Source organism: Pseudomonas sp. WT-JTC (genome assembly GCF_056711565.1).
The window spans coordinates 5425917-5481696 of record NZ_CM160042.1 but is presented as its reverse complement, the minus strand read 5'-3'; the positions used below and the strand labels follow the sequence as shown (position 1 = coordinate 5481696).

Sequence of the window (55780 nt, the reverse complement as noted above, 5' to 3'; positions counted from 1 at the left end):
CGGTTCGCTCTATTGCGGGATCAGCGATGATCCCGTGCGTCGCTTCGCCAAGCATCAAAGCGGCAAGGGTGCGCGATTCTTTCTTTCCAGCCCGGCCATGGCCCTGGTCTACACCGAACGCTGTCGCGACAAAAGCGATGCGTTGCGTCAGGAACGGCTGATCAAAAAGCTCAAAAAGAGCGCCAAGGAATGCCTGGTGGCGAGCGCAGTGAGCGCCGCCTCTGACTTATCACTCTGACTGATCAGTTCCCATCAGGCGGACCTGTAGGCTGCCAGGTGATTGCGCGCTAAGCTGCGGATTCCTGATCCTTGCGGCGGAGCCGAGCATGTCCGAGTTGATTCTGCATCATTACCCGACGTCCCCCTTTGCCGAGAAGGCCCGCCTGCTGCTGGGCTTCAAGGGCTTGTCATGGCGTTCGGTAAATATCTCGCCAGTGATGCCCAAGCCGGATCTCACGGCGTTGACCGGTGGCTACCGCAAGACCCCGGTGCTGCAGGTTGGTGCGGATATTTATTGCGATACGGCATTGATTGCCCGACGACTGGAGCAGGAAAAAACCTTGCCGGCGTTTTTCCCGGAAGGTCAGGAAATGATCACCGCGACGTTTGCAGCCTGGGCCGACTCAGTGGTGTTCCAGCATGCGGTCAGCCTGGTGTTCCAGCCGGAATCGATAGCGGTGCGCTTTGGCAAGTTGTCGCCGGAAGCGATCAAGGCGTTTATTGCCGACCGTGCCAGGTTGTTCAGTGGTGGTAGTGCGACCAGGCTGGCCGCCGAGCAGGCAAAGCACCAGTGGCCAACGATCATGTCGCGGCTGGAGTTGCAGTTGCAGCGCGAAGAGGGAGATTTCCTTTTCGGTGAGCCGTCGATTGCCGACTTTGCCCTGGCTCATAGCCTCTGGTTTCTCAAGGCCACGCCGGTCACTGCGCCGCTGGTGGATGCTTACCCGGCAGTTGCCGCGTGGCATGCGCGGGTACTGGGCTTCGGTCATGGTGCATCCAGCGAGATGAGTTCCGAGGAGGCTCTGGCAGTGGCGCGCGCGTCCACGCCAGCGGCATTGCCGGATGAGCAGTTCGTCGATCCCAACGGGTTCACGGCGGGGCAACAGGTAGTGATTGCGGCCACGGACTACGGCGTTGATCCGGTAGCTGGGGAGTTATTATTTTCCGGTCGCGAAGAGCTGATTGTACGACGCGAGGACGAGCGTGGCGGCGTGGTGCATGTGCACTTCCCGCGCTTGGGCTTCCGCATCGAAGCTGTCAGATGATCTCTTGTAGGAGCGAGCTTGCTCGCGATGGTCGTCAACGAAGACGCGGAGAGCCAGGTTCTTCGAGGTGTTTTCGGATTCATCGCGAGCAAGCTCGCTCCTACAGAGCTACTTCAAGGCGGCCAGGATCGCATCCGGGTCGTACCCGCGAATCAGGGTTCCGTTCACATCGATAATTGGAATGCCGCCGCCGCCCAGCGCCTGATAGTCTCCGCGCGCGACGGCATCCTTCTCGATATCGAACTCCTTGTACGGAATTCCTTTCTGATCGAGAAAGCGCCGGGTCAGCTTGCAGTAACCACACCATTCGGTGGCGTAGAGCACAACGTTGGCCTGGGTCTGCGTCTGTGCAGGCACGACTTGCGAAGGGTTGAGCGCCCGCTCGATCTTGCCCCAGTTCTGGCAAGCCACGACCACCAGCAGGATCAGCAGGAATTTCTTCAGTACGCCGCCGAGCATCAGTTGCGACGCTTCAGCTGATCGGTGAGCGAAGTGGGCAGGCCCTTGATGATCAACGTACCGGCTTCTTCGTCGTACTCGATCTTCGAGCCCAGCAGGTGTGCTTCGAAACTGATCGACAGGCCTTCGGCGCGGCCGGTGAATCGGCGGAACTGGTTCAGGGTGCGTTTATCGGCCGGGATTTCCGGCGAGAGGCCGTAATCCTTGTTGCGGATGTGATCGTAGAAGGCCTTCGGGCGTTCTTCGTCGATCAGCCCCGACAGTTCTTCCAGGCCCATCGGCTCACCGAGCTTGGCCTGGCTGCTGGCGTAATCCACCAGGGTCTTGGTCTTCTCGCGGGCGTCGTCTTCCGGCAGGTCTTCGCTTTCGACGAAATCACTGAAGGCCTTGAGCAGGGTGCGGGTTTCACCGGGGCCGTCGACGCCTTCCTGACAGCCAATGAAGTCGCGGAAATACTCCGAAACCTTTTTGCCGTTCTTGCCTTTGATAAACGAAATGTACTGCTTGGACTGTTTATTGTTCTGCCACTCGGAAACGTTGATCCGCGCCGCCAGGTGCAATTGGCCCAGGTCCAGGTGACGGGACGGGGTCACGTCCAGTTCATCGGTCACGGCCACACCTTCGCTGTGGTGCAGCAGGGCGATGGCCAGGTAGTCGGTCATGCCTTGCTGATAATGTGCGAACAGCACATGGCCGCCGACCGACAGGTTCGATTCTTCCATCAGTTTTTGCAGATGCTCAACCGCCACGCGGCTGAACGCAGTGAAGTCCTGGCCGCCATCGAGGTACTCCTTCAGCCAGCCGCTGAACGGGAACGCGCCGGATTCAGGATGGAACAGGCCCCAGGCTTTACCCTGTTTGGCGTTATAGCTTTCGTTGAGGTCGGCGAGCATGTTCTCGATGGCCGCGGACTCGGCCAGTTCAGAGTCACGGGCGTGGAGAACTGCAGGTGTGCCGTCGGGTTTTTTGTCGATCAGGTGGACGATGCAATGACGGATCGGCATGGGCTTCTCGGCTGAATGAAGAGAGGAGGGCGTGCTCCCCGAAAAAGCGCTCAGTGTACCGCAACCGCTGGTTTTGGCGCGGTGCGAAGGGCAATTGGCAGGCGACCGACGGCGCTTATGCGTTTTTTTCCCGTTTTAGCGCAATAAAGCTGACCAAATGGGTAGCTAGAGGCGGATATTTCCACGGCTGTGTGCTAGCTTTGCCCGGTCTTGCGCGAAGTCACTGCGTTAAGCGTGCAGTCAGCATTTGTCAGGTCGAACCAAACCCTGATTTCGGTATCTATAACCCCGATCCCGAGGTTATTTGGCCGAGGGTGCCAGATCCAGAAGATCGGGCTCGATGGCTGACATTGCACTCTGCAATCCATATGAATTTGATAGGGAAGGAACACTAAATGGCTCTTACTAAAGACCAACTGATCGCCGACATCGCTGAAGCTATCGACGCGCCGAAAACCACCGCGCGTAACGCTCTGGACCAACTGGGCCAAATCGTTGCCGATCAGCTGGAAAACGGCGGCGAAATCACTCTGCCAGGTATCGGCAAGCTGAAAGTGACTGAGCGCCCTGCCCGTACTGGCCGTAACCCTTCGACTGGCGCTGCCATCGAAATCGCTGCCAAGAAAGTGATCAAGCTGGTTGTGGCCAAAGGCCTGACCGACGCTGTCAACAAGTAAGACTTGTTAAAAAAAACCGTGCACCGGAGCGATCCGGGCACGGTTTTTTTGTGCGCGTTGTAACGGTTTACGCAAGGTGAATTTTTGGAATAATCCCTTTGTTGGGAAGTAGTTGTTACTCGTGCGCCTGACAGGGATAGCCGTTTGCGCTGAATAATACTTTTCTCTCTGTATATAACGAACGTTCCTACAGAACTGATAGTTGAGTGTGCGCCTTGGGTCGGTAGTATCAATAAGGCGTAGCGCTGGGCTTTGCGTAAAAAAGCCAAAACCAAACTTCAGTTGTTCGTCACAGGGACGTTATTATGAAAGTTAAACAGTTGTTGATGTGCGTATCGTTTCTGGTGTCCGGCCAGGCCTTGGCCAATGTTACCGAGTACTGCCCAAGCCCTTCTGACATCAAGGAGTTGGCGGCCGGTGCCTATAAAGCCCCGACAGCAAGTGGCGACGGGGAATGGTACGGTGTTTCGCAAACCGGGCGTGGACCGGCAGGTGAGTTCGAGTTGGCGATATTCGCTCCTCGCATAGCGGCCGAAGGCGGCACTGTTGCCGGTGAAATTCTGCGTTGTGGTTACAAGTTGCAACATGGAGGTGAGTTGGATATGAGATACAAGCGAGAAGGAACTATCGTAAGTATTGATACCAATGGGCCATGGGAAGAATGGCTTGGTCAGTATTACTGCGATAGCAAGGAAGCGCGTACCTGTGCGTTCAAAGAAATTGTTCGAGCAACAAAGCGATGAAACGGAGATGTCTGAACTTTTCTGTTGTCGAAGTTGCTCGCAAAGTCCAGGCAGTTTGTGATTACAGATCTGAGCTTCACGGTTAACCGCTAAGGCTTGTTAAAAAGCCGTGTACAGGAGTCACCCTGACACGGCTTTTTTGTACTTTTGACTTTTTACTCGGCTGTAGACTTCGACCATCGTGCCTGACGCCAGGCTTGTTGCTGCGCTTTGGTCTGGAAGGTCCAGGCGACGAAGCGGCTCTGTTTCTGTCCCTGACCCATTTCCACCACCTGACTGTCCAGCGCGCCGGCCTTGCTCAGAGCCGCCTGGATCGCCGGCAGGTTCGACGCCTTCGACACCAGCGTGCTGAACCACAGCACTTGTTGCGCCACCTGCACGCTTTCGCTGACCAGTTGCGTGACGAAACGCACTTCCCCGCCCTCACACCACAATTCCGCCGCCTGCCCGCCGAAGTTCAGCACTGGCAGCTTGCGTTTCGGATCGGCCTTGCCCAAGGCTCGCCATTTTCGCGTGCTACCCCGTGTGGCCTCGTCCAGCGAGGCGTGGAATGGTGGATTGCACATGGTCAGGTCGAACCGCTCTGCGCTTTCCAGCAGGCCTGTGAGGATCTGCTTGAGGTTGCTCTGCTGGCGTACCTGGATCGCTTTGTTCAGGCCATTGGATTGAATGATCGCCTTCGCCGCGGCGATGGCGGTCGCATCGATATCGGAACCAAGGAACTGCCAGCGATAGTCGCTGTAACCGATCAGCGGATACACGCAGTTGGCGCCCATGCCGATATCCAGCACCTTCACGGCCGCGCCACGGGGGATCACGCCGTCATTGCCACTGGCCAGCAGGTCGGCGAGGAAGTGCACGTAATCGGCACGGCCTGGCACCGGAGGGCACAGGTAGTCGGCCGGAATGTCCCAGTGAGCGATGCCATAGAACGACTTGAGCAACGCCCGGTTGAACACCCGCACGGCTTCCGGGCTGGCGAAGTCGATGCTTTCCTTGCCGTACGGATTGATGATCACGAATTTCTGCAGTTCCGGGGAGCTTTTGATCAGCGCCGGAAAGTCGTAGCGACCCTGATGGCGATTGCGCGGGTGCAGGTTGGCCTTTTCCTTCGGGGCGACGGCCGTGGCCAGGGTCTTCGGGGCAGGCTTTTGGCGCGCAGGCTTGGGGGGGCGGGGGGCGGTCATGGGTGTGGTCGATTCGGGCATGGCTGAAAGTGGCGGGCATTGTCCCACATCTATGGGCAACACCGCTCCCACAGGGGGGGCTTCATTGGATGTTAGAAAGTGGCAGGCATAAAAAAGGGAGGCCGCTTGGGCCTCCCTCTTTCAGTGCGATCTGCCGTTACAGGCTGGCAATCCGCGCATGCTGCTCGGCCAGCTTGCCCAGGGCCTGTTCGGCCTCGGCGAGTTTGGCGCGTTCCTTGTCGATGACTTCGGCGGGTGCCTTGTCAACGAAACCGGCGTTGGACAGCTTGCCGCCGACACGTTGCACTTCACCTTGCAGGCGCTGGATTTCCTTGTCCAGACGCGCCAGTTCCGCAGCTTTGTCGATCAAGCCGGCCATTGGCACCAGCACTTCCATCTCGCCGACCAGCGCGGTGGCGGACAGCGGCGCTTCTTCGCCAGCAGCCAGCACGGTGATCGATTCCAGACGCGCCAGCTTCTTCAGCAGGGCTTCATTTTCGGTCAGGCGACGCTGATCCTCGGCGCTGACGTTCTTCAGGAACAACGGCAGCGGTTTGCCCGGGCCGATGTTCATTTCGCCACGGATGTTACGGGTGCCGAGCATCAGGCCCTTGAGCCATTCAATGTCATCTTCGGCCGCCTGATCGATGCGTGTTTCGTTGGCCACTGGCCAAGGTTGCAGCATGATCGTCTTGCCTTCGATACCGGCCAGCGGCGCGATGCGCTGCCAGATTTCTTCGGTGATGAACGGCATGAACGGGTGCGCCAGACGCAGGGCGACTTCCAGTACGCGCACCAGGGTGCGACGGGTGCCGCGCTGGCGTTCGACCGGTGCGTTTTCGTCCCACAACACAGGCTTGGACAGCTCCAGGTACCAGTCGCAATACTGGTTCCAGATGAACTCGTACAAGGCTTGCGCAGCCAGGTCGAAACGGAACTGGTCGAGCTGGCGGGTCACTTCGGCTTCGGTGCGTTGCAGTTGCGAAATGATCCAGCGATCGGCCAGGGACAGCTCATAGGCTTCACCGTTTTGGCCACAGTCTTCGCCCTTGTCCAGCACGTAGCGCGCCGCGTTCCAGATCTTGTTGCAGAAGTTGCGATAGCCTTCGACGCGGCCCATGTCGAACTTGATGTCACGACCGGTGGATGCCAGCGAGCAGAAGGTGAAGCGCAGGGCGTCGGTGCCGTAGCTGGCGATGCCTTCGGCGAACTCGTCGCGGGTCTGCTTCTCGATCTTCTTCGCCAGTTTCGGCTGCATCATGCCGGAGGTACGCTTCTGTACCAGCTCTTCCAGCTCGATACCGTCGATGATGTCCAGCGGGTCCAGGACGTTGCCCTTGGACTTGGACATCTTCTGGCCCTGGCCGTCACGCACCAGGCCATGCACGTACACGGTCTTGAACGGAACCTGCGGCGTGCCATCTTCGTTCTTCACCAAATGCATGGTGAGCATGATCATCCGGGCAACCCAGAAGAAAATGATGTCGAAGCCGGTCACCAGTACGTCGGTGGAGTGGAATTTCTTCAGGAATTCGGTTTTTTCCGGCCAGCCGAGGGTGGAGAACGTCCACAGGCCCGAACTGAACCAGGTGTCGAGAACATCGTTGTCCTGTTGCAGCGCGACGTCCGGGCCGATGTTGTGCCTGGCCCGCACTTCGGCTTCGTCGCGACCGACGTAGACCTTGCCCGACTCGTCGTACCAGGCCGGAATCCGGTGGCCCCACCACAGTTGACGGCTGATGCACCAATCCTGGATGTCGCGCATCCACGAGAAGTACATGTTTTCGTACTGTTTTGGCACGAACTGGATACGGCCGTCTTCAACGGCTGCAATCGCAGGCTCGGCCAAAGGCTTGGTGGACACGTACCACTGGTCGGTCAGCCATGGCTCGATGACGGTGCCGGAGCGGTCGCCTTTCGGCACTTTCAGGGCGTGGTCGTCAACGCTGACCAACAGGCCGGCAGCGTCGAACGCGGCCACGATCTGCTTGCGGGCTTCGAAGCGGTCGAGACCGGCGTATTCCGCCGGGATCTTGCCGTCGATGGTTTCGTTCAGCGTGCCGTCGAGGTTGAACACCTGGCAGGCCGGCAGGACCGTTGCGTTTTTGTCGAAGATGTTCAGCAGCGGCAGGTTGTGACGCTTGCCGACTTCGTAGTCGTTGAAATCGTGGGCCGGGGTGATCTTCACGCAGCCGGTACCGAATTCAGGGTCGCAGTAATCGTCGGCAATGATCGGGATGCGGCGGCCGACCAGCGGCAGCTCGACAAATTTGCCGATCAGGGCTTTGTAGCGATCATCGTTCGGGTTCACGGCCACGGCGGAGTCGCCGAGCATGGTTTCCGGGCGAGTGGTCGCGACGATCAGGAAATCGTTGCCTTCAGCGGTCTTGGCTCCGTCGGCCAGCGGGTATTTCAGGTTCCACAGGAAACCTTTCTCGTCGTGGTTTTCCACTTCGAGGTCGGAAATCGCCGTGTGCAGCTTGGTGTCCCAGTTGACCAGACGCTTGCCGCGGTAGATCAGGCCGTCTTCGTGCAAACGGACGAAGGCTTCTTTAACGGCTTCCGAGAGGCCGTCGTCCATGGTGAAGCGCTCGCGGCTCCAGTCTACGGACGAGCCGAGGCGACGGATCTGACGGCTGATGTTGCCGCCGGACTCATCCTTCCACTCCCAGACTTTCTCGAGGAACTTCTCGCGACCCAGGTCATGGCGGCTCTGGCCCTTGGCTTCGAGCTGACGTTCCACCAGCATCTGCGTGGCGATACCGGCGTGGTCGGTACCCGGCTGCCACAGGGTGTTGCGACCCTGCATGCGGCGGAAACGGATCAGGGCGTCCATGATCGCGTTGTTGAAGCCATGCCCCATGTGCAGGCTGCCGGTGACGTTCGGCGGCGGGATCATGATGGTGTAGGACTCGCCCGCGCCTTGCGGGGCGAAGTAATTCTCTGACTCCCAGGTGTTGTACCAGGAAGTTTCAATGGCGTGCGGCTGGTAGGTCTTATCCATGCGCGGCGGGACCCTATTGGCATTTATTCAGGAAAAGCCGGGAAGTATAGCGGGGATGAGCGTTTGCGCGTAGAGCGAGGTGACAATGGGTGGGGGAAAAGTTGTGATGGGTGAGTTGTCAGTGAGGACCCCTTCGCGGGCAAGCCCGCTCCCACATGGGTATGTGTCGTACCAGCATTTTGTGAACGACACTCAACCTGTGGGAGCGGGCTTGCCAGCGATGGCGGCCTGTCAGGCAACCTGATTCAAATCGTTATGCCGCGTTTCCTTCAGGCACAGCACCGCAATCAGGCTCAGCACCGCCGCCCCGGAAACATACCCGCCGACATAGCCCAACCCGCCCATCGCCACCAGCTTCTGCGCGAAAAACGGCGCCGCTGAAGCCCCGACGATACCGCCCAGGTTGTAGGCCGCCGAGGCGCCGGTATAACGCACGTGGGTCGGGAACAGCTCCGGCAGCAACGCACCCATCGGTGCAAACGTCACGCCCATCAGAAACAGTTCGATGCACAGGAACAGCGCCACACTCCAGGTCGAGCCTTGGGTCAGCAGCGGCTCCATGAGAAAGCCGGACAGGATCGCCAGTACGCCACCGATGATCAGCACCGGCTTGCGCCCGTAACGGTCGCTGGCCCAGGCCGACAGCGGGGTGGCGGCAGCCATGAACAGCACCGCGAAGCACAGCAGGCCGAGGAAGGTTTCGCGGCTGTAGCCAAGCGTTGCCACGCCGTAACTCAGGGAAAACACGGTGGAGATATAGAACAGCGCGTAGCACACGACCATCGCGCCGGCGCCCAGCAACACAGGGGCCCAGTATTGACCGAACAGCTCGAACAGCGGGATCTTCACCCGCTCCTGGCGCGCCACGGCGTTGGCGAACACCGGGGTTTCATGCAGCTTGAGGCGCACGTACAGGCCGACCATCACCAGTGCGGCGCTGAGCAGGAACGGAATACGCCAGCCCCAGGAGCGGAACTGTTCATCGTCCAGTACTACGGCCAATGTCAGGAACAGGCCGTTGGCCGCCAGAAAGCCGATGGATGGACCCAGTTGCGGAAACATGCCGAACCACGCGCGTTTGCCTTTCGGCGCGTTCTCCGTGGCCAGCAATGCCGCGCCACCCCATTCACCGCCCAGCCCCAGACCCTGGCCGAAGCGCAGGACGCAAAGCAGGATCGGTGCCCAGGCGCCAATGCTGTCGTAACCCGGCAGCACGCCGATCAGCGTGGTGCACACGCCCATCAGCAGCAGCGAGGCGACCAGGGTCGATTTGCGCCCGATACGGTCGCCAAAGTGGCCGAAAAGCGCCGAACCCAAAGGGCGTGCAAGGAAGGCGATGCCGAACGTGAGAAACGCCGAAAGCATCTGGGCGGTGCCGGATGTCTGCGGAAAGAACACCGGGCCGATCACCAGTGCGGCGGCGGTGGCATAGACATAGAAGTCGTAGAACTCGATGGCGGTGCCGATGAAGCTTGCGGTGGCCACGCGGGTGGCGGAGTTCGTCGGTTGCGCAGGTGTGGAGTCGCTGTAAGTCGTGCTGGTCGTCATGCGGTTATCCCTGACTGTCATGTGCTCCAGTGGAGCGAATTATTATGGTCGAGAACCCAGGGATGTGGGTGGAGGCACGGTCGCTGTTCAAGGTAGGAACAGTCGTCGGTTTGCTGCGGGCTTTGCTGATGGACAGGCCGGAAGCTGCGAAGTGCGGGGTAAGCACGGGGCCGGCGAGGCTTGGGTAAGCGCTTCGATTATAGGAAGGTGGCTAACGATCGAACAAGAGGGCTGGCGAACTCAGGGATTTGTGTCAGGTTTTAGATAACGACAGGCATCGAGCTGGTCTGCCAGATCAGCACTCGCGTGACACGGTTGTCCTCGGTCTCGAGAATTTCCAGGCGATACCGACCGATCTTCAGGCACACCGCACTTTCGGGAATGGTTTCCAGCGCCTCGGTGACCAGACCGTTCAGGGTTTTCGGGCCATCGCTGGGCAGGTGCCAGCCGAGGCTCTTGTTCAGCTCGCGAATGGACGCAGCTCCGTCGATCACCAGGCGTCCGTCGGCTTGCGGATGAATGTGCGGGTTGTCCAGGCTGTGCTGGCTTTCGAACTCGCCGACGATTTCTTCAAGAATGTCTTCCAGGGTGACGATGCCCAGCACTTCGCCGTATTCATCGACCACCATGCCCAGGCGCCGCTGCTGCTTGTGGAAATTGAGCAGTTGCAACTGCAGAGGGGTACTTTCCGGCACGAAGTATGGCTCGTGACTGGCTGCCAGCAGCGCTTCCCTGGTCAGGCTCGCATCGGGCAGCAAGTGAAGGATGTGTCGGGTGTTGAGGACGGCTTCGACCTGGTTGATATCACTGTGGAACACCGGCAGGCGAGTGCGCTTGTTGTGGCGCAATTGTTCGATGATTTCTTCGATGGGGTCATCGAGGTTGATGCCGTCCACGTCACTGCGCGGCACCAGGATGTCATTGACCGTGATGTTGTCCAGTGCGTGGATGCCTGGCAGCGGGTGAGGGCGGTTCACGGTTTCGAGAGGGGCGTGCCGTTCGGTCAGCGTTTCGTCCTCACTCTGTTGCACCACTTTGGCTTTACGGGCGAATGGTCGCATCAGCAACTGACTGATGCTGTTGAGCAGCCATGCCGCGGGATAGATGATTTTCAGTGGTATGCGCAGCAGATTGTTACCCTGGGCCAGGATCGCATCCGGATAACGGATGGCGAGCGCCCGTGGCAAATAGTCGGAAAACACCAGCAAAATGGCGCCCGCCCCAAGACACGCAACCCACGGGCCGTTCTCGGCCCAGGTGAAAATGGCCAGCAAGGTGCTGATGACCACCACGAGTGCACGGCACAGGGTGTTGCAAAATATCAGGCTGGCAAGCGGGAAGCTGAGTTTCGCCACCGGTTTGTCGCTGGAGCGCGTTGCGGTGCGCTGGGCCAGCAAATGCTGGTGCGCGGCCTCAATGGCGGTAAACAGCCCCGACCATAAAATCAGCAGGGTCACTACCGCGAGCATCGGCCCTGTGGGCAAGTCGTCCATTAATGCCGCCCGTCAGATGTGCAGGATGTATTCACGAACCAGTTTGCTGCCGAAATACGCCAGCATCAGCAGGCAGAAACCGGCCAGGGTCCAGCGAATGGCTTTGTGCCCGCGCCAGCCGAGGCGATTGCGCCCCCACAGCAGCACGCTGAAAACGATCCAGGCCAGGCAGGCCAGCAGGGTTTTGTGCACCAGATGCTGGGCGAACAGGTTTTCGACGAACAGCCAGCCGGAAATCAGCGACAGCGACAATAGCGTCCAGCCGGCCCAGAGGAAGCCGAACAGCAGACTTTCCATGGTTTGCAGCGGCGGGAAGTTCTTGATCAGCCCGGACGGGTGCTTGTGCTTGAGCTGGTGGTCTTGAACCAGCAGCAGCAAGGCCTGGAACACCGCGATGGTGAACATGCCATAGGCAAGAATCGAGAGCAGGATGTGGGCGAGGATGCCTGGCTCTTCATCGATGATCTGCACCGTACCGGCCGGCGCGAAATGCGCCAGCAGCACGGTCAAGGCCCCCAGCGGGAACAGCAGTATCAGCAGGTTCTCTACCGGAATCCGCGAGCAGGCCAGCAGGGTCAATGCGATGACCGCCACGGCAATCAGGCTGGCGGCAGTGAAGAAGTCCAGGCCCAGGCCGGTTGGGGTCAGCAGGTGGGTGAGCAGGCTGGCGCCGTGGGTCAATACGGCGAGCACGCCAAGCATGACCAGCAGGCGTTTGTTGGCCTTGGTGCCGGAAGCCAGGCGAGTGCCCTGATATATGGTCGCAGCGGCGTACAAGCAGGCGGCGGCGAGGGTAGTAAGCAAGCTGGGTGACAAGGGGAGCATAAATCCTGTTAGGCAAGCCCGAAAGTCGCTGAGTTTGGCATAGAACCCCCGCCGCACGAAAGACCGCGCAACCCGACAGCGAGGTGTCCGCCAGCCACAGTCTTCGCTATAATCCGCGACCTGCCCACGCCGCAGGCTCGCCGAGCACACGTTTAGTCCGGTCCGGGCCGCCATTATCCCGGTCTACACAGGGCCTGAAAGGATCGCGCAATGTTTGAAAACTTAACCGACCGTCTCTCGCAGACGCTGCGCCATGTCACCGGCAAGGCCAAGCTGACTGAAGACAACATCAAAGACACCCTGCGCGAAGTGCGCATGGCGTTGCTCGAAGCCGACGTCGCCCTGCCGGTGGTCAAGGACTTCGTCAATTCGGTCAAGGAACGTGCCGTCGGTACCGAGGTGTCACGCAGCCTGACGCCGGGCCAGGCCTTCGTGAAGATCGTCCAGGCCGAGCTCGAAAGCCTGATGGGCGCGGCCAACGAAGACCTGAACCTGAGCGCCGTTCCACCCGCCGTCATCCTGATGGCCGGTTTGCAGGGCGCGGGTAAAACCACCACCGCCGGCAAGCTCGCGCGCTTCCTTAAAGAGCGCAAGAAGAAGTCGGTCATGGTTGTGTCCGCCGACGTTTACCGTCCGGCGGCGATCAAGCAGCTGGAAACCCTGGCCAACGACATCGGCGTGACCTTCTTCCCGTCGGACCTGAGCCAGAAGCCGGTCGACATCGCCAACGCGGCTATTAAAGAAGCAAGGCTCAAATTCATCGACGTGGTCATCGTCGATACCGCCGGTCGCCTGCACATCGATGAAGAGATGATGGGCGAGATCAAGGCACTGCATGCCGCGATCAACCCGATCGAAACCCTGTTCGTGGTCGACGCCATGACCGGCCAGGACGCCGCCAACACGGCCAAGGCCTTCGGCGATGCATTGCCGCTGACCGGTGTGATCCTGACCAAGGTCGACGGCGACGCCCGTGGCGGTGCCGCTCTGTCGGTGCGTGCCATCACCGGCAAGCCGATCAAGTTCATCGGTATGGGCGAGAAGAGCGAAGCGCTCGATCCGTTCCATCCTGAGCGTATCGCCTCGCGCATCCTCGGCATGGGTGACGTGCTCAGCCTGATCGAGCAGGCGGAAGCGACGCTCGACAAGGACAAAGCCGACAAGCTTGCTAAAAAGTTGAAGAAGGGCAAGGGCTTCGACCTCGAAGACTTCCGCGATCAGCTGCAACAAATGAAGAACATGGGCGGCCTCGGCGGGCTCATGGACAAGCTGCCGAACATGGGCGGCGTGAATCTGGCGCAGATGGGCAACGCCCAGGGCGCGGCAGAAAAGCAATTCAAGCAGATGGAAGCCATCATCAACTCCATGACCCCGGCCGAGCGCCGCGACCCCGAGATGATCAGCGGTTCGCGCAAGCGCCGGATCGCCATGGGTTCCGGCACCCAGGTGCAGGACATCGGCCGCTTGATCAAGCAGCACAAGCAGATGCAGAAAATGATGAAGAAGTTCTCTGCGAAAGGCGGAATGGCCAAGATGATGCGCGGCATGGGCGGAATGTTGCCCGGCGGCGGCATGCCAAAGATATAGGTGTCCCGTCACGCCAATTCTGCTCACTTTTGACGGCGTCTGATGCTCTCATGCTGCGTTGCCGATCCTCGCCATAGCGAGCTATGACTCGTCGCGGCGCCTTGCTTGAGTGCATCAGCCACTCGCCAAAAGTGAGCGAAATTGGCGAGGCAGGACACGAAAGAACTCGCCGGTCGTCGTACCGGCGCAGTCCCGCAAGGAAGCGGGATCTCCAGCAAACCCGCGCTTGGCGGGAGCTGATCGGCCGTTTTCAACGACGGCTCTATAGCCAATCTGGATGGCACGGTGACAGGTGCCGGAAAAAGGCATTTGCAAAAGTCCGGATATTCCTTAGAATATGCGGCCTTTCGGGCACCCATGCCCGCTGTGCATTTAGATTTGCAGCACCGACTACAGGAACGATGTTCACATGCTAACAATCCGTCTTGCCCTTGGCGGCTCCAAAAAGCGCCCGTTTTACCACTTGACCGTAACCGACAGCCGCAACCCGCGCGACGGTTCGCACAAGGAACAGGTTGGCTACTTCAACCCTGTTGCTCGTGGTCAGGAAGTTCGTCTGTCCGTGAACCAAGAGCGCGTAGCCTACTGGCTGAGCGTTGGTGCACAACCTTCTGAGCGCGTTGCTCAGTTGTTGAAGGAATCTGCTAAGGCTGCGGCCTGAGCAATATGAACGCGACGCCAGCCATTGCTGATGATTTGATCGTTATCGGCAAGATTTACTCTGTTCACGGCGTTCGCGGCGAAGTGAAGGTGTACTCCTTTACTGATCCGATTAAAAACCTGCTGGACTACAAAACCTGGACGCTCAAGCGTGAGGGCAATGTAAGGCAGGTAGAGCTGGTCAGCGGACGCGGGAACGACAAGTTCCTGGTCGCAAAGCTCAAGGGTCTCGATGATCGCGAAGAAGCTCGTCTTCTGGCCGGTTATGAGATCTGCGTGCCGCGTAACCTGTTCCCTGAACTGACCGACGGCGAGTACTACTGGTACCAGCTGGAAGGTCTCAAGGTCATCGACACTCTCGGACAGCTGTTCGGGAAAATCGATCACCTGCTGGAGACCGGCTCGAACGATGTCATGGTGGTCAAGCCTTGCGCTGGCAGCCTGGATGATCGCGAACGCCTGTTGCCCTATACGGAGCAATGCGTGTTGGCCGTCGACCTGGCCGCAGGCGAGATGAAGGTGGATTGGGACGCGGATTTCTAAGCGTGGCTAACTTGCGCGTAGAAGTGATCAGTCTGTTTCCCGAGATGTTCTCTGCCATCAGCGAGTACGGCATCACCAGTCGTGCGGTGAAACAGGGGCTCTTGCAGCTCACCTGTTGGAATCCGCGAGACTACACGACGGATCGACATCACACTGTGGACGATCGCCCGTTTGGCGGTGGTCCGGGCATGGTGATGAAGATCAAGCCCCTGGAAGATGCTCTGGTTCAGGCCAAGGCAGCAGCCGGGGAGGCGGCGAAGGTAATTTACCTGTCCCCCCAAGGCCGTCAACTGACTCAGTCGGCGGTGCGCGAGTTGGCGAATGAGGATGCATTGATCCTGATTGCCGGCCGCTATGAAGGCATTGACGAGCGTTTTATTGATGCTCATGTCGATGAAGAGTGGTCGATTGGCGACTATGTATTGTCTGGCGGCGAGCTGCCGGCGATGGTCCTGATCGATGCGGTTACACGACTGCTGCCTGGAGCTTTAGGGCATGCGGACTCCGCCGAGGAAGATTCCTTTACGGATGGTTTGCTGGATTGCCCGCACTACACCCGACCGGAGGTGTATGCGGATCAGCGTGTTCCCGACGTATTGCTAAGTGGCAATCACGCGCACATCCGGCGTTGGCGTTTACAGCAGTCCCTTGGTCGGACCTTTGAACGACGCGCCGATCTTCTGGAAAGCCGCTCGCTTTCTGGAGAAGAGAAGAAGCTGCTCGAGGAATATATCCGCGAGCGGGACGATAGTTAACAACGTATCGATGGTAGATCCGACGATTTACCTTAGGAGCACAGCATGACTAACAAAATCATCCTTGCACTCGAAGCAGAGCAGATGACCAAAGAGATCCCTCCCTTTGCCCCGGGCGACACCATTGTCGTTCAGGTGAAAGTGAAGGAAGGCGACCGTTCGCGTCTGCAAGCGTTCGAAGGTGTTGTTATCGCCAAGCGTAACCGCGGCGTAAACAGTGCATTCACCGTTCGTAAAATCTCCAACGGTGTTGGCGTAGAGCGTACTTTCCAGACCTACTCCCCGCAAATCGACAGCATGGCTGTCAAGCGTCGCGGTGACGTACGTAAAGCCAAGCTGTACTACCTGCGCGACCTGTCGGGTAAAGCAGCTCGCATCAAGGAAAAACTGGTTTAAGTCCAGCTTCCGATGCAGAAAAAAGCAGCCTACGGGCTGCTTTTTTGTTGTCTGGGATTTATCTTCGTTGACCGTGTTGTCGGTCTTGCCTGAGCCTTTATGCCCGCCATTGATCATCCTCTGATAGACCAGTTCCTCGACGCCCTCTGGCTGGAAAAAGGCCTTTCCGATAACACCCGCGATGCCTATCGCAGTGACCTGGCGCTGTTCAATGGCTGGCTACAGGACAAAGGGCTGGAGCTGGTCAATGCCGGGCGCGAGTTGATTCTCGACCACCTGGCCTGGCGCCTGGAGCAAAACTACAAGCCTCGTTCCACCGCGCGATTTCTCTCGGGTGTGCGTGGCTTCTATCGCTATCTGTTGCGGGAAAAGATGATCGCTGTCGATCCAACGTTACGGGTTGATATGCCGCAACTCGGCAGGCCGCTGCCCAAATCCTTGTCGGAGGCCGATGTAGAAGCACTGTTGAAGGCGCCTGATTTGAGCGACGCCATCGGACAGCGCGACCGCGCCATGCTTGAAGTGCTGTACGCCTGCGGTCTGCGGGTGACGGAGCTGATCAGCCTGACGCTGGAGCAGGTCAATCTGCGCCAGGGCGTGTTGCGCGTGATGGGCAAGGGCAGCAAGGAGCGACTGGTGCCGATGGGTGAGGAGGCGATTGTCTGGGTCGAACGCTACATGCGTGATGCCCGTAGCGAACTGCTGGGTGGGCGTCCCAGCGACGTGTTGTTCCCGAGTCAGCGTGGCGAGCAGATGACCCGCCAGACCTTCTGGCACCGGATCAAGCACCAGGCCAAGGTGGCCGGGATCGGCAAGTCGCTGTCGCCGCACACGTTGCGCCACGCCTTCGCCACGCACCTGCTCAACCACGGTGCAGACCTGCGGGTGGTGCAGATGCTGCTGGGGCACAGCGATTTGTCGACGACCCAGATCTACACCCACGTCGCCCGGGCGCGCTTGCAGGATCTGCATGCCAAACACCACCCCAGAGGCTGATGGTACCCCCCCCTGTAGGAGAGAGCTTGCTCGCGATGATCTGAAGAGCGCCGCGTTAAACCAGTCAGCACGCATGATCGTTAACGACCATCGCGAGCGAGCTCGCTCCTACAAAAAACATTCGCCAATGCCTTGTATCACCGGCATTCGGCCCCGCGAACCTTATGTGATAGGCTTGACCGGTTTGCACGATGGGCGGTTATGACCCGGTGTCTTGGCACGGGCGTTCTGATCGTCCCATATGTTCGCCTTCAGGAGTTCTCATGCGTCTGACCCAGATTTTCGCCGCCGCAGCCATTGCGTTGGTCAGCACCTTTGCCGTCGCCGATGACGCGGCCGACAAAGCCATTCGTAAAAGCCTGGAAAACCTCCAGCTCGAAGTGCCGGTGGAAAGCATCACCGCCAGCCCGTTGCCCGGCCTGTACGAAGTCAAGCTCAAAGGCAGCCGCGTGCTGTACGCCAGTGCCGACGGCCAGTACGTGGTTCAGGGCTACCTGTTCGATCTCAAGGATGGCAAGCCGGTCAACCTGACCGAGAAGACCGAGCGCCTGGGCATCTCCAAACTGATCAACGACATTCCGGTTGCCGAAACCGTCGTCTACCCGGCCATTGGCGAAACCAAGTCGCACATCACCGTATTCACCGACACCACCTGCCCGTACTGCCACAAGCTGCACGCCGAAGTGCCTGAGCTGAACAAACGCGGCATCGAAGTACGTTATGTTGCGTTTCCGCGTCAGGGCCTGGGCTCGCCGGGAGACGAACAGCTGCAGGCGGTGTGGTGTTCGAAGGACAAGAAAGCGGCCATGGACAAAATGGTCGACGGCAAGGAAATCAAGGCCGCCAAGTGCGATAACCCGGTTTCCAAACAGTTCGCACTCGGCCAGTCGATCGGCGTGAACGGCACACCGGCCATCGTTTTGGCTGACGGTCAGGTCATTCCGGGCTACCAGCCTGCGCCACAAGTCGCCAAACTGGCGCTGGGCGCGAAGTAAATTCGCATCGTCACGGCCAGTCCTTGACGATCAGGGTCCGGTGGCAACATTTGCCGGGCCATCAATAGAGAGCCGCGAACCTGCGGTTGTTTTCACGGCCGGCCTCGTGTCGGCCGTTTTATGGGGAGTTCACAGTGAAACCGGTCAAAGTAGGCATCTGTGGGTTAGGGACCGTCGGTGGCGGAACCTTCAACGTACTTCAGCGCAACGCCGAGGAAATTGCTCGTCGTGCCGGGCGTGGGATCGAAGTGGCACAAATTGCCATTCGCACGCCAAAGCCTCAGTTCCAAACGACCGGTATTGCGATTACCACCGATGTCTTCGAAGTGGCCACGAACCCTGAGATCGACATCGTCATAGAGCTGATGGGCGGCTATACCGTTGCCCGCGAGCTGGTACTCAAGGCCATCGAGAATGGCAAGCATGTGGTCACCGCGAACAAGGCGCTTATCGCCGTTCACGGTAATGAAATTTTCGCCAAGGCCCGCGAGAAGGGCGTGATCGTTGCGTTCGAAGCGGCGGTGGCCGGTGGTATTCCGGTGATCAAGGCGATCCGCGAAGGCCTGTCCGCCAACCGTATCAACTGGGTGGCCGGCATCATCAACGGCACCGGCAACTTCATCCTGACGGAAATGCGCGAGAAGGGTCGCACCTTCGAAGACGTATTGGCCGAAGCCCAGGCCCTGGGTTATGCCGAAGCCGATCCAACCTTCGACGTTGAAGGTATCGACGCCGCTCACAAGCTGACGATCCTGGCCTCCATCGCGTTCGGCATCCCGCTGCAATTCGACAAGGCTTACACCGAAGGCATCACCAAACTGACCACCGCTGACGTGAACTACGCCGAAGCGCTGGGCTACCGCATCAAGCACCTGGGCGTGGCGCGCAGCACCGCGGCCGGTATCGAACTGCGCGTGCACCCGACGCTGATCCCGGCCGATCGCCTGATCGCCAACGTCAACGGCGTGATGAACGCGGTGATGGTCAACGGCGATGCTGCCGGTTCGACCCTGTTCTACGGTGCCGGTGCCGGAATGGAGCCGACCGCTTCGTCGGTGATCGCAGACCTGGTGGACGTGGTCCGCGCCATGACGTCCGACCCGGAAAACCGCGTACCGCACCTGGCGTTCCAGCCGGACTCGCTGTCGGCTCACCCGATCCTGCCGATCGAAGCCTGTGAAAGCGCCTACTACCTGCGTATTCAGGCCAAGGACCATCCAGGCGTATTGGCTCAGGTCGCGAGCATCCTTTCGGAGCGCGGCATCAACATCGAGTCCATCATGCAGAAGGAAGCCGAGGAGCACGACGGCCTGGTGCCGATGATCCTGCTGACTCACCGCGTGCTGGAACAGCACATCAACGATGCCATCCAGGCACTGGAAGCTCTTCAGGGCGTGGTTGGGCCGGTAGTCCGGATTCGCGTCGAACATTTGAATTAACACAGCGGCAAGCGGCAAGCTTCAAGCGGCAAGTTGAAAGCAGTTCGGCTTTTACTTGCGGCTTGAAACTTGAAGCTTGAAGCTCAAACCGAAGGTTTGAAAACATGCGCTACATCAGTACCCGCGGCCAGGCACCGGCCCTGAATTTCGAAGACGTCCTGCTGGCAGGCCTTGCCACCGACGGCGGTCTGTACGTCCCGGAAAACCTGCCACGTTTCACCCAGGAAGAAATCGCTTCCTGGGCCGGCCTGCCGTATCACGAGCTGGCCTTCCGGGTCATGCGCCCGTTTGTCACCGGCAGCATTCCCGATGCCGATTTCAAAAAGATTCTTGAAGAAACCTACGGCGTGTTCGCCCACAACGCCGTCGCGCCGCTGCGTCAGTTGAACGGTAATGAATGGGTGCTGGAGCTGTTCCACGGCCCGACGCTGGCGTTCAAGGACTTCGCCCTGCAATTGCTCGGTCGCCTGCTTGACTACGTGCTGGAGAAGCGCGGCGAGCGCGTGGTGATTGTCGGTGCCACTTCCGGTGATACCGGTTCGGCCGCCATCGAAGGTTGCAAGCACTGCGAAAACGTCGACATCTTCATCCTGCACCCGCACAATCGTGTGTCCGAAGTGCAGCGTCGGCAGATGACCACCATTTTCGGTGAGAACATCCATAACATCGCCATCGAAGGCAACTTCGATGACTGCCAGGAAATGGTCAAGGCCAGCTTCGCCGACCAGAGCTTCCTCAAAGGCACGCGTCTGGTGGCAGTGAACTCGATCAACTGGGCGCGGATCATGGCCCAGATCGTTTACTACTTCCATGCAGCCCTGCAACTGGGTGGCCCGGCACGTTCGGTGGCGTTTTCGGTGCCGACCGGCAACTTCGGCGACATTTTCGCCGGTTACCTGGCGCGCAACATGGGCCTGCCGATCAACCAGTTGATCGTCGCTACCAACCGCAACGACATCCTGCACCGCTTCATGAGCGGCAACCAGTACGTCAAGGAAACCCTGCACGCCACGCTGTCGCCGTCCATGGACATCATGGTGTCGTCGAACTTCGAACGCCTGCTGTTCGACCTGCACGGTCGCAATGGCGCGGCAATCGCCGGGCTGATGGATTCGTTCAAGCAGGGCGGCGGTTTCAGTGTCGAGCAAGAGCGCTGGACCGAAGCCCGCAAGTTGTTCGACTCGTTGGCCGTGGATGACGCACAAACCTGCGAAACCATCGCCGAAGTCTATGAGCAGACCGGCGAAGTGCTGGACCCGCACACTGCCATCGGCGTGAAAGCCGCGCGGGAATGCCGCCGTAGCCTGGACATTCCAATGGTGATCCTGGGCACCGCCCACCCGGTCAAATTCCCGGACGCCGTGGAAAAAGCCGGTGTAGGAAAAGCTCTCGAACTGCCTGTACATCTTTCTGATTTGTTTGAACGAGACGAACGTTGCACGGTATTGCCAAATGACCTGAAGGCCGTGCAGGCCTTTGTCAGTCAGCATGGCAACCGCGGAAAGCCGCTGTAACCGGTCAACGCTGTTACATTTTGAAGCCCGTCTCCTGACGGGCTTTTTCATTTCTGCATGCACAATTGTCGAGTTATCGCCGCGAAAGGACAGGCGAGTGGATCACCAAGGACGTGGGAATGCTGTTTACAAGTGTGTTCAAGCCGGTCGCGCGCTGGCTGGTTTTATTCGGCATCCTGGGAATCGCCGAATTGGGAGGGGCGAGCCCTGCATCGAATCAGGAGCGTGGGAAGTCTGTTGCACGATCAATGGTCGCGCTGGATGACCAGGAGTTGCAATGGGTGGCCAGTCATCCACAGGTCGTGGTCACGGCGCTGGAATACCCGTTGTACCTGTTCAAGGATGAACATGGCCAATGGACGGGCTTGAACAGTGACCTGCTCAAGCGCATCAGTGACATGACGGGGTTGCAGTTCGTTTACCAAGAGTCTTTTTCCACCGATCAGATGCTGGCGCATCTGGAAAACGGCGCAGCGGATTTGAGCACGACCCTGGCGATGAATGACGAGCGCAAGGCGTTTCTCGATTTCAGCCATGCGTACGGCGGTGCTGGATGGGTTTTTGTCGGGCGGGCCGGGGCGCCGCCTGTGCAGTCGCTGGAAGAACTGGCGAAGCGGGTACTGGTGCTGCCAACCCGGCATGCACTGGAAGCGAAGATCCGTCGCGATTATCCGTCTATCGAATTGCGTTCGGTTAAAACCTACGCCGAAGCCCGCGCCTGGGTTGAAAGCGGCGAAGCCTACGCCACCATCGAAAACGAAATCGGCGCCCGGCTTTTTCCGTCGGGCCGGCTGCAGATCGGGGCTGTGATGCCAGGTAAATGGGATGCGGATTATCTGGCGGTGCGCAAAGGTCAGCCGCAGTTGCTGAGTATCCTAAACAAGGCGCTTGAGGCGTTTCCTGAACAGGAACTGCGCAGCCTTCGCCTGAAGTGGTTCGGTGGTGCTATCACGCCACAGGCACCTGGTTTCTGGCAGTGGCTTGACGAGTGGGTCTGCTGGGGCGTGTTTTTGATCAGCTTGTTCGGCCTGTTGTCCCTGCTCTGGAATCGACGGTTGGCGGAGTTGGTCAGGCAACGGGTCGAGGCCCAAAGGAACCTGCGCGATCAGCTCGCATTTCAGCATGCGCTGATGGATGCCATGCCAGACCCGATGTTTGTCCGTGATCTGCAAGGGCGTTTGATCATGTGTAACAAAAGTTATGAGGACGCCTTGTCGACGCGATTTGACCGGATGCAGGGGCGGCAGTTGATCGAAGTCGATGTCATGCCCAGACAAACCGCGGAACTGCTGCATGCCGAATTTCAAGCGCAGTTGAGAACGCGAAGGTCACGCTTCTTCGAGCGCCAACTGGTATTCAAGGACGGTGTCAGGGATATCTACCAGTGGACAGTGCCGTTTTACATGGCGGATGGCCAGCTACGAGGATTGTTGGGGGGCTGGGCCGATATCGCCCGGCGCACCCGACAGACGTGAAGATTGCGTTTTTTCTCTGTCATGTTTGCCGTGCATGCTCTCTTGACTGAGTTGCAGGTTCGCTTGCGGTCGGTATCCAGAACTTTCTTCTCGGGCCAGTGGTCATCTGTTGCAAGCATGACCCAGGCACATTGTTTTCGGACTATTGAGTGGTGATCGGGATGGAAAGTATCAGTCTGTTGCTCGGTGAAGCGCTGAGCCCGTATCAGGTCACATTGACCCCGTCAGGCATTCGAGGTGAATGCCGGGTGACCCTGAAAAATGCTATCGGCGCGACCGTGGTCGAGCGCGAGTTCAATCAGGCCCAGTTGAATGACAAACGCCTGCTGACGGATGTGGTCGACGGTTTGCATCGCGACGTGCTGATCGCTGAAGGACGCCTGGAGCCTTGTGTCATCGCGGCATTGCGAAATGCAGCGCAGGACAAGCTGCTGTCCGGCCGCAATTGAACGGATTTTTGTGGGAACCTTCCCGCGCCGAGGTCAGTCAGACCTTGTAACAGCAGGATCAAGCATTGTGCTCCGGTGCTTGTAGCTTGCTGCTACTGGTCTCCAAACAGGCCACGTTTAACCCCGGGTCGTCTCCCCACTTCCCGGGGTTTCTTTTTGCCCGGGATTTGTCATGGCTGCACCAGATTGTCGAAAAACGCCTTGGTGTCTTTCAGGTAATCGCTGCGGCTTTGCGGATCCAGCCAGGCGGCGTAGGCCTGATCAAGGCGTTCGCGGGGCAGGGTGCGCAGTACCTGGTTGATCTCGACAATGGCCTGCCGGCCCTTGGGCGTGTCAGTGCAACCGATGTAACCGGACAGGTATTTGCCTGTGCCCCGGATCGGATAGAACTGCAATTGATCCTCGGTGATGCCTTGCAGTGAGGCCTGGTAGCGAATTTCCGGACGATATCCCAGCAGCAGGCGCAAGCGTCCCAGGCGCTGCATTTGCAGCAGGCTGCCCAAGGCGTCGTTGCCGTAATGAGGGGTCAGCGAGTTGGCTGGCGCTTGCTTGAGCAGCCCGTCGAGGTATTCGCCGTAATTGCGCTCGGCAATAATCCCCAGTTTTTCGCGGCCGCTGGCGAGCAACTCTGCCAGGTCCACTTCGCCATCCTTGATAAAGGGGGCCAGCACGAACTGGTCAACGCGCCGCACGGCCAGGCCATTGCTCATGGCACGGAAGACCGGGATGGAAAAGGCGATCCACTTTTCCCGTTCCTTGCTCCAGTTCAGCGCCGCATCACAGACGAGGGTCGGTTCGTGAAGCATTTGCAGTCCACGCGCGCGATTGACCCTCATCACGCTGTGCTGGTATTGCGGCATGCCGGCAATCAACAATGGAAGCAATTGATCGATAACGCCCTGACCCCTTTTCGGCCCGTCGAAAATCGTCAACGGTGGCAGGTCGCGCTTGAGCCAGATCAGGGTGTCCCTGGATTGCGCCAGGGCTGAGGGGGTCGGTTCAAGGAGCAGGAACAAGGTCGCCAGCACGCACAGCAGCCAGCCGCCGCGCAATGGGCAGTGAATGCCCCATGCCGGCAGGCGCCTCAGCTCAGATGGCTCCGTCTTTGCGCAACTGTGCGATCTGCGTCGCGTCATAGCCAAGTTCCTGGAGTACCTGTGCGTTGTGTTCACCCAGTTGTGGCCCGACCCATTCACATTCACCGGGTGTCTCTGAGAGTTTCGGCACAATGCCCGGCATCTTGAAGTCTTTACCGTCCGGCAGCTTGGCTTGCAGGAACATTTCCCGCGCCAGGTACTGAGGGTCATTGAACATGTCTTCGGCGCTGAAGATCCTGCTGGCTGGCACGTCAGCCTGATTGAGCAGCGCCAGCACGGTGTCCAGCGGTAACGAGTTGACCCAGCGATCGATGACGCCATAAATCTCGTCGCGTCGGGCATCGCGGCCATCGTTGCTGGCAAGCAGGGGGTCGTTGGCCAGGTCTTCCCGGCCAATGATCAGCATGAAGCGTTTGAAAATCGCGTCGCCATTGGCGCCGATCTGCACGTGCTTGCCATCGGCGCTGGTGTGGATCGAGGACGGGGTGATGCCCGGCATGATATTGCCCGTGCGTTCGCGAATGAAGCCGAACACATCGAACTCCGGGACCATGCTTTCCATCATCGCGAAGATGGCTTCATACAGCGCCACGTCCACCACTTGCCCCTGGCCACCGTTGACCTCGCGATGACGCAGGGCCATCAGTGCGCCGATCACGCCCCAGAGCGCGGCAATCGAGTCGCCGATGGAAATGCCGGTACGCACGGGTGGCCGGTCTTCGAAGCCGGTAATGTAGCGCAGGCCCCCCATGGATTCACCGACCGCACCAAAGCCGGGCTGATCTTTCATCGGGCCGGTCTGGCCGAAACCCGACAGCCGCACCATGACCAGTTTCGGGTTCAGGGCGTGCAGGACATCCCAGCCCAGGCCGAGTTTTTCCAGGACGCCGGGGCGAAAGTTTTCGATCAGAATGTCTGCTTCACCCAGCAGCTGTTTCAGGATCGCCAGACCGTCGGGGTGCTTGAGATTGAGGGTCAGGGACTTTTTGTTGCGGGCCTGGACGAACCACCACAACGAAGTGCCTTCATACAATTTGCGCCATTTGCGCAATGGATCACCGCCGTCCGGGGATTCGATCTTGATCACATCGGCACCGAATTCGGCGCAAATGCGCGAAGCAAACGGGCCGGCAATCAAGGTGCCCAATTCGATGACTTTCAGACCGGAAAGCGGTTTGGCGGTGAACGGCATACGGAATCCTGTAGGGCAAGGGATGAGCGAATACAGCGTTTTAACATAGCCGACTGTCAGACGCTTCAGGTCGATCACCTTCAATTCGTGGAATACCTTGCGCATCGGTTAGACTTGCCGCCTTTCCTCGTATCAAGAAGCCCGTTCATGGCCCAGCCGTCCACGACCTACAAGTTTGAACTGAACCTCACCGACCTCGACCGCAGCGTCTATGAGAACGTGAAGCAGACCATTGCCCGTCACCCTTCGGAAACCGAAGAGCGCATGACCGTACGCCTGTTGGCCTACGCCCTTTGGTACAACGAGCAGCTGTCGTTCGGCCGCGGTCTGTCGGAAGTGGATGAACCTGCCTTGTGGGAAAAAAGCCTGGATGACCGCGTCCTGCACTGGATCGAAGTCGGCCAGCCGGATGCCGAGCGCCTGACCTGGTGCTCGCGCCGCACTGAGCGTACCAGCCTGTTGGCCTACGGCAGCCTGCGCGTGTGGGAAGGCAAAGTGGTGCCGGCGGTGAAAAACCTGAAAAACGTCAACATCGCTGCCGTGCCTCAGGAAGTCCTGGAAATCCTGGCCAAAGACATGCCGCGCGTTATCAAGTGGGATGTGATGATCAGCGAAGGGACGATCTTCGTCACCGACGACCGTGGTCAGCACGAAGTCCAGTTGCAGTGGCTGGCCGGTGAGCGCGGCTGATTTTTCGCCGCTTTAGCGCGTCACCCGGTTTTATCCTACGTATTGAAGAGAAGCATCTTTCGCCCCATGCGCATCGAACCTCGCCTGCTGCCCGACACCCTGCCATTCCTCGGTGATATTCCGCCACTGCTGACCCGCCTTTACGCGGCGCGGGGCGTGCAATCCGAGGCGGAACTGGACAAGAGCCTGGCGCGGTTGATTCCGTACCAGCAGCTCAAGGGCATCGATGCCGCCGTGGATCTGTTGGTGACGGCGCTCGAACAACGCCAGCGCATTCTGATCGTCGGCGACTTCGATGCCGACGGCGCGACGGCCAGCACCGTCGGCACGCTGGGCCTGCGTTTGCTGGGTGCGGCGCATGTCGATTATCTGGTGCCGAACCGTTTCGACTACGGCTACGGCCTGACACCGGAGATCGTCGCGGTCGCGCTTGAGCGTCAGCCTCATTTGCTGATCACTGTCGATAACGGCATCTCGAGCGTCGAAGGCGTGGCAGCGGCGCAAAAGGCCGGGCTCAAGGTGCTGGTCACCGACCACCACTTGCCCGGTGACGAGCTGCCCTTGGCCGATGCCATCGTCAATCCGAACCAGCCCGGTTGCGAGTTCCCGAGCAAGGCGCTGGCCGGTGTCGGGGTGATTTTCTACGTGCTGATGGCCCTGCGTGCGCGGTTGCGCGAGCTGGGCTGGTACACCAGCAAGCCGCAGCCGAATATCGGCGAATTGCTCGATCTGGTGGCCTTGGGCAGCGTGGCCGACGTGGTGCCGCTGGATGCCAACAACCGGATTCTGGTGCATCAGGGGCTGGAGCGGATTCGCGCCGGACGTGCCCGGCCGGGGATCAAGGCGATCCTCGAAGTGGCCAAGCGCGATCATGCGCGCATCACCTCCACCGATCTGGGTTTCATTGTCGGCCCTCGCCTGAACGCCGCAGGGCGCCTGGATGACATGAGCCTGGGCATCGAATGCCTGCTGACCGAAGACGCCGGTCTGGCCCGTGAGATGGCTGCTCAATTGGACGGCATGAACCAGGATCGCAAATCCATCGAGCAGGGCATGCAGCGCGAAGCGCTGGCGCAACTCAAGGATCTGCCGGTGGAGTCGATGCCGTTCGGCTTGTGCCTGTTCGATCCCGAGTGGCACCAGGGTGTCATCGGTATCCTCGCGTCACGAATGAAAGAGCGCTATTTCCGCCCGACCATCGCCTTTGCCGATGCCGGAGATGGACAGCTCAAGGGCTCGGGGCGTTCGGTCCAGGGCTTTCATATCCGCGACGCGTTGAGCGTGGTGGCGGCGCAGCATCCGAATCTGATCACCAAGTACGGTGGCCATGCAATGGCTGCTGGCCTGACGCTGCCGGAGGCGAATTTCCCCCTGTTCGCCGAAGCCTTTGACGTTGAAGTACGCCGGCAACTGCGCGAAGAAGACCTGACTGGCCGCCTGCTGTCGGACGGCACCCTGGCGGTGGAAGAGTTTCACCTGGAACTGGCCCGCGCCCTGCGGCATGCCGGCCCTTGGGGGCAACACTTCCCCGAGCCGTTGTTTCATGGGGTGTTCCAGTTGGTCGAGCAGCGGGTGGTGGGGGAGCGGCACCTTAAAGTCGTGCTGAAAAGTGAATGTGGTTCGGTGAAACTCGACGGCATTGCCTTCGGGATCGACCGCGACATCTGGCCGAATCCGACCATCAAGTGGGTGGAACTGGCCTACAAGCTCGACCTCAACGAGTTTCGGGGCAACGAAACGGTTCAACTGATGATTGCCCATATCGAACCGCGTTGAACCGACCCCTGTTGTAGGAGCGAGCTCGCTCGCGATGGACGTGAACGATGGCGCTGGGGACCTGATACCCCCGCGGTGTCCTGTCGCTCATCGCGAGCGAGCTCGCTCCTACAAGGGGGCGACATCCCCCGATGTCGACTAGGCTCTAAGCACTGCTTGATTATCCTTGTGACGTCTTGTCGAATTTTTTGCCCGCGGGGGCGGGTGTTGTACCTTTTTCCTGTCACTCGTCGACTATTCAAACAGAACCTGGAGCCTGCCCACTGATACGAGAGGTGCCCCATGAGTCTGCTGCTTGAACCCTTTACCCTTCGCCAATTGACCCTGCCCAACCGCATCGCTGTTTCGCCGATGTGCCAGTACTCCAGTGCCGATGGCCTGGCCAATGACTGGCACCTGGTCCACCTCGGCAGTCGCGCTATCGGCGGGGCCGGGCTGGTGTTTACCGAAGCCACGGCGGTCACTGCCGACGGGCGTATCACGGCTCAGGACCTCGGTCTGTGGAATGACGAGCAGATCGAGCCCCTGCAGCGCATCACCCGCTTCATCAACGCCCAAGGGGCCGTTGCCGGCATTCAGTTGGCCCATGCCGGGCGCAAGGCCAGCACCTATCGGCCGTGGCTCGGAAAGCATGGCAGCGTCAAACCCGCCGAGGGCGGCTGGGTGCCGGTCGGCCCTTCACCGATTGCGTTCGACCCGCAGCACACCCAACCCAGACAACTCGATGACGGCGAGATCGCCAAGGTGATCCAGGCCTTTGTCGATGCGGCAAAGCGCTCGCTGACGGCCGGTTTCAAGGTGGTCGAAGTGCATGCCGCCCATGGTTACCTGCTGCATCAGTTCCTGTCGCCGTTGAGCAATCAGCGTCGCGATCAATATGGCGGTTCGTTCGAAAATCGCATTCGGCTGGTGCTGCAGGTCACCGAAGCGGTGCGTGCAGTGTGGCCTGAAGAATTGCCGGTGTTTGTCCGGGTCTCCGCCACCGATTGGGTGGAGGACGGCTGGAACCCCGATGAAACCGTGGAGCTCGCGCGTCGCCTCAAAGCCCTGGGGGTGGATCTGATCGACGTTTCATCGGGCGGGACGGCGGTGAATGCCGAGATTCCCACAGGGCCGGGATACCAGACCCGCTTCGCCGAGCGTGTGCGCAAGGAGTCGGGCATGGCCACCGGCACCGTTGGCATGATCACCGAACCAGCGCAGGCCGAGCACATCCTGCGCACCTGTCAGGCGGACATCATCTTCCTGGCCCGCGAGTTGTTGCGCGATCCGTACTGGGCACTGCATGCAGACGATGATCTGGGCGGGCACAAGGCCGTGTGGCCGGCGCAGTATCAGCGGGCGACTCACCGTGAGCAGCCGATTCATGAATCGGATTTGCGTGACTGAAATCCATCGATACGAAAAAGCCCCTGGATCGTGAGACCCAGGGGCTTTTATTCATGCCGGCGACCGATCAGGCCGCTTCGATCTTGCTGCGGTTCTGTTCGACCTGGTTCAGGTAATCCTTGAGCTTTTCCTGTTCGGCCACCGTCGTGAACAAGCCGAGCTTGCTGCGGCGCCAGAGGATGTCGTGGGCACTGGTGGCCCATTCTTCGCTGCACAGATAATCGACTTCACGGGTGTAGAGACCACCGCCGATGTGCTCGCCCATATCGCTGAGGTCCTGTACGCCTTCGAGCATGCGCCAGGTACGGCTGCCATAGGAAGTGGCCCAGCGGCGAGCGGTCTCGCTCGGCACCCAGTCGAACTTGTCGCGGATACGCGAGCTCAAGGCTTGCGGGGTGGTCATGTCTTCACCACCCGGCAGCGTAGCGCTGGCGGTCCAGCTTGGCTGGATGTGCTTGAAGTACGGTGCCAGTTGCGCCAGCGCCGACTCGGCCAGTTTGCGATAGGTAGTGAGCTTGCCGCCGAACACCGACAGCAACGGCGCTTCTTCGCCAGTGCCAGACAGCGCCAGGGTGTAATCGCGGGTCACGGCCGACGGGTTGTCGGATTCGTCGTTGCACAGTGGGCGCACCCCGGAATAACTGTGCAGGATGTCGTCGCGGCTGATTTGCTTTTTGAAATGGGCATTGACCACGTTCAACAGGTAATCGGTTTCGCCGTCGGTGATCGCTACGGCTGCCGGATCGCCGGTGTACTCACGGTCGGTGGTGCCGATCAGGGTGAACTGATTCAGGTACGGAATGGTGAACACGATGCGCTGATCTTCGTTTTGCAGGATGTGCGCGTGTTCGCCTTCGTACAGTTTCGGCACGATCAGGTGGCTGCCCTGGATCAGGCGGATGCCGTAAGGCGATTCCATCTTCAGGTCATCCCGAATGAACTTGGCGACCCATGGCCCGGCCGCATTGACCAAGGCCTTGGCGCGGATCGAAAACAGGCTGCCATCGGCGCGCTCCAGGTGCAGGTGCCACAGGCCCTTGGTACGGCGCGCGCTGACGCAGCGGGTTTGGGTGTGAACGTGGGCGCCTTTTTCCCGGGCGGCCATGGCGTTCAATACCACCAGGCGCGCGTCGTCGACCCAGCAATCGGAATATTCGAAGCCTTTGGTGATCTCGCTTTTCAGCGCGCTGTCGGGGCCGAACTTCAGGCTTTTCGAACCTTCGAGCTGCTCACGCTTGCCCAGGTTGTCATAGAGGAACAGGCCGGCGCGGATCATCCACGCCGGGCGCAAGTGCGGGCGGTGTGGGAGCACGAAACGCATTTGCTTGACGATGTGCGGGGCCTTGGCCAACAGCACTTCGCGCTCAGCCAGGGCTTCACGCACCAGGCGGAATTCGTAATGTTCGAGGTAGCGCAGGCCACCGTGGATCAGCTTGCTGCTGGCCGACGAGGTATGGCTGGCCAGGTCATCCTTTTCGCAAAGGAAGACCGAGAGACCGCGGCCGGCGGCATCCGCTGCGATCCCCACGCCATTGATCCCGCCACCGATGACGGCGATATCGTAAACCTCGGCGAGAGGGGGCGTAGGCAAGGTGGAAGTGGGCATCGGCTCAGCCTCGGAATTCTTTGATGTTTTGTATTTGAATTCGAACATTAATGTTCATTTGCGAAAATACTAGCCCATAAAGACGCGCACAGCCAGTCAGCTTCGATTGAAAATACTCATCGAAGGGCCGTTAAAGGAAAATATTCGAACATTGAGTGTGGAGGAAGAGAGTGTTGCGGGGTATTTATTGTAGGGGCCGGCTTGCTGGCGATGGCGCCCTTGAGTGCGCCATCGCCAGCAAGCTGGCTCCTACAGGTTGTTCAACCGCCTTCGGCGTTATACAACCTCCAGCCGAACCTTGTGCTGGTTCAACAGCTGCGCCAGCGCCGGGGAGGGCTGTTGATCGGTGACCAGACAATCAACCAGGCTGATCGGCCCCAGGCGAATCATGGCGTTGCGCCCGAACTTGCTGGAGTCGGCCGCGAGGATCACTTGCCGGGCATTGGCGATGATCGCCTGGGATACCCGCACTTCCTGATAATCGAAGTCCAGCAGGCTACCGTCTTCATCGATGCCGCTGATGCCGACCAGGGCGAAATCGACCTTGAACTGGTTGATGAAGTCGACACTGGCCTGACCGACTACTCCACCGTCACGCCGTACGTTGCCACCGGTCAGCAGCACGTCGAAATCGTCCTTGGCGCTGAGCATCGACGCCACATGCAGGTTGTTGGTGATGATCTTCAGGTGACTGTGGTTGAGCAGTGCCCGGGCGATGGATTCGGTGGTCGTGCCGATGTTGATGAACAACGAGGCATGGTCGGGAATCTGCGCGGCGATGGCTTCGCCGATACGCTGTTTTTCATCGCGCATCTGGTCGGCACGCATGGCGTAGGCAGTGTTTTCGACACTTGAGTCGTAAGCCGCGCCGCCGTGATAGCGACGCAACAAATTGGCTTCCGCGAGCTGATTGATATCGCGGCGGATGGTCTGCGGGGTAACGACGAACAGCGTGGCCATTTCCTCGATGCTGACATAGCCGCGTTCGCGAACCAGTTCGAGGATTTGTTGCTGACGGGGAGGCAGATTCATGGGGCGTCCTTTGGGCTGCCGTGCAAAATTTGCCCATGATGACGCAGGAATCTGCTCCCGACCAGTTTCCAAACAACGTGAAAACTACTTTCGTGCTGGGCGCCTTCGGCGTTACGCAAGAAATCCTGCGTTAAAAACAGGCTCGGACTGCTCATTTACAACCTCGTAAAGTCGGGTGCGACCCCAGCCGGTCCTCGCCTGTTTTTGCCTTGTCTTTCCTTCGCTCGCTACGTTTTCACGCTGTTTGGACATACAGATACGAGCTCGTATTCCGGTTTATTCAGCCTCGTCTTCAGCTGCCCAGTCGCGGGTGCGGCTGACGGCTTTTTTCCAGCCGGCGTAGAGCTTTTCCTTCGCCGTTTCGTCCAGTGTCGGTTCGAAGCGGCGTTCGATCACTGCCTTGCCGCGCAGCTCTTCCAGGCTGCCCCAGAAGCCACAGGCCAGGCCTGCCAGGTAAGCGGCACCGAGTGCCGTGGTTTCACGCATTTGCGGGCGCTCGACCTGAGTGCCGAGGATGTCGGCCTGGAACTGCATGAGGAAGTTGTTGGCCACTGCACCGCCATCCACGCGCAGGGCTTTGAGACGTTCGCCGGAGTCCTGCTGCATGGCGTCGAGCACGTCGCGGGTCTGGTAGGCAATCGATTCCAGGGCTGCGCGAATGATGTGGTCCACACGTACGCCGCGGGTCAAGCCGAACAATGCGCCGCGGGCGTACGGGTCCCAGTACGGTGCGCCAAGTCCGGTGAAAGCCGGCACCAGATACACGCCGTTGCTGTCCTTGACCTTGTTGGCAAAGTATTCGGTGTCGTGGGCGTCGTTGATGATCTTCAGCTCGTCACGCAGCCATTGCACGGTGGAGCCACCGTTGAATACCGCGCCTTCCAGCGCGTAGGCCACTTCGCCACGCGGGCCGCACGCGATGGTGGTCAGCATGCCGTGTCGGGATTTCACGGCTTTGTCGCCGGTGTTCATCAGCAGGAAGCAGCCAGTGCCATAGGTGTTTTTCGCCTGGCCTGGCTCGACGCACATCTGGCCGAACAGGGCCGCTTGCTGGTCGCCGGCAATGCCACCGATGGCGATGCCGCTTTTGGTGTGGCCGTAGATTTCGGACGACGATTTGACCTGCGGGAGCATCTCACGCGGGATATCGAGGACTTCCAGCATCTTCGCGTCCCACTCCAGGGTGTGGATGTTGAAGAGCATGGTGCGCGAGGCGTTGGTGTAGTCGGTGACATGCACCTTGCCGCCGGTAAACTTCCAGATCAGCCAACTGTCGACGGTGCCGAACAACAGCTCACCGTTGCGCGCGCGCTCACGGCTGCCTTCGACGTTGTCGAGAATCCACTTGAGCTTGGTGCCGGAGAAATACGGGTCCGTGACCAGGCCGGTGGTTTCACTGATGTATTGCTCGTGACCGTCGCGTTTGAGCTGCTGGCAGATCTCGGTGCTGCGTCGGCACTGCCAGACGATTGCGTTGTAGATCGGGCGGCCGGTGTTCTTGTCCCACACCACGGTGGTTTCGCGCTGGTTGGTGATGCCGATGGCTGCGACCTGATCGTGGTGCAGGCCGGCTTGTGCCAGGGCCTCGACCATCACGGCGCTTTGAGTGGCGAAGATCTCCATCGGGTCATGCTCGACCCAACCGGCTTGCGGGTAATGCTGTGCGAACTCCCGTTGGGCGGTGCAGACCACGTTCGCGTCGCGGTCGAAAATGATCGCGCGGGAGCTGGTCGTACCCTGATCGAGGGCAATGATGTAGTTCTTATTCTGTGTGTCGGTCATGTCGATTGCCTTGGGCGAAAAAAGGGAGTGAGGTCTGGCGCGTGATCAAAGGGCAGGGGCACGCGCCAACGGTATCAAGACGTTCTCGGTTTGCCGTCGATGGCAGGTACTGCTTCCTTTGTAGCAGGTGTGGCGTTTGGCAGATGACGGGCGATCAACCCGCGATAGGCCGCAGCGCCGAGGCAGGCACCGACAATCGGTGCGAAAACCGGAATCAGGAAATACGGAATGTCGCGTCCGCCAGTGAAGGAAATTTCACCCCAGCCGGCGAAGAAAGTCATCAGTTTAGGGCCGAAGTCTCGTGCGGGGTTCATGGCAAAACCGGTCAGCGGTCCCATCGAGCTGCCGATCACCGCAATCAGCAGGCCGATCAGCAGCGGTGCCAACGGGCCTTTGGGCAGGCCATTGTTGTCGTCGGTCAGGGACATGATCACGCCCATCAGGATGGCCGTAATGATCACCTCGACCAGAAATGCCTGGGCGGTGGTCAGCATAGGGTTCGGGAAAGTGGAGAACACGGAGGCCAGTTCAAGGCTGGCTTGAGTGCCGCGAACCATGTGCTGCGTTTGTTCGAATTCGAAGAACAGATTGCTGTAGAGCGTGTAAACCAACAGTGCTCCACAGAAGGCCCCCGCCACTTGGGCGAGTACGTAGAAAGGTAATTTGCGCTTTTCGAAGTCCGCGAAAATGCTCAGGGCAATGCTCACGGCAGGGTTCAGGTGAGCCCCGGAAACCCCGGCGGTGAGGTAGATCGCCATGCTGACGCCGACGCCCCAGATAATGCTGATTTCCCACAAGCCAAAACTGGCACCCGCGACTTTGAGCGCGGCAACACAACCTGTACCAAAGAAGATCAGCAGCGCTGTACCCAGAAACTCGGCCATGCATTGGCTCGAGAGCGACGGTTGTTGTAAAGCAGTTGTCATTGAAACCTCAATTTTTTTTGTTGTCTGGCGCTATTTTCCATCATGGTCGGAGCGCGGTTTTCGCCGAGGCAGGATCCCCATCCTGGTCGCGGTTTACTGCCGGGTACTGCGGTAGGACATTTCGTACAGTTTCAGAAACGAAAAAATATAGACAAGAAACGCTACTGTCAAAGGTCGAAAGTGAACCATCGGTCATAAATAAACTATTCGTCGCATGAATGAACAAGTCGTTGGGTAATGGGATGGCCAGGCGATGGCGTTATGGATGCGCTGCCGTAGAGCCTTTTAACGATCAATGTCCTAGAATCCGGCGCAGTATTTTTCTTCTGCCGCCATGTCTGGAGCTGCCATGACCCCCGCATTGGATTTGTTGAAAAAGGTTCGGGCCGAACATCGCGTACACAGTTACGAACATGACCCGAAGGCTGCCTCCTACGGGCTGGAAGCAGCGGAAAAACTCGGGCTCGATCCGGCGCAGGTGTTCAAGACCTTGCTGGCGGCCAGCGAAAAGGGCGAGTTGCTGGTGGCCGTGGTGCCGGTTGTCGGCAGTCTGGACTTGAAAGGGCTGGCCCACGCCGCCGGCGTGAAAAAGGTCGAAATGGCTGATCCGGCGGCAGCGCAGCGCTCCACTGGCTATCTGTTGGGCGGGATCAGCCCGCTGGGGCAGAAAAAGCGTTTGCGTACGTTCATTGATAATTCAGCCCAGCCCTTTGCCAGCATTTTTGTCAGTGCGGGTCGACGTGGACTGGAAGTCGAATTGGCACCGGCCGTGCTGGCCGAACACACCCAGGCGAAGTTTGCCGATATCGGCCGTGCGTGAGCGTTGACGTGCGCGCACCGCTGTATGGTGAAAATCGGCCAGCTCTGTCACTGGTGCCGGGTCGGTCGGCGCTGCATGCTCAGCGGTCTGACAAAGGGAGAAGGTTATGCAGCTAGAGTTCCATCAGGTCGACGCGTTCAGCCATCAGCCATTCAGCGGCAACCCGGCGATGGTCTATCGGCTCGATACCTGGCTTGCCGATGAATTGATGCAAAAGATTGCCGCCGAACACAACCTCGCCGAAACGGCGTTTGTCGTGCGCGAAGGGCAAGGCTGGCATATCCGCTGGTTTACACCGACCACCGAGGTGCCATTGTGCGGTCATGCGACGCTGGCTAGCGCCCATGTATTGTTTGAGATCTACAAGGAACCCGTCGAACGGCTGGACTTTATCTGCAAATCCGGCCCGTTGAGCGTAACGCGTGAAGGTGGGCGCCTGTGGCTGGATTTCCCGTCGATCATCCCCTCGGGAATCGGTGTGACCCTGGATGTCGAGCGTGCGCTCGGCGTTGAAGCTGTCGAAGTGCTGGGCTCGAATGAGTTGTTTGTGGTGCTTGAGTCCGAGCAAGCGGTACTCGACTGCACGCCGGACATGGTGGCCCTGGCGAAATTGCCATGGCTGGGTGCCATCGTGACGGCACGAGGCAACCAACACGATTTCGTGTCCCGTTATTTCGCACCGGCGATCGGCATCAACGAAGATCCGGTAACCGGATCGACCCATTGCAGCCTGATTCCGTACTGGTCGAAGCGTTTGGGCAAGTCGAGCCTGACGGCCTGTCAGTGTTCGACGCGAGGAGGGGAGTTGTTCTGCCGGCTGGAAGGTGACCGGGTGAAGATCGGCGGGAATGCGACCCTGGTTGCCAGCGGTACGCTGATGCTGGGATAACGCAAACCCGTTGTGGGAGCGGGCTTGCTCGCGAAGGCGGATAGTCAGTTAACATCATCATTGACTGACACTCCGCCTTCGCGAGCAAGCCCGCTCCCACATTTAATCCATGTTTGTCAGTTGGCCGTGCTGTAGCGCCGGACACCTGATTCAACAGCAGGAATCTGAGCCGCCGTGCTGCCTGACGCCTGGAACAGCACCAGGTGTTCAGCCGCGACACGAATACCCACATCCGCCCCGACCTGACGATCGACATGGCTCGGGAAGATCGACTCCAGCTGTGCGCCTGTCGGCAGCTGCAAGCGATACAGGGTCGATGCACCCAGAAAGGTCTTGCCGGCGATTCGTGCCTTCAGTGGGCTGTCCGGTGCATAGACGATATCGTCCGGGCGCAGCAGCACGTCCACAGCGCCGCCTACCGGCCAGCTATAGGCCCGGTTGCCGCGCAGCTCACCCAGCTCGGTTTGCACCGATTCTGGGCTGCTCAACTGACCGCGAATGAAATAGCCCTGGCCGATGAAGCTGGCCACAAAGGGCGTCAGTGGTTCGTGGTAGAGGTTGTAGGGCGTATCCCACTGTTCCAGTCGACCTTCCTTGAACACGCCAACGTGGTCGCTGACCGCGAAGGCTTCTTCCTGGTCGTGTGTCACCAGAATTGCACTGGTGCCACGGGCCTTGAGGATGTCGCGTACTTCGTGGCTGAGCTTGCGGCGCAATTCGCCATCGAGGTTGGAGAACGGCTCGTCGAGCAACAGCAGTTGCGGTTCCGGTGCCAGTGCGCGGGCCAGGGCGACACGTTGCTGCTGCCCGCCGGAAAGTTCGTGGGGGAAGCGCTTGCCGAGGTTCTTCAGGTTGACCAGTTCCAGCAGCTCTTCGGTAACACGATCCTTTTGCGGGTGCTTGCGAATGCCGAAGGCGATGTTGTCGGCCACGCTCAAGTGCGGAAACAGCGCGTAGTCCTGGAACACCATGCCGATGCGACGTTTCTCCGGGGCGAGGGTGAAACCGGCGCTGGAGATGGTCTCGCCAGCCAGCTGGATTTCGCCTTCGTGTACCGGTTCGAAACCGGCAATCGCCCGCAGTGTGGTGGTTTTGCCACAGCCGGAAGAGCCCAGCAGGCAACCGATGTCGCCGGCGTTCAAATGCAGGTTGAGGTTCTGCACCACTCGCTGGTCCTGGTAGCCGCAGGCGAGGTTGCGCAGGTTAAGCAGTAATGGCTGGCTCATGCGTGGTGGTACGAAGGCGGAACGAGGAATTCGAGCAAGGCTTTTTGCGCGTGCAGACGGTTTTCGGCTTGATCCCAGGCCACCGAGCGCGGGTCGTCGAGCAGGTCGACGCTGATTTCCTCGCCACGGTGCGCCGGCAGGCAATGCATGAACAGCACGTCGGCAGCGGCCAGGTCGAGCAGGGCGCGGTTGACCTGGAACGGTGCGAACAGCTTCAGGCGCTTGGCGGTTTCCTCTTCCTGGCCCATGGAGGTCCAGACGTCGGTGCTCACCAGGTGTGCACCACGCACGGCATCTTTCGGGTCGCGAACGATGGTGACCCGGTCGCCGGCCTTGGCCACGAATTCAGGGTTGGGTTCGTAGCCTTCCGGACAGGCAACGCGCAACTGGAAGTCGAACTGGATCGCCGCTTCTATATAACTGTTGCACATGTTGTTGCCGTCGCCGATCCAGGCCACGGTCTTGCCCTGGATGGAGCCGCGGTGTTCGAGGTAAGTCTGCATGTCCGCCAGCAACTGGCACGGATGCAGGTCATCGGACAGGCCGTTGATCACCGGTACGCGCGAGTTGGCGGCGAACTCGGTCAGGTTGCTGTGGGCAAAGGTACGGATCATCACCGCGTCGAGCATGCTCGACATGACGATGGCGCAGTCGCCGATCGGCTCGCCACGGCCCAGTTGGGTGTCACGTGGCGACAGGAAGATCGCCTGGCCGCCGAGCTGGATCATGCCGGCCTCGAAGGAGATCCGGGTACGGGTCGAGGATTTCTCGAAAATCATCCCCAGGACGCGGTTTTTCAGCGGCTCGAACAGTACACCGCGGTTACGCAGGTCCTTGAGCTCAACGCCTCGACGGATCACGCTGACCAGCTCTTCGGGCGTGCAATCCATCAGGGAGAGAAAGTGCCTTGCGCTCATCATTGACTACCTTTTTGCTACAAACCGCAGATGCTCAAAGCCTTGTTTGACGGAACAACGGGCGAGACCTGCGGCGTAAGCCGCACGGGGCGACGAAATAGGGGAAGGCGCGATCTTATAATTAAATGTCGCGTCTTACCAATAGGGCTACAGTTTTTAGGGAGTTTCAGAGGTGCTACGGGTTCACCGAGGCAGCGCTTTTGAAGCCTGTTTCCTGATAGCAGCGGCTCATTTGTACACCGGCCTCTCGGGGCTTGGCAATCAGGCGGGGCGGCAATGGTGTGCTGGCAGTCGGTTTCTGACCTGTCATTCCTGGTCTTGGGTGGCGTGTCGCCAGCCTGAAATATTTGCTAATGCAAAGTGCCGGGTTATAAACAAATCTCGAGCGACGCAGGAAGCTTCCCGATGGAATCGAAAAAACAGCTGTTAATGGAACGACCGGGCCTCACCGCTTCGATGGCGACCAAACTGAACCGGGATGGTCATCGGCTGGCCTGATAACCTTCGATTCACAAGACGAGCATCGCTGGCGTGGTGGCGGGTCTGGCACCATAGTTTTGTTTCCGCGGCCATCGTTGCCCGCCCATGACAAAACAGAGACTGGCCATGACCAAGACTCTCCATCACCGTGCGTGCCATTTGTGCGAAGCCATCTGTGGCCTGACCATCGAAACCACTGAGGTCGAACGCGGTAACGTCCAGATCACCTCGATCAAGGGCGACCCCCAGGACACGTTCAGCCGTGGGCACATCTGCCCCAAGGCCGTGGCGCTGCAAGACATCCAGAATGATCCAGATCGCCTGCACCAGCCCATGCAGCGGGTGGGCAATGAGTGGCAGCCCATCGAGTGGGACGCGGCATTCAATCTGATCGCCGAACGCCTCGCCGCCATTCAGGAGCGTCACGGGCAAAACGCCGTGGCGGTCTATCAGGGCAACCCGAGCGTGCACAATTACGGGTTGATGACCCACAGCAATTACTTCCTCGGCCTGTTGAAAACCCGCAACCGGTTTTCCGCGACGTCGGTCGATCAGTTACCCCATCACCTGACCAGTCATTTGATGTACGGCCATGGTTTGTTGCTGCCAATCCCGGACATCGATCACACCGATTTCATGCTGATCCTGGGCGGCAATCCGCTGGCTTCGAACGGCAGCATCATGACCGTGCCAGATGTGGAAAAACGTTTGAAGGCGATACAGGCCCGGGGCGGCAAAGTGGTGGTGGTCGACCCGCGCCGCAGTGAAACGGCGGCCATTGCCGATCAGCACCTGTTCGTGCGTCCGGGAGGTGATGCCGCACTGTTGTTCGGGCTGCTCAACACCTTGTTCGCTGAAGGTCTGACCCGTGACAGCCATCTGCCGGTAGACGGTCTGGAGCAGGTGCGAGAGACCGTCGCGCCGTTCACTGCCGAGGCCATGAGTCCGTTGTGCGCCGTGCCCGCCGAACAGATCCGCCAATTGGCGCGGGACTTCGCCGCGGCACCGAGTGCAGTCTGCTATGGCCGCATGGGCGTCTCGACCCAGGCTTTCGGTACGCTGTGCCACTGGCTGGTGCAGTTGATCAATCTGGTCACCGGCAACCTCGATCGCGTGGGGGGGGCCTTGTGCACCGAGCCGGCGGTGGACCTGGTGGCGACGACTTCGGGCGGGCATTTCAATCTGTGGCAAAGTCGGGTTTCCGGGCGCCCGGAGTACGCCGGAGAGTTACCGGTGTCGGCGCTGGCCGAAGAGATGCTCACCGAAGGGGAAGGGCAAGTCCGGGCGTTGATTACCGTGGCAGGCAATCCGGTGCTGTCCACGCCCAATGGCCGAAAGCTCGAGCAGGCGCTGGACGGGCTGGAGTTCATGGTCAGTATCGATTTGTACATCAATGAAACCACGCGTTACGCCGACTTGATCCTGCCGTCCACATCGGCGCTGGAAAACGACCATTACGACACCACATTCAATCTGTTCGCGGTGCGCAACGTCAGCCGTTTCAACCGCGCCATCCTGGCCAAACCCGAAGGTGCATTGCACGACTGGGAGATCTTCGTCGGGCTGGCCAAGGCATTTGCCGCCAGGACCGGCAAGGAGTTGAAACCCACCATCGCTCCGGCGCAAATGATCGATCGCGGCCTGCGCATGGGGCTGTACGGCGACACTTCCGAGTACAAGCTGTCGCTGGCGACTTTGTTCGATCATCCCCATGGTGTTGATCTGGGAGCGCTCAAGCCTAACCTCGCACAGCGCCTGAAGACTGCCAATCAACGCATCCAGGCCGCGCCTGCAGTGATTTTTGCCGACCTGGCGCGCTTCGCCGCCTTGCAGGCGCCGGCCGCCGACGAGTTGTTGATGGTTGGCCGCCGGCATGTGCGCAGTAACAACTCATGGATGCATAATTATCATCGGTTGGTGAAGGGCAAGCCTCGTCACCAGTTGCTGATGCATCCGGACGACCTGGCCAGTCGCGGGCTCAGTGACGGGCAACGTGTGCGGGTCAGTTCGCGGGTGGGTGTGATTGAAGTCGAAGTGCTTGGCAGTCTGGACATGATGAAAGGCGTGGTCAGCCTGCCTCACGGCTGGGGGCATGCGCGGCCGGGCGTGCAAATGTCGATTGCCAGCAGTCAGCCGGGCTCCAGCGCCAACGACCTGACCGACGAATGCCAGATTGACGAACTCTCGGGAAATGCCGCGCTCAATGGCGTGCCGGTGACCGTGGGCGCCGCATGAATCATACTGACGGAGAGACCGAGCAGGGCGCTCGGCTTTCCGTTACAATGCGCCACCGTGCCGACCCATGAGTCGGAAAGTTCAGCCGAGGTGCTCCATGGATATCATCGAAACGATTAAAGAGCAGATTGCCAACAACACCATTCTGCTTTACATGAAAGGCTCGCCGAATGCCCCGCAGTGCGGCTTCTCCGCGAAAGCTGCACAGGCCGTGATGGCGTGTGGTGAAAAGTTTGCGTACGTGGACATCCTGCAGAACCCGGAAATCCGCGCCAACCTGCCAAAATATGCCAACTGGCCAACCTTCCCACAGCTGTGGGTTGCCGGCGAGCTGGTCGGCGGTAGCGACATCATGACCGAGATGTCGGCTGATGGTTCGTTGCAGGCGCTGATCAAAGACGCTGCTGCAAAAGCCGCTGCCAAGACTGAAGCCTGACCGACACCTCCTGTAGGAGCGAGCTTGCTCGCGATGGACTCAAGAGCACCGCGGGGAACCAGACTCCCCGCGTTATCGTTGACCACCATCGCGAGCAAGCTCGCTCCTACAGAAGCAGATATAAAAAAGCCCCGCCTCTTCAAAAGAGAGCGGGGCTTTTTATTGCGTAGAACTTACTCGTCTTCGCCCATCTGCGATTGCAGGTAGTTCTCGATCCCGATCTTCTCGATCAGGCCCAACTGGGTTTCCAGCCAGTCGATATGTTCTTCTTCGGACTCGAGGATATCTTCAAGCAGCTCACGGCTACCGAAGTCGCCAACTGTTTCGCAATGAGCGATAGCCACTTTGAGGTCCGCGTGACCGGTGCGTTCGATACGCAGGTCGCACTCGAGCATTTCCTTGGTGTGTTCGCCGATGTGCAGTTTGCCCAGGTCCTGGACGTTCGGCAGGCCTTCAAGGAACAGAATGCGCTTGATCAGCTTGTCCGCGTGCTTCATCTCGTCGATGGATTCGTGGTACTCGTGCTTGCCGAGTTTGTTCAGGCCCCAATCTTCATACATGCGCGCATGCAGGAAATATTGATTGATCGCGACCAGCTCATTGGCAAGGATCTTGTTGAGATGCTGGATGACTGTAACGTCGCCTTTCATGATGGGGTCCTGCCCTGTATTAGCTGTCAATAGAGCAGAGTTTGAGCCGCGTATTTAATAGTGTCAAACCTAAGTTATTGAAACTTAAATGAAAATTAATCGGAATAAGAATGTTTGTGTTCCGCGTCTAGAGCATAACTAGTTGATTTTGAGACATAAAAAAACCGGACTTATGTCCGGTTCTTTGAAATTCGATATTCAAGCGGCTGTAAATTCTGCCGGATATGGAATTGCGGCCTGAGCCGTTTGCAGTTTTGTCAGGGTCTCGCGGACCACTTCCTTGGCGAGGCAGGCACATTTGCCGCATTGACTGGCAACGCCTGTGGCCACGCGGACTTCCTTGTAGCTGCAGCATCCTTCATAGATCGCATCGCGGATTTGACCGTCGGTGACGCCAGTGCAGAGGCAAACATACATAAGGAAGGTCCGTCGCTGATTGTGACTCAATTGCGATGGATCTTAATGTTAACGAGAATGATTGTCAAAGTGGTTTCAGAACACTTTTCGTCATAAACGGGTATGGCTGACGAACGGTCTGCCTGGCAAGTCTGGGGATACAAAACCGTCGGGGATTTCATCGTACAGGGAAAAAACAGCTAAGCCAGCTCAAACACGCGGTGTATGATGGCCGGTCTTTTGCGACCGGGGATCGTGTCACAGGGCTGTCGCCTCAGGGTGGCAGGCTGATGCGAACCCTGTTTCTCACGCTATTACACCAGGAGATATCCAATGAGCGTACTCGTAGGCAAACAAGCCCCTGACTTCACCGTACCGGCCGTACTCGGCAATGGCGAGATCGTTGACAGCTTCACCCTGTCTTCGGCGATCAAAGGCAAATACGGCCTGGTGTTCTTCTACCCGCTGGACTTCACCTTCGTTTGCCCGTCCGAGCTGATCGCTCTGGACAACCGCATGTCCGAGTTCAAGGCACGCAACGTTGAAGTGGTCGCCGTGTCGATCGACTCGCACTTCACCCACAACGCCTGGCGCAACACTCCGGTCAACAATGGCGGTATCGGCGAAGTTCGCTACACCATGGCTGCCGACATCAAGCAGGAAATCATGAAGGCTTACGACGTTCAGTCCGCTGACGGCGTGGCTTTCCGTGGCGCGTTCCTGATCGACGACAAAGGCGTTGTCCGTTCGCAGATCATCAACGACCTGCCGCTGGGCCGTAACATGGAAGAGCTGCTGCGTCTGGTCGACGCTCTGCAATTCCACGAAGAACACGGCGAAGTCTGCCCTGCCAACTGGAAGAAAGGCGACAAAGGCATGAACGCTTCGCCAGAAGGCGTTGCGGCTTACCTGACCGAGCACGCTGCCGCTCTGTAAGGTACGTTCCAGATATAAAAAACCGGCCATCGAGGCCGGTTTTTTTATGCGCGGGATAAACCTGGAACTCCTGTAGGAGCGAGCTCGCTCGCGATGGACTCAAGAACGCCACGGGGAACCAGGCAGCCCGCGTTATCGTTGACCACCATCGCGAGCAAGCTCGCTCCTACAGGTGTATCAGAGACCGCAATCAATCGTCGAAATCTTCCCAGCCGCCCATTTGTTTCCAGCGATTGACGATGCCGCAGAACAGCTCTGCCGTCTTCTCGGTGTCATAGCGGGCCGAGTGAGCCTCGCGACCGTCGAAGTCGATGTCCGCTGCCTGGCACGCCTTGGCCAGCACAGTCTGGCCGTAGGCGAGGCCTGCGAGCGTTGCGGTATCGAAACTGGAGAACGGATGGAACGGATTGCGCTTCATGTCCAGGCGTGCAACCGCCGCATTCAGGAAGCCCAGGTCGAAGCTGCTGTTATGCCCGACCAGGATCGCCCGTTTGCAACCATTGGCCTTGAGGGCCTTGCGCACGCCACGGAAGATATCGTTCAGGGCAGACTCTTCACTCACGGCCATGCGCAGCGGGTGATCGAGCTTGATTCCGGTGAACTCCAGGGCCGCCGCTTCGATGTTCGCGCCTTCGAACGGCTCGACTCGGAAGAAGTAGGTGTGATCCGGGTAGACAAACCCCTTTTCATCCATGGCGATGGTGGTCGCGGCGATTTCCAGCAGGGCGTCGGTGGCCGAGTTGAAGCCACCGGTTTCTACGTCGACGACAACCGGCAGGTAACCACGAAACCGTGCGGCCATCGGATGACGGGAACCGCCTCCGCCGCCGTTGCCTTCCAGTTCGTCATCGAAATGCTCTTCACTCACGCGTGTTCCTCCAGCAGGCGCCAGCGCAGTTTTTCACCGGCGCGCAGCGGGATAACGGTCAGCTCGCCAAACGGCAGGCTGGCAGGGGCGGTCCATTCTTCACGGACCAGGGTGATGCGATCGGTGTTGGCCGGCAGACCATAGAACCGAGGGCCGTTGAGGCTGGCGAAGGCCTCGAGCTTGTCCAGCGCATTGCGCTGTTCGAAGGCTTCGGCGTACATCTCGATGGCAGCAAAGGCGGTGTAGCAACCGGCGCAGCCGCAGGCCGCTTCCTTGGCGTGCTGGGCGTGAGGCGCCGAGTCGGTGCCGAGGAAGAACTTCTCGCTGCCGCTGGTGGCGGCGTCGAGCAGGGCTTCCTGGTGGATATTGCGCTTGAGGATCGGCAGGCAATAGAAGTGCGGCCGAATCCCGCCCACCAGCATGTGGTTGCGGTTGTACAGCAGGTGGTGAGCGGTGATGGTCGCGCCCACGTTGGCCGAAGCCGAGTTGACGAACTGCACGGCGTCCGTGGTGGTGATGTGTTCGAAGACCACCTTGAGGGTCGGGAAACGCTCGACCACACGACGCATGTGCTCATCGATGAAAAATTTTTCGCGGTCGAATACGTCGACATCGCCACGGGTGACTTCACCGTGAATCAGCAACGGCATCCCGACTTCGGCCATGGCCTCGAGTGCAGGGAAAATCTTGTCGATGCTGGTAACACCAGAGTCCGAGTTGGTGGTCGCGCCAGCCGGGTACAGCTTGGCGGCGTACACGAATCCGCTGGCCTTGGCCTCGCGAATTTCTTCAGGCTGGGTGCGGTCGGTCAGGTACAGGACCATCAGCGGCTCGAACGGGCTGCCGGCCGGGCGGGCAGCGAGAATCCGCTGGCGATAGCCGTCGGCTTCGGCCGTGTTACGCACCGGTGGAACCAGGTTGGGCATGATGATGGCGCGACCAAAGGTGCGCGCGACATCCGCGACGGTATTGGTCAACACGGCACCATCGCGAAGATGAATGTGCCAGTCGTCGGGACGCAGCAGGGTCAGGCGGTCGGACATGAGGGGATTCCAGGCGGGTCAAACTCAGGGGAATGCTACCGGAAAAGACTCTTGCAGGCACTCGCTATCAAGTTTTACGGGAAGCTTCCGATATCCAACAGGTATGCCGTAGACATGCGTGTGTCGGTCTTTTTGTTGTAGAAGCCAGTGGAGCCTCCCGTGCGCCAGCGTTATTTAGCCTTGCTCAGTGTGTTTGCCAGCCTTCCCGCGATGGCGCTCACTTTCCAGACCCGTCTGGAGAGCATTGAGTGGACGGTCGAAGGTGACAAGTTCGAATGCCGCCTGGCTCAGCCGATAACCGACTTCGGTTCGGGCGAGTTCGTGCGTCGTGCCGGCGAGCAGGCGACTTTTCGTCTGAAAACCTACAACCCGATGATCGGCGGCGGTTCGGCGACCTTGCTGGCCGCTGCGGCACCGTGGCAACCGGGGCGTGACGATATTAATCTGGGCACGGTGAGAATCGGCAGCGGCAACGTGTTGTTCAACAGTTCACAGGTTCAGGCCGGACGCCTGATCAGCGGATTGATGGACGGTCGCAGCCCGGTGGTTCGCCATTCCTCGGGGGATGGCCGGGTGTCGGAAGTGCGCTTGCTGCCGGTCAGGTTCACCAAGGCGTTTGCCGATTACCAAAGCTGCGTGGCCAAACTGTTGCCGCAGAACTTCGAGCAGGTGAAACAATCCGAAGTCGGCTTCCCCGGCGGCGGAATCGAGCTCGACAGCGCCGCGAAGGCCAGGCTGCAGGTCATGCTGGAGTACATGAAGGCTGATCCGACGGTCAATCATATCGAGCTCGACGGGCACTCCGACAACAGCGGCAACCGCCTGACCAACCGCGACCTGTCCCGGCGTCGGGCCCTGGCAGTCATGGAGTTCTTCAAGGCCAATGGCATCCAGGAGTCGCAAATCACCATGCGTTTCCATGGCGAACGTTATCCGCTGGCGCCTAATACCAACAACGCCAACCGCGCGAAGAACCGACGGGTAGCGGTACGCCTGGAGCGTGGAGCGCCTGTGGAACAAGTCGCCCCGCAAGCGACGAAAGCGGCCACTTCGGCAACTTCCTGACTCTTTGGTCATCGTCGCCCTCTCGACATAATCTGTCGCTTCGTCGTCATAAGCTGTCGCGCCACTGTAAATTATTCTGCATGAGCGGTAGACTTCCCGGCTTTCCGTAGAACCCCGTGGAGTGATGGCATGGCGGACGTAAACAAGGTCGTTCTGGCGTATTCCGGCGGCCTGGACACTTCGGTGATCCTCAAGTGGCTGCAGGATACTTATAACTGTGAAGTGGTGACCTTCACCGCTGACCTGGGTCAGGGCGAAGAGGTCGAACCTGCACGCGCCAAGGCTCAGGCCATGGGCGTCAAAGAGATCTACATCGACGACTTGCGCGAAGAGTTCGTGCGCGATTTCGTTTTCCCGATGTTCCGCGCCAACACCGTTTACGAAGGCGAGTACCTGCTGGGTACTTCCATCGCTCGTCCGCTGATCGCCAAGCGCCTGATCGAAATCGCCAACGAAACCGGCGCTGACGCCATTTCCCATGGTGCCACCGGCAAAGGCAACGACCAGGTTCGTTTCGAACTCGGTGCCTACGCCTTGAAGCCAGGTGTGAAAGTGATCGCTCCCTGGCGCGAATGGGACCTGCTGTCCCGTGAAAAGCTGATGGATTACGCCGATAAGCACGCGATCCCGATCGAGCGCCACGGCAAGAAGAAATCCCCGTACTCCATGGATGCCAACCTGCTGCACATCTCCTATGAAGGCGGCGTGCTGGAAGACACCTGGACCGAGCACGAAGAAGACATGTGGCGCTGGACCGTTTCCCCGGAAAACGCTCCAGACAAGCCGCAGTACCTGGAACTGACCTACCGCAACGGCGACATCGTCGCACTGGACGGCGTCGAAATGACTCCGGCCACCGTGCTGGCGACCCTGAACCGTATCGGTGGCGAACACGGTATCGGCCGTCTCGACATCGTCGAGAACCGCTACGTGGGCATGAAGTCCCGTGGCTGCTACGAAACCCCGGGCGGCACCATCATGCTGCGTGCCCACCGCGCGATCGAATCGATCACCCTGGACCGCGAAGTGGCTCACCTCAAGGACGAGCTGATGCCCAAGTACGCCAGCCTGATCTACACCGGCTACTGGTGGAGCCCTGAGCGTCTGATGCTGCAGCAGATGATCGATGCGTCCCAGGTCAACGTGAACGGCGTTGTGCGCCTGAAGCTGTACAAGGGCAATGTAATCGTCACTGGCCGCAAGTCCGACGACTCGCTGTTCGACGCCAACATCGCTACCTTCGAAGAAGATGGCGGCGCGTACAATCAGGCGGATGCAGCAGGCTTCATCAAGCTCAATGCCCTGCGCATGCGCATTGCGGCGAACAAAGGCCGGAAGCTGTTCTGAGACCTTTGACATCGTGATGGGAGCCTGACCTCGTCCAGGACGAGGTCAGGCACCTGAAAATGGGGTGACGCCAGTTACTGCGTTGTCAGGTGTTTGTGCTGCTGACGATTTCCTGTTTTTCTCCTTCCAATAGTTTTTCTTGTTCTACGGGTTATTGCTTGTCGGTTGTCCGGCTTGATCAATGACCGTCAACCTGTGCGAGTCCAGATTGTAGGCAACATAAAGGGCGGCACAGTGTTTCCTGGTCTGCCTTGAGTGTTCAAGCGCACTGGCTTTCAGCAAAGTCTCCGAAACGGCACAAGTGACAAACAGAATCACGTACGTCGTCTTTTCCCGTGGCCTCTGGATGGTTTCCAGCAGCGCTGCAAATTCGATCTCCTTGCTCATCCAGCGTGCATCAACGATGTACAGGTCTTTTACAAGCTCCGGTAACTGAAGTTGATGCTGAACAAGGACGGTGGACTGCAGACCAATCTCCGTTGGCGGGTCCTGTGCACCGCAGGGCCTCCGGGTTGACTGCCGGTCATTCGTCGACGTTTTCAGGGCGTGATTCTCGGGTAACTTCCCGGACGCTTTTTTTTCCGACCGCCCAGCGACATCCATGACTTTCATGAAGTGTTTCCCCTTTTCAAAGTCGGAAGGTGCATACAGTGATCGGTAGTTGAAGTTGAGTGTTGCGAAAAAAAGTAAAAGTAAATAAAACGGAAAGCTGATCAGAAACCAGACATAGAGCTCTTGTTCTTCCTGGTCAAGGAAGGGCAGAGAAACGGCTGCCGAGGTTTCAGAGAGTGTTGCGAATATAGCGATAATTGACATTGGGTTGGTGATTCGTTTTTTATCAAGCTCTGTATTCATGCTGTGTTGTCTTCTCTCGAATGGTTTATAAAGTTAGTTTGATGGGTTTCTGTTGTGTTGTACTTGGTTTTTTGAGTGTTGGTGGTTTTTTAATGATCGCTCAGAAAAAATTATTTGCTGTAAGAGTAATTGGATGCCTGGTGTGTGATATTTCTGGAATGACTGTTTAGTGCGTAAATATCAGTTACGTTTTACCGGGAGAGTAGAGGTTTATCTTTGTCAGGGGGCGTCCGTTCAGGCCGGTTCTCGGAAAATTTTGGTCGTAAATCGATAGAGGTGTCAGCTGGAAAGTGCGACACCATGACGCTGATATGGTTTTCAACTCATTCAGTTCGAGGGATTTTTGTAGGAGGAATCCGTGTTGTTTGTAGGGGATGTCTCTTGGTGCGGGTGGCTGGAAGGGGCGACATGCCATGGGTGAAACGACTAGGCTATTGTGCGGGCTCTGAAAATTCGAACAGCGAAAATTGGACTTGCCCATGAATAAAGTGCTGATCGTGGATGATCACCCCGTCATTCGTCTTGCGGTACGTATGCTAATGGAGCGTCATGGCTACGAAGTTATTGCAGAAACCGATAATGGTGTGGATGCACTGCAACTGGCCCGTGAACTTATGCCGGATATTGTCATTCTGGATATCGGGATCCCGAAGCTGGACGGGTTGGAAGTCATCGCGCGTTTGTCTTCGGCCTCAATGCCGATGAAAGTTCTGATTTTGACTTCCCAGGCGCCGGGGCATTTTTCCATGCGTTGCATGCAATCCGGTGCGGCCGGTTATGTCTGCAAGCAACAAGATCTGACGGAGTTGCTCAGTGCAATAAAGGCTGTGTTGTCGGGTTACAGCTACTTTCCCAATCAAGCCTTGCATACCGTGCGTTGCAGTTTGGGGAACGCCAGTGAGGCCGATATGGTTGATCGATTGTCAGGACGGGAAATGATGGTCCTGCAACAGTTGGCCAGAGGAAAGACCAATAAAGAGATTGCCGATGGAATGTTCCTCAGCAATAAAACAGTCAGTACTTACAAGACCCGCCTGCTGCTCAAGCTGAATGCGAGGTCTCTGGTCGATTTGATCGAGCTGGCACAACGCAATGGTCTGGTGTGAGGAGGTAACTGCTCGACCAGGGGGCGTCTAACGGAGTATGGCACTTAAAAAAAAGCCTCCGTTTCGGGAGGCTTTCAGGTGTCATAAGTCAAAATCGTAATCGGCCAACTGCTTTTGCAGTCGGCGCTCCTCCAGCAGGTTGTCGATGGTGCGGCGTTTGCTCAGATTAGTTTTCGCTACTTCAACCACCGGCTCGGCCTCATCGGTTTCAGTGGTGGTGAAGTCGTCTTCTACGTCCAATTGCTCTTTGCCAGTACTCATTTAATTACTCCAGGCTAAGAAGGCCTTTGGGGCTCCTTATATCGACAATCTCCCGGCGGGTAAAAAAGATTTTTTCAATCGGTAATTAGATATTCCCAATAGCGCCTCAATCGTCGGAGGTTTTGTGCTTGTATTCGCACAAGTCCTCGATCCGGCAGCTTCCGCACCGGGGCTTGCGGGCGAGGCAAACATAGCGGCCGTGAAGGATCAGCCAGTGATGGGAGTCGAGCAGATACTCCTTGGGCACGAATTTCATCAGCTTTTTCTCGACCTCCACCACATTTTTGCCGGGAGCAATGCCAGTCCGGTTGCTGACCCTGAAAATATGCGTGTCGACGGCCATGGTCAGCTGACGGAATGCGGTATTGAGTACCACGTTGGCGGTTTTGCGGCCGACGCCGGGCAGCGCTTCCAGCTCTTCGCGGGTTTGTGGCACTTCACCTGCGTGACGCTCGACCAGCAAACGGCAGGTTTCGATCACGTTTTTCGCCTTGCTGTTGTACAGACCGATGGTCTTGATGTACTCCGACAGCCCCTCGACACCCAGGGCATGGATCGCTGCCGGGGTATTGGCGACCGGAAACAGCCTGGCTGTGGCCTTGTTGACGCCGACATCGGTCGACTGCGCCGAGAGAATCACGGCAATCAGCAGTTCGAACGGTGAGGAATAGGCCAGCTCGGTCTTTGGTTCCGGGTTGTCCTCGTGCAGTCTGCGGAATATTTCCAGACGTTTTGCGGCATTCATGGGCGGTGCGTTTCCTCGACAGCAATCAATGGGTGGGTGTGGGGCGCCAGGCCTGCCAGGCAGCGATCAGCAGTCCGAGCAGAATGAATCCGCCAGGGACCGATGTCGCCAGGCGCAGACCGCCATCGGCCAGCAGCACCCAGCCTTGCCAGTCATTTTGCGTTGCGCCGGACAGCCACGATAGATGGCTTCCAAGTGTTCCGTTGCCGATGAGTTCGCGCAGCAAGGCCAGCCCGATCATCAGCGCGACAAACAGTCCATCGAGTCGCAGGCGTTGGTGCCAGCCGTTCTGAAAGAACCCGGCGTGTTCCAGTACGACGCATTGCAAGGCGATCAAGGCGCCGTAAAACCCCAGATGCTGCTGCCATTGCAGCGACCAGGCCTGTGCCATGAGCTCCGCGCAACTGGTGAGCGTGGCCGCCAGCAGGACGCTGGCCAGCAGGCGGGTCGCCGGGACCAGTCGGGGTCGCAAGGCACCCATGGCCAGACTGAACAACCGGGTCACCGCCATGAACATCAGGCACATGCCAAGTGCGGCCATCAGCGAGTGGGTGGCGCCGATCAGCGGTGTCAGCATCAAGGCGTTGCGCAGAGTCGATGAGTTATCCATGGGCAGGTGTTCCGAGCAGTGGTTGCCGATGTTCATCGAAGTAGCGCAAGGCATCGTGGACAGCATTGATCACTGCTCTTGAGGTGATGGTCGCACCTGCGATCTGATCGAACTGCCCCTGATCCTTTTTCAGCGCCCAGCCGCTGTCACCGGGTTGTGTTCGAGATTTGCCGGAAAAAATCTGCAGCCAGGTATTGGGCCAGTCGGCGATCCGTGCTCCCAGTCCTGGTGTTTCCGACTGCTTGAGGGTTTTGACGCCCAGCAACCTGCCATTGGCGTCGATAGCGATCAGCAGGTCGATGGCTCCGGCGTAGCCAAGGGTTTGACTGCGCAGTAACACCGCGACGGGCTGATCGGCCCGGGTCGCCAGATAACCACCCAGCAAGGTGCTGTTGGTCAGGACGGTTGTTTCGAACTTGATGGGGTGTTCGAGTGGCTGATTGTCGTAGCTGTCTGACGGGATCAGGTCGAGCAGGTTACGGCTGTCGATCAGGCGCTGTTCGGCTGCAATGCGCGGCGCGCTGCCGAGCTGCACGAAGTACGTCACGCCAAGGCCCAGTGCGGCCAAAAGCACCACAAGCGCGATGCTCGATGTCCGGCTCATGGCGCCTCCGGTTGTTGTCTGGCCGACACGAACCGCTCCAGCGCGGGCACGCAGAGGTTCATCAACAGCACGGCGAATGCGATGCCGTCCGGATAGCCGCCCCAGGTACGAATCAGATAAGTCAGAAGCCCGACGCCAGCGCCGAACAGCAGCCGTGCGCCAGGGCTTCTGGCGCCGGACACCGGTTCGGTGATGATGAAGAACGCCCCCAGCATGGTCGCGCCGGTCAGCAGATGAAACAGCGGTGAGCCATGAGAGTCCGAGCCCGACCCGTTCCAGCACAGCAGGCTGATGATGAACAGGCTGGCGAGCATGCCGACGGGAGCATGCCAACTGATTACCTTTCGTTGCAGGAGAAACATTCCACCCGCCACAAAGGCCAGGTTCATCCATTCCACCCCCCGGCCGCCAAAGTGGCCAAATGCCGGGTTGCCGGCAAACAGTTCATCCATGGTCAGGCTTTTGTTGATCCGCAGACTGTCCAGCGCCGTGGCCTGCACCCACGCATCCGGCGCATGGCCGACTCCGAACACTTGCTGCAAGCCATTCAGCAGGTCCATGCCCTGGGATGATGGCCAATGGGTCATTGGTTGGGGAAAGGCCACCAGCACCAGGGCAAAACCGAGCATCGCCGGGTTGAAGGGATTCGAGCCGACGCCGCCATACAAGTGCTTGCCGAACACCATCGCAAAAGCGGCAGCACTGAGGGTCAGCCACCATGGGCAATAAGGCGGCAACGCCAGAGCCAGCAATGTGGCACTGACCAGCGCGCTACCGTCACTCAGGGTTGGCTTCAGCGGTCGCTGGCGCCATAACACGACGGCGGCCTCAACGGCCAGTGCAGCAGCGGCCGCGAGAACCAGGTTGATCAACACACCCCAGCCGTACAGCCAGAATGCCGCCAGCATTCCCGGTAGCGTGGCCAGCAGTACCAGCTTCATCGCCTGTTGCAGGCGATCATCCACCGCTTCAAGGGTTGGCATGGGCGTCCACCTGGCGTTCGGCTTCGCCGAGTGCGCGCTCCAGGGCTTCGATTTGTTCCGCCGGTGCTTCGTTGGCCTGAGCCTTCTTGAGTTCGGCGCGGCGCATGGCCAACTGGATCTTGGCCCGTTTCAGATCGGCATCATTCGACGACACAGTGGCGACCGTCGGCGCAGGGGGCTGAGGGGCGGCGCTTTCCAGTTGCGCCAGGTTTTGTTCGGCGGCTTCGAACTGCTGTTGCAAAACGATCAACTGCGATTGCTGTTCGAAGGTCGGTGGATGTCCGAAGGCCTTCAGCGATTTGTGCAACTGCGCCCGACTCATCGCCACATCGATTTTTGCCTTTTTCAGCGCGGCATCGGCATTGGCGGCTTTCTGTGCACGAACACGCTCGAGGGCGGCCTGCACCGGATCGACTGCCACTTCGGCAGGTTGTGCGGCCCGCTGTCGGGCCTGCCGCTCGGCGACTTTCTGTTGTTCCTCACGCTGCAAGCGGGCATTGCGTTGTTCGAAGCGGCTCCGTGCGTGATCGCGCTTGAGGGTGCGGGCCTGCCTTGCCTGCGGTGTAAGGGCCAGGCCCCCGACAACGGGCAGTACCGTGTTCGGTGGCAGTGGGCGCATCTCGATGCAGTCCACCGGGCACGGCGTCACACAGAGGTCGCAACCGGTGCACTCATCGATGAGCACCGTGTGCATCAGTTTGGCCGCACCGACGATGGCATCGACCGGGCAGGCCTGAATGCACTTGGTGCAACCAATACACTCGGCTTCGCGGATATAGGCAATTTGCGCAGGTGCCGAGCCGCGAGTGATGTCCAGTTCCAGCACCGGCACCTTCAGCAGCTCGGCCAGGGCCGCAATGGTTTCGTTGCCGCCGGGCGGACACTTGTTGATCGCTTCACCGCTGGCAATGCCTTCGGCGTACGGCTTGCACCCGGGGTGGCCGCACTTGCCGCATTGGGTTTGCGGCAAGAGTGCGTCGATGCGTTGAATCAGACTCATGTTTTGATCAGTCCGCTGAATCCGAGAAAGGCCACTGCGATCAGGCCGGCACCAATCAGGGCGATCGGCAAGCCGCGAAAGGGCAGGGGAACATCGTTGTCGGCCGTGCGTTCACGCAAATCAGTGAACAGGCTCAACACCAGCCAGAAGCCCAACCCTGCACCAAGGCTCAAGGCTGAAGCGTGAAAGAAGCCCTTGTCCTCTTGAGCATTGAGCAAGGCCACGCCGAGCACGCCGGCATTGCCCAGCAGCAACGGCCAGAGGCCTTCGAACGGCAGTGTCGAAAACAGCCGCGCCAGCCACTTCAGCAGTGGGCTGATCAGCAGAACGCTCAATGGCAGAAACACAAACAGACGCAGCGCCGTCAATTGCAGCGGCACCAGCAGCCAGTGATAAAGCGCGTAGCCGAGCATGCCCACGACCAGCATCAGGCATGTCGTCGCAATGCCCAAGGCATGGACCTGACGGCGCTGGCCGGCCAACAGCGGATCGACGGCCAACGGCCAGTGCAACACGAGGTTGTTGATCAGGGCGGCGCTGATAAGCGTAAGCAGGATTTCGGTCATTGTTCGTGCCGACAGGAACGGTAGTTTTTGTAGGAGCGAGCTGGCTCGCGATGGACTCAAGAGCGCTGCGTTCAACCTGTGGACACGCATAATCGTTAACGACCATCGCGAGCCAGCTCGCTCCTACAGGAGATGGTCTAAAAAGCTTAGGCATTATCCGGCAAGGCGGGAGGGTGGGCCAGACATGAAAATCCCACAGTCGCGCCAGGCACGACTGTGGGATCGATTTGCCGCAGACCTTACTTGATGCGCTGACCCGGCTTGGCGCCGCTGTCAGGGCTCAGCAGGTAGATTTCTTCACCGCCGGGACCGGCCGCCATCACCATGCCTTCGGAGATGCCGAACTTCATTTTCCGTGGCTTGAGGTTGGCGATCATCATGGTCAGACGACCATTGAGCTTGGACGGGTCCGGGTAGGCGCTCTTGATCCCGGAGAACACATTGCGTTGCTCGTCACCGATGTCCAGGGTCAGGCGCAGCAGCTTGTCGGCGCCTTCCACGTGTTCAGCCTTGACGATCAGCGCGACGCGCAAATCGACTGCCGCGAAGGTGTCGAACTCGATTTCCGGCGACAGCGGATCCTTGGCCAGTTCGCCATTGCCGGCAGGTGCGGCTTCGCCGGTATCGGTCTGGCTGGCGGTCAGGTCTTCTTTCGAAGCGTCGGTCATGGCTTGCACCTTGACCGGGTCGATACGGGTCATCAGCGGCTTGAACTCGTTCAACTGATGGTTGGCGAGCAAGGTCGCGTGGTCGTTCCAGGTCAGCGGCGCGACGTTCAGGAACGCCTCGGCATCGGCGGCCAGCAACGGCAGGACCGGCTTGAGGAATATCACCAGTTGGCGGAACAGGTTGACGCCGGTGGCGCAGATGGCCTGGACTTCATCCTGCTTGCCTTCCTGTTTGTTCAACGACCACGGCGCCTTGTCGGCGATCCAGGCGTTGGCGCGGTCGGCCAGGCCCATGATCTCGCGCATGGCGCGGGCGAAGTCGCGGGCTTCATAGGCGTCGGCAATGCCTGGCGCGGCGGCCAGGAATGCTTCGGTCAACTCGGGCGCGGAGTTGGTGTCGACCATCACGCCCGCATTGCCTTTGTGAATGAACCCGGCGCAACGGCTGGCGATGTTGACGACCTTGCCCACCAGGTCGGAGTTGACCTTCTGCACGAAATCTTCGAGGTTCAGGTCGAGGTCATCGACGCCACGGCCCAGCTTGGCCGCGTAGTAGTAGCGCAGGTATTC

54 protein-coding genes (2 of these 54 only partly in view) are annotated in these 55780 nt (G+C 59.0%); 26 read left to right on the top strand and 28 right to left on the bottom strand.

Going from position 1 to position 55780, the window contains the following annotated elements:
• Positions 1-238 carry the 3' portion of a GIY-YIG nuclease family protein gene (locus AC06G5_RS24845; protein WP_413428695.1) on the top strand. It extends 83 nt beyond the left edge of the window, so the window shows 238 of its 321 coding nt (coding positions 84-321); its start codon lies off the left edge, out of view; the stop codon is at positions 236-238.
• 88 nt (positions 239-326) lie between these two features.
• Entirely contained in the window at positions 327-1265 is a 939-nt protein-coding gene (locus AC06G5_RS24840; RefSeq protein WP_413704060.1) for a glutathione S-transferase family protein, read from the top strand.
• Between the two features lie 108 nt (positions 1266-1373).
• Here the strand turns inward: AC06G5_RS24840 and AC06G5_RS24835 are convergent, their stop codons facing one another.
• Positions 1374-1724 (bottom strand): glutaredoxin family protein, encoded by a 351-nt coding sequence (locus tag AC06G5_RS24835; RefSeq protein ID WP_413428697.1) that lies wholly within the window; start codon positions 1722-1724, stop codon positions 1374-1376.
• On the bottom strand, positions 1724-2728 hold the full coding sequence (yejK, locus tag AC06G5_RS24830) for a nucleoid-associated protein YejK (protein ID WP_057396732.1): 1005 nt from the start codon (positions 2726-2728) through the stop codon (positions 1724-1726). The genes AC06G5_RS24835 and yejK overlap by 1 nt, the downstream gene beginning before the upstream one ends.
• Before the next feature lie 395 nt (positions 2729-3123).
• Here yejK and AC06G5_RS24825 point away from each other — a divergent pair, with 395 nt between their 5' ends.
• Positions 3124-3405 (top strand): HU family DNA-binding protein, encoded by a 282-nt coding sequence (locus tag AC06G5_RS24825; RefSeq protein WP_007905514.1) that lies wholly within the window; start codon positions 3124-3126, stop codon positions 3403-3405.
• 305 nt (positions 3406-3710) lie between these two features.
• Complete coding sequence (locus AC06G5_RS24820) at positions 3711-4148, top strand: DUF3757 domain-containing protein (protein WP_413428698.1); 438 nt, start codon at positions 3711-3713, stop codon at positions 4146-4148.
• A 155-nt stretch (positions 4149-4303) separates the two neighbouring features.
• Here AC06G5_RS24820 and rlmF read toward each other — a convergent pair whose 3' ends face one another.
• The 5 genes from rlmF to AC06G5_RS24795 form a co-directional block, all read right to left on the bottom strand.
• Positions 4304-5335, bottom strand: a complete 1032-nt coding sequence (gene rlmF / locus AC06G5_RS24815; protein WP_480458522.1) for a 23S rRNA (adenine(1618)-N(6))-methyltransferase RlmF — start codon at positions 5333-5335, stop codon at positions 4304-4306.
• Between the two features lie 157 nt (positions 5336-5492).
• Positions 5493-8339 carry a valine--tRNA ligase gene (locus tag AC06G5_RS24810; protein ID WP_413704062.1) on the bottom strand — a complete coding sequence of 949 codons (2847 nt, stop codon included), beginning with the start codon at positions 8337-8339 and terminating at the stop codon, positions 5493-5495.
• Positions 8340-8570: 231 nt separating this feature from the next.
• Complete coding sequence (locus AC06G5_RS24805; protein WP_413704063.1) at positions 8571-9887, bottom strand: MFS transporter; 1317 nt, start codon at positions 9885-9887, stop codon at positions 8571-8573.
• 260 nt (positions 9888-10147) lie between these two features.
• Positions 10148-11380, bottom strand: coding sequence for a transporter associated domain-containing protein (locus tag AC06G5_RS24800; RefSeq protein ID WP_413426063.1), 1233 nt, complete (start codon positions 11378-11380; stop codon positions 10148-10150).
• A gap of 12 nt (positions 11381-11392) precedes the next feature.
• Positions 11393-12205, bottom strand: a complete 813-nt coding sequence (locus AC06G5_RS24795; protein WP_413426065.1) for a cytochrome C assembly family protein — start codon at positions 12203-12205, stop codon at positions 11393-11395.
• A gap of 210 nt (positions 12206-12415) precedes the next feature.
• Here AC06G5_RS24795 and ffh point away from each other — a divergent pair, with 210 nt between their 5' ends.
• From ffh to AC06G5_RS24740, 11 genes are all read left to right on the top strand, one after another.
• On the top strand, positions 12416-13792 hold the full coding sequence (ffh, locus tag AC06G5_RS24790) for a signal recognition particle protein (RefSeq protein ID WP_413426067.1): 1377 nt from the start codon (positions 12416-12418) through the stop codon (positions 13790-13792).
• Positions 13793-14201: 409 nt separating this feature from the next.
• Positions 14202-14453 (top strand): 30S ribosomal protein S16, encoded by a 252-nt coding sequence (rpsP, locus tag AC06G5_RS24785; RefSeq protein WP_007972721.1) that lies wholly within the window; start codon positions 14202-14204, stop codon positions 14451-14453.
• 5 nt (positions 14454-14458) lie between these two features.
• Entirely contained in the window at positions 14459-14995 is a 537-nt protein-coding gene (rimM, locus tag AC06G5_RS24780) for a ribosome maturation factor RimM (RefSeq protein ID WP_413426069.1), read from the top strand.
• A 2-nt stretch (positions 14996-14997) separates the two neighbouring features.
• Positions 14998-15750 carry a tRNA (guanosine(37)-N1)-methyltransferase TrmD gene (gene trmD / locus AC06G5_RS24775; RefSeq protein WP_057396740.1) on the top strand — a complete coding sequence of 251 codons (753 nt, stop codon included), beginning with the start codon at positions 14998-15000 and terminating at the stop codon, positions 15748-15750.
• Between the two features lie 45 nt (positions 15751-15795).
• A complete protein-coding gene (gene rplS / locus AC06G5_RS24770) occupies positions 15796-16146 on the top strand; it encodes a 50S ribosomal protein L19 (protein WP_008018567.1) in 351 nt (116 codons plus the stop codon).
• A gap of 99 nt (positions 16147-16245) precedes the next feature.
• Positions 16246-17142, top strand: a complete 897-nt coding sequence (xerD, locus tag AC06G5_RS24765; RefSeq protein ID WP_413426072.1) for a site-specific tyrosine recombinase XerD — start codon at positions 16246-16248, stop codon at positions 17140-17142.
• Positions 17143-17405: 263 nt separating this feature from the next.
• A complete protein-coding gene (dsbC, locus tag AC06G5_RS24760) occupies positions 17406-18137 on the top strand; it encodes a bifunctional protein-disulfide isomerase/oxidoreductase DsbC (RefSeq protein ID WP_007990033.1) in 732 nt (243 codons plus the stop codon).
• Positions 18138-18271: 134 nt separating this feature from the next.
• A complete protein-coding gene (locus AC06G5_RS24755) occupies positions 18272-19576 on the top strand; it encodes a homoserine dehydrogenase (RefSeq protein ID WP_413426074.1) in 1305 nt (434 codons plus the stop codon).
• A 104-nt stretch (positions 19577-19680) separates the two neighbouring features.
• On the top strand, positions 19681-21090 hold the full coding sequence (gene thrC, locus AC06G5_RS24750; RefSeq protein WP_413426076.1) for a threonine synthase: 1410 nt from the start codon (positions 19681-19683) through the stop codon (positions 21088-21090).
• Between the two features lie 119 nt (positions 21091-21209).
• Entirely contained in the window at positions 21210-22565 is a 1356-nt protein-coding gene (locus AC06G5_RS24745; RefSeq protein ID WP_480458517.1) for a transporter substrate-binding domain-containing protein, read from the top strand.
• A 161-nt stretch (positions 22566-22726) separates the two neighbouring features.
• Entirely contained in the window at positions 22727-23014 is a 288-nt protein-coding gene (locus AC06G5_RS24740) for a DUF3509 domain-containing protein (RefSeq protein ID WP_413426080.1), read from the top strand.
• Between the two features lie 170 nt (positions 23015-23184).
• Here AC06G5_RS24740 and AC06G5_RS24735 read toward each other — a convergent pair whose 3' ends face one another.
• Together AC06G5_RS24735 and AC06G5_RS24730 are read right to left on the bottom strand one after the other, a co-directional pair.
• Positions 23185-24150: a TIGR02285 family protein gene (locus tag AC06G5_RS24735; protein WP_413426082.1), complete on the bottom strand. Its 966-nt coding sequence runs from the start codon at positions 24148-24150 to the stop codon at positions 23185-23187.
• Positions 24104-25303 (bottom strand): CaiB/BaiF CoA transferase family protein, encoded by a 1200-nt coding sequence (locus AC06G5_RS24730; protein ID WP_413704065.1) that lies wholly within the window; start codon positions 25301-25303, stop codon positions 24104-24106. The genes AC06G5_RS24735 and AC06G5_RS24730 overlap by 47 nt, the downstream gene beginning before the upstream one ends.
• 147 nt (positions 25304-25450) lie before the next feature.
• Between AC06G5_RS24730 and AC06G5_RS24725 the strand changes: the two genes are divergently transcribed.
• From AC06G5_RS24725 to AC06G5_RS24715, 3 genes are all read left to right on the top strand, one after another.
• On the top strand, positions 25451-25993 hold the full coding sequence (locus AC06G5_RS24725) for a YaeQ family protein (protein ID WP_413426086.1): 543 nt from the start codon (positions 25451-25453) through the stop codon (positions 25991-25993).
• 66 nt (positions 25994-26059) lie between these two features.
• Positions 26060-27769: a single-stranded-DNA-specific exonuclease RecJ gene (gene recJ, locus AC06G5_RS24720; RefSeq protein ID WP_413426088.1), complete on the top strand. Its 1710-nt coding sequence runs from the start codon at positions 26060-26062 to the stop codon at positions 27767-27769.
• Between the two features lie 282 nt (positions 27770-28051).
• Positions 28052-29158 (top strand): NADH:flavin oxidoreductase/NADH oxidase, encoded by a 1107-nt coding sequence (locus AC06G5_RS24715; RefSeq protein WP_413426090.1) that lies wholly within the window; start codon positions 28052-28054, stop codon positions 29156-29158.
• Positions 29159-29225: 67 nt separating this feature from the next.
• Here AC06G5_RS24715 and glpD read toward each other — a convergent pair whose 3' ends face one another.
• The 4 genes from glpD to AC06G5_RS24695 form a co-directional block, all read right to left on the bottom strand.
• Entirely contained in the window at positions 29226-30764 is a 1539-nt protein-coding gene (glpD, locus tag AC06G5_RS24710; protein WP_413426092.1) for a glycerol-3-phosphate dehydrogenase, read from the bottom strand.
• Between the two features lie 276 nt (positions 30765-31040).
• Entirely contained in the window at positions 31041-31796 is a 756-nt protein-coding gene (locus AC06G5_RS24705) for a DeoR/GlpR family transcriptional regulator (protein ID WP_007971301.1), read from the bottom strand.
• Positions 31797-32072: 276 nt separating this feature from the next.
• On the bottom strand, positions 32073-33578 hold the full coding sequence (gene glpK / locus AC06G5_RS24700) for a glycerol kinase GlpK (protein ID WP_413426094.1): 1506 nt from the start codon (positions 33576-33578) through the stop codon (positions 32073-32075).
• Between the two features lie 74 nt (positions 33579-33652).
• Positions 33653-34504, bottom strand: a complete 852-nt coding sequence (locus AC06G5_RS24695) for an MIP/aquaporin family protein (protein WP_413426096.1) — start codon at positions 34502-34504, stop codon at positions 33653-33655.
• A 349-nt stretch (positions 34505-34853) separates the two neighbouring features.
• Here AC06G5_RS24695 and ybaK point away from each other — a divergent pair, with 349 nt between their 5' ends.
• Positions 34854-35324 (top strand): Cys-tRNA(Pro) deacylase, encoded by a 471-nt coding sequence (ybaK, locus tag AC06G5_RS24690; RefSeq protein ID WP_007971306.1) that lies wholly within the window; start codon positions 34854-34856, stop codon positions 35322-35324.
• Positions 35325-35430: 106 nt separating this feature from the next.
• A complete protein-coding gene (locus AC06G5_RS24685; protein WP_413704066.1) occupies positions 35431-36213 on the top strand; it encodes a PhzF family phenazine biosynthesis protein in 783 nt (260 codons plus the stop codon).
• A gap of 116 nt (positions 36214-36329) precedes the next feature.
• On the opposite strand, the gene AC06G5_RS24680 is transcribed toward AC06G5_RS24685, so the two are convergent.
• Both AC06G5_RS24680 and argF read right to left on the bottom strand, forming a co-directional pair.
• The gene (locus tag AC06G5_RS24680; protein WP_413704067.1) at positions 36330-37439 is read right to left on the bottom strand and encodes an ABC transporter ATP-binding protein; all 1110 of its coding nucleotides are present in this window, start codon (positions 37437-37439) and stop codon (positions 36330-36332) included.
• Positions 37436-38356, bottom strand: a complete 921-nt coding sequence (gene argF / locus AC06G5_RS24675; RefSeq protein WP_413426102.1) for an ornithine carbamoyltransferase — start codon at positions 38354-38356, stop codon at positions 37436-37438. The genes AC06G5_RS24680 and argF overlap by 4 nt, the downstream gene beginning before the upstream one ends.
• Before the next feature lie 606 nt (positions 38357-38962).
• On the opposite strand from argF, the gene AC06G5_RS24670 reads away from it, so the two are divergent.
• Together AC06G5_RS24670 and grxD are read left to right on the top strand one after the other, a co-directional pair.
• Positions 38963-41071: a molybdopterin oxidoreductase family protein gene (locus tag AC06G5_RS24670; protein ID WP_480458510.1), complete on the top strand. Its 2109-nt coding sequence runs from the start codon at positions 38963-38965 to the stop codon at positions 41069-41071.
• A 97-nt stretch (positions 41072-41168) separates the two neighbouring features.
• The gene (grxD, locus tag AC06G5_RS24665) at positions 41169-41507 is read left to right on the top strand and encodes a Grx4 family monothiol glutaredoxin (RefSeq protein ID WP_413426106.1); all 339 of its coding nucleotides are present in this window, start codon (positions 41169-41171) and stop codon (positions 41505-41507) included.
• A gap of 173 nt (positions 41508-41680) precedes the next feature.
• On the opposite strand, the gene bfr is transcribed toward grxD, so the two are convergent.
• On the bottom strand, positions 41681-42157 hold the full coding sequence (gene bfr, locus AC06G5_RS24660) for a bacterioferritin (protein ID WP_057396758.1): 477 nt from the start codon (positions 42155-42157) through the stop codon (positions 41681-41683).
• A gap of 198 nt (positions 42158-42355) precedes the next feature.
• Positions 42356-42574: a bacterioferritin-associated ferredoxin gene (locus AC06G5_RS24655; RefSeq protein WP_007985869.1), complete on the bottom strand. Its 219-nt coding sequence runs from the start codon at positions 42572-42574 to the stop codon at positions 42356-42358.
• Between the two features lie 312 nt (positions 42575-42886).
• On the opposite strand from AC06G5_RS24655, the gene AC06G5_RS24650 reads away from it, so the two are divergent.
• Positions 42887-43489: a peroxiredoxin gene (locus AC06G5_RS24650; protein WP_007971324.1), complete on the top strand. Its 603-nt coding sequence runs from the start codon at positions 42887-42889 to the stop codon at positions 43487-43489.
• Between the two features lie 190 nt (positions 43490-43679).
• On the opposite strand, the gene rnt is transcribed toward AC06G5_RS24650, so the two are convergent.
• Together rnt and pyrC are read right to left on the bottom strand one after the other, a co-directional pair.
• Positions 43680-44357 (bottom strand): ribonuclease T, encoded by a 678-nt coding sequence (gene rnt, locus AC06G5_RS24645; RefSeq protein WP_110660659.1) that lies wholly within the window; start codon positions 44355-44357, stop codon positions 43680-43682.
• Complete coding sequence (gene pyrC, locus AC06G5_RS24640; RefSeq protein WP_008018542.1) at positions 44354-45400, bottom strand: dihydroorotase; 1047 nt, start codon at positions 45398-45400, stop codon at positions 44354-44356. The genes rnt and pyrC overlap by 4 nt, the downstream gene beginning before the upstream one ends.
• Positions 45401-45559: 159 nt before the next feature.
• Here pyrC and AC06G5_RS24635 point away from each other — a divergent pair, with 159 nt between their 5' ends.
• The gene (locus AC06G5_RS24635) at positions 45560-46465 is read left to right on the top strand and encodes a flagellar protein MotY (RefSeq protein WP_413426109.1); all 906 of its coding nucleotides are present in this window, start codon (positions 45560-45562) and stop codon (positions 46463-46465) included.
• Between the two features lie 129 nt (positions 46466-46594).
• The gene (locus AC06G5_RS24630) at positions 46595-47812 is read left to right on the top strand and encodes an argininosuccinate synthase (RefSeq protein ID WP_007985864.1); all 1218 of its coding nucleotides are present in this window, start codon (positions 46595-46597) and stop codon (positions 47810-47812) included.
• Between the two features lie 144 nt (positions 47813-47956).
• Here AC06G5_RS24630 and AC06G5_RS24625 read toward each other — a convergent pair whose 3' ends face one another.
• Positions 47957-48667, bottom strand: a complete 711-nt coding sequence (locus tag AC06G5_RS24625) for a hypothetical protein (protein WP_413426111.1) — start codon at positions 48665-48667, stop codon at positions 47957-47959.
• Between the two features lie 479 nt (positions 48668-49146).
• Here AC06G5_RS24625 and AC06G5_RS24620 point away from each other — a divergent pair, with 479 nt between their 5' ends.
• Positions 49147-49773, top strand: coding sequence for a response regulator transcription factor (locus AC06G5_RS24620; RefSeq protein WP_056726139.1), 627 nt, complete (start codon positions 49147-49149; stop codon positions 49771-49773).
• Between the two features lie 81 nt (positions 49774-49854).
• Here the strand turns inward: AC06G5_RS24620 and AC06G5_RS24615 are convergent, their stop codons facing one another.
• The 8 genes from AC06G5_RS24615 to metG form a co-directional block, all read right to left on the bottom strand.
• Positions 49855-50034 (bottom strand): PA3496 family putative envelope integrity protein, encoded by a 180-nt coding sequence (locus tag AC06G5_RS24615; protein WP_413426114.1) that lies wholly within the window; start codon positions 50032-50034, stop codon positions 49855-49857.
• Positions 50035-50140: 106 nt separating this feature from the next.
• On the bottom strand, positions 50141-50779 hold the full coding sequence (gene nth, locus AC06G5_RS24610; protein WP_007985859.1) for an endonuclease III: 639 nt from the start codon (positions 50777-50779) through the stop codon (positions 50141-50143).
• 25 nt (positions 50780-50804) lie between these two features.
• Positions 50805-51389, bottom strand: coding sequence for an Rnf-Nqr domain containing protein (locus AC06G5_RS24605; protein ID WP_413426116.1), 585 nt, complete (start codon positions 51387-51389; stop codon positions 50805-50807).
• A complete protein-coding gene (locus tag AC06G5_RS24600) occupies positions 51382-51993 on the bottom strand; it encodes an RnfABCDGE type electron transport complex subunit G (protein WP_413426118.1) in 612 nt (203 codons plus the stop codon). The genes AC06G5_RS24605 and AC06G5_RS24600 overlap by 8 nt, the downstream gene beginning before the upstream one ends.
• Positions 51990-52976: an RnfABCDGE type electron transport complex subunit D gene (locus AC06G5_RS24595; RefSeq protein ID WP_413704072.1), complete on the bottom strand. Its 987-nt coding sequence runs from the start codon at positions 52974-52976 to the stop codon at positions 51990-51992. Before AC06G5_RS24595 ends, AC06G5_RS24600 begins: the two co-directional genes overlap by 4 nt.
• Complete coding sequence (gene rsxB / locus AC06G5_RS24590; protein WP_413426122.1) at positions 52963-53976, bottom strand: electron transport complex subunit RsxB; 1014 nt, start codon at positions 53974-53976, stop codon at positions 52963-52965. The genes AC06G5_RS24595 and rsxB overlap by 14 nt, the downstream gene beginning before the upstream one ends.
• A complete protein-coding gene (locus AC06G5_RS24585) occupies positions 53973-54542 on the bottom strand; it encodes an electron transport complex protein RnfA (RefSeq protein WP_413426124.1) in 570 nt (189 codons plus the stop codon). The genes rsxB and AC06G5_RS24585 overlap by 4 nt, the downstream gene beginning before the upstream one ends.
• A gap of 239 nt (positions 54543-54781) precedes the next feature.
• Positions 54782-55780: the final stretch of a methionine--tRNA ligase gene (metG, locus tag AC06G5_RS24580; RefSeq protein ID WP_413426126.1), read on the bottom strand. It continues 1053 nt past the right edge of the window; 999 of the gene's 2052 nt are visible here — the last part of the coding sequence; its start codon lies off the right edge, out of view; it ends in the stop codon at positions 54782-54784.

Excerpts from the sequence above, each read along its gene's own strand:
- AC06G5_RS24840 (WP_413704060.1), top strand. The coding sequence starts at position 327 with ATGTCCGAGTTGATTCTGCATCATTACCCGACGTCCCCCTTTGCCGAG.
- AC06G5_RS24835 (WP_413428697.1), bottom strand. The coding sequence starts at position 1,724 with ATGCTCGGCGGCGTACTGAAGAAATTCCTGCTGATCCTGCTGGTGGTC.
- yejK (WP_057396732.1), bottom strand. The coding sequence starts at position 2,728 with ATGCCGATCCGTCATTGCATCGTCCACCTGATCGACAAAAAACCCGAC.
- AC06G5_RS24825 (WP_007905514.1), top strand. The coding sequence starts at position 3,124 with ATGGCTCTTACTAAAGACCAACTGATCGCCGACATCGCTGAAGCTATC.
- AC06G5_RS24820 (WP_413428698.1), top strand. The coding sequence starts at position 3,711 with ATGAAAGTTAAACAGTTGTTGATGTGCGTATCGTTTCTGGTGTCCGGC.
- rlmF (WP_480458522.1), bottom strand. The coding sequence starts at position 5,335 with ATGACCGCCCCCCGCCCCCCCAAGCCTGCGCGCCAAAAGCCTGCCCCG.
- AC06G5_RS24810 (WP_413704062.1), bottom strand. The coding sequence starts at position 8,339 with ATGGATAAGACCTACCAGCCGCACGCCATTGAAACTTCCTGGTACAAC.
- AC06G5_RS24805 (WP_413704063.1), bottom strand. The coding sequence starts at position 9,887 with ATGACGACCAGCACGACTTACAGCGACTCCACACCTGCGCAACCGACG.
- AC06G5_RS24800 (WP_413426063.1), bottom strand. The coding sequence starts at position 11,380 with ATGGACGACTTGCCCACAGGGCCGATGCTCGCGGTAGTGACCCTGCTG.
- AC06G5_RS24795 (WP_413426065.1), bottom strand. The coding sequence starts at position 12,205 with ATGCTCCCCTTGTCACCCAGCTTGCTTACTACCCTCGCCGCCGCCTGC.
- ffh (WP_413426067.1), top strand. The coding sequence starts at position 12,416 with ATGTTTGAAAACTTAACCGACCGTCTCTCGCAGACGCTGCGCCATGTC.
- rpsP (WP_007972721.1), top strand. The coding sequence starts at position 14,202 with ATGCTAACAATCCGTCTTGCCCTTGGCGGCTCCAAAAAGCGCCCGTTT.
- rimM (WP_413426069.1), top strand. The coding sequence starts at position 14,459 with ATGAACGCGACGCCAGCCATTGCTGATGATTTGATCGTTATCGGCAAG.
- rplS (WP_008018567.1), top strand. The coding sequence starts at position 15,796 with ATGACTAACAAAATCATCCTTGCACTCGAAGCAGAGCAGATGACCAAA.
- xerD (WP_413426072.1), top strand. The coding sequence starts at position 16,246 with ATGCCCGCCATTGATCATCCTCTGATAGACCAGTTCCTCGACGCCCTC.
- dsbC (WP_007990033.1), top strand. The coding sequence starts at position 17,406 with ATGCGTCTGACCCAGATTTTCGCCGCCGCAGCCATTGCGTTGGTCAGC.
- thrC (WP_413426076.1), top strand. The coding sequence starts at position 19,681 with ATGCGCTACATCAGTACCCGCGGCCAGGCACCGGCCCTGAATTTCGAA.
- AC06G5_RS24745 (WP_480458517.1), top strand. The coding sequence starts at position 21,210 with ATGCTGTTTACAAGTGTGTTCAAGCCGGTCGCGCGCTGGCTGGTTTTA.
- AC06G5_RS24740 (WP_413426080.1), top strand. The coding sequence starts at position 22,727 with ATGGAAAGTATCAGTCTGTTGCTCGGTGAAGCGCTGAGCCCGTATCAG.
- AC06G5_RS24735 (WP_413426082.1), bottom strand. The coding sequence starts at position 24,150 with ATGACGCGACGCAGATCGCACAGTTGCGCAAAGACGGAGCCATCTGAG.
- AC06G5_RS24730 (WP_413704065.1), bottom strand. The coding sequence starts at position 25,303 with ATGCCGTTCACCGCCAAACCGCTTTCCGGTCTGAAAGTCATCGAATTG.
- AC06G5_RS24725 (WP_413426086.1), top strand. The coding sequence starts at position 25,451 with ATGGCCCAGCCGTCCACGACCTACAAGTTTGAACTGAACCTCACCGAC.
- recJ (WP_413426088.1), top strand. The coding sequence starts at position 26,060 with ATGCGCATCGAACCTCGCCTGCTGCCCGACACCCTGCCATTCCTCGGT.
- AC06G5_RS24715 (WP_413426090.1), top strand. The coding sequence starts at position 28,052 with ATGAGTCTGCTGCTTGAACCCTTTACCCTTCGCCAATTGACCCTGCCC.
- glpD (WP_413426092.1), bottom strand. The coding sequence starts at position 30,764 with ATGCCCACTTCCACCTTGCCTACGCCCCCTCTCGCCGAGGTTTACGAT.
- AC06G5_RS24705 (WP_007971301.1), bottom strand. The coding sequence starts at position 31,796 with ATGAATCTGCCTCCCCGTCAGCAACAAATCCTCGAACTGGTTCGCGAA.
- glpK (WP_413426094.1), bottom strand. The coding sequence starts at position 33,578 with ATGACCGACACACAGAATAAGAACTACATCATTGCCCTCGATCAGGGT.
- AC06G5_RS24695 (WP_413426096.1), bottom strand. The coding sequence starts at position 34,504 with ATGACAACTGCTTTACAACAACCGTCGCTCTCGAGCCAATGCATGGCC.
- ybaK (WP_007971306.1), top strand. The coding sequence starts at position 34,854 with ATGACCCCCGCATTGGATTTGTTGAAAAAGGTTCGGGCCGAACATCGC.
- AC06G5_RS24685 (WP_413704066.1), top strand. The coding sequence starts at position 35,431 with ATGCAGCTAGAGTTCCATCAGGTCGACGCGTTCAGCCATCAGCCATTC.
- AC06G5_RS24680 (WP_413704067.1), bottom strand. The coding sequence starts at position 37,439 with ATGAGCCAGCCATTACTGCTTAACCTGCGCAACCTCGCCTGCGGCTAC.
- argF (WP_413426102.1), bottom strand. The coding sequence starts at position 38,356 with ATGAGCGCAAGGCACTTTCTCTCCCTGATGGATTGCACGCCCGAAGAG.
- AC06G5_RS24670 (WP_480458510.1), top strand. The coding sequence starts at position 38,963 with ATGACCAAGACTCTCCATCACCGTGCGTGCCATTTGTGCGAAGCCATC.
- grxD (WP_413426106.1), top strand. The coding sequence starts at position 41,169 with ATGGATATCATCGAAACGATTAAAGAGCAGATTGCCAACAACACCATT.
- bfr (WP_057396758.1), bottom strand. The coding sequence starts at position 42,157 with ATGAAAGGCGACGTTACAGTCATCCAGCATCTCAACAAGATCCTTGCC.
- AC06G5_RS24655 (WP_007985869.1), bottom strand. The coding sequence starts at position 42,574 with ATGTATGTTTGCCTCTGCACTGGCGTCACCGACGGTCAAATCCGCGAT.
- AC06G5_RS24650 (WP_007971324.1), top strand. The coding sequence starts at position 42,887 with ATGAGCGTACTCGTAGGCAAACAAGCCCCTGACTTCACCGTACCGGCC.
- pyrC (WP_008018542.1), bottom strand. The coding sequence starts at position 45,400 with ATGTCCGACCGCCTGACCCTGCTGCGTCCCGACGACTGGCACATTCAT.
- AC06G5_RS24630 (WP_007985864.1), top strand. The coding sequence starts at position 46,595 with ATGGCGGACGTAAACAAGGTCGTTCTGGCGTATTCCGGCGGCCTGGAC.
- AC06G5_RS24625 (WP_413426111.1), bottom strand. The coding sequence starts at position 48,667 with ATGAATACAGAGCTTGATAAAAAACGAATCACCAACCCAATGTCAATT.
- AC06G5_RS24620 (WP_056726139.1), top strand. The coding sequence starts at position 49,147 with ATGAATAAAGTGCTGATCGTGGATGATCACCCCGTCATTCGTCTTGCG.
- AC06G5_RS24615 (WP_413426114.1), bottom strand. The coding sequence starts at position 50,034 with ATGAGTACTGGCAAAGAGCAATTGGACGTAGAAGACGACTTCACCACC.
- nth (WP_007985859.1), bottom strand. The coding sequence starts at position 50,779 with ATGAATGCCGCAAAACGTCTGGAAATATTCCGCAGACTGCACGAGGAC.
- AC06G5_RS24605 (WP_413426116.1), bottom strand. The coding sequence starts at position 51,389 with ATGGATAACTCATCGACTCTGCGCAACGCCTTGATGCTGACACCGCTG.
- AC06G5_RS24600 (WP_413426118.1), bottom strand. The coding sequence starts at position 51,993 with ATGAGCCGGACATCGAGCATCGCGCTTGTGGTGCTTTTGGCCGCACTG.
- AC06G5_RS24595 (WP_413704072.1), bottom strand. The coding sequence starts at position 52,976 with ATGCCAACCCTTGAAGCGGTGGATGATCGCCTGCAACAGGCGATGAAG.
- rsxB (WP_413426122.1), bottom strand. The coding sequence starts at position 53,976 with ATGAGTCTGATTCAACGCATCGACGCACTCTTGCCGCAAACCCAATGC.
- AC06G5_RS24585 (WP_413426124.1), bottom strand. The coding sequence starts at position 54,542 with ATGACCGAAATCCTGCTTACGCTTATCAGCGCCGCCCTGATCAACAAC.